Consider the following 57,671-nt stretch of genomic DNA (forward strand, 5'->3'; position numbering starts at 1 on the left):
CGCTGGGGCTGGATATCGTCTCGAAGATCGGTATTCCTATGATCCTCGGGAGCGTCTGTATCGGTTTTATCGTGCTGCTGGTGCAAAGCGTGGAGGGCGAAAAAGAGGCCAGCGCCGCGCGTCAGGCCAAGCTGGCGCTGGATATCGCCAACAAGACGCTGCCGCTTTTCCGACACGTTAACGCCGAATCTTTACGTCAGGTTTGCGATATCATCCGCCGTGATATTCACGCCGATGCGGTCGCCATCACCAATATTGACCACGTGCTGGCTTACGTTGGCGTCGGGGAGCGCAATTATCGCGACAGCGACGATACCATCAGCCCGACCACCAGACAGGCGATTAACTACGGAAAAATCATCATTAAAAACAATGATGAAGCCCACCGGACGCCAGAGATCCACTCAATGCTGGTGATCCCGCTGTGGGAAAAAGGCGTGGTCACGGGGACGCTGAAAATTTACTACTGCCATGCGCACCAAATCACCTCTTCGCTCCAGGAGATGGCGATTGGCCTGTCGCAGATTATCTCCACTCAACTTGAGGTTTCGCGTGCAGAGCAGCTGCGCGAGATGGCAAATAAGGCAGAGCTGCGCGCCCTGCAAAGCAAGATCAATCCCCATTTCCTGTTTAACGCGCTGAACGCTATCTCCTCTTCCATCCGTCTGAATCCGGATACCGCGCGGCAGCTGATATTTAATCTGTCGCGCTATCTGCGCTACAACATTGAGCTAAAAGACGACGAGCAGATCGACATCAAAAAAGAGCTGTATCAAATCAAGGATTACATCGCCATCGAGCAGGCACGCTTTGGCGATAAGCTCACGGTCATTTACGATATTGATGAAGAGGTCAGCTGCGTGATCCCAAGCCTGCTGATCCAGCCTCTGGTGGAAAACGCCATTGTTCACGGTATTCAGCCGTGTAAAGGCAAAGGCGTAGTAACGATTAGCGTGACGGAAAGCGGTAACCGCGTGCGCATCGCCGTGCGCGATACCGGGCACGGCATCGATCCGAAAGTCATCGAGCGCGTCAAATCAAACGAAATGCCAGGCAACAAGATCGGACTGCTGAATGTGCATCACCGGGTCAAACTGCTGTACGGTGACGGGCTGCATATTCACCGTCTTGAGCCGGGCACCGAAATTGCCTTTTATGTTCCGAATGAGCGAACGCCCGTGAATGCCCCGATATCCTTGTTGCCGTAGGCCGGAGTAACAGATGAAAGTCATCATCGTAGAAGATGAATTTCTGGCTCAACAGGAGTTGAGCTGGCTTATCAAAACCCACAGCCAGATGGAGATTGTTGGCTGTTTTGAGGATGGTCTGGACGTGCTGAAATTTTTACAGCATAACCGGGTCGACGCGATATTCCTCGATATTAATATTCCGTCGCTGGACGGCGTCCTGCTGGCGCAAAATATCAATCAGTTCGCCCACAAGCCGTTTATTGTGTTTGTCACCGCGTGGAAAGAGCATGCCGTGGAAGCCTTCGAGCTTGAGGCGTTTGACTATATTCTGAAGCCGTACCAGGAGTCGCGTATTATCAGCATGCTGCATAAGCTGGAAGCCGCGTGGCAGCAGCAAGCATTACCCGCCAGTGCCAGCCCGGTAGCGCGGGAAAACGACACGATTAATCTGGTGAAGGACGAACGGATCATCGTCACGCCTGTCGACGATATTTACTATGCCGAAGCGCATGAAAAAATGACGTTTGTCTATACGCGGCGTGAATCCTACGTCATGGCGATGAACATCACCGAATTCTGCAATAAACTCCCGGCCGCTCACTTCTTCCGCTGCCACCGCTCGTTCTGCGTCAACCTGAACAAGATCCGCGAAATCGAACCCTGGTTTAATAACACCTATATTTTGCGGCTGAAGGATCTGGATTTTCAGGTGCCGGTAAGCCGCAGCAGAGTGAAAGAGTTCCGCCAGCTCATGCACCTGTAGCGCGTTCCCTCTCCCGCAGGAGAGGGGAATGAGCATCAGAGGATCTGACCCAGTACCTGACGCAGATGCGCCCCGGAGCCCAGTAAGCCTGGGTTGTCGTGGACAATCAGGTAAACAGGAATGTCCTGGACATAGCTCCTGAAGCGGCCTTTGTCTTCGAAGCCGCCACGGAAGCCGGAGGCGGTAAAGAAATCGAGGAAGCGCGGCACGATCCCGCCCGCAATATAGACCCCGCCAAAGGTGCCAAGGTTCAGCGCCAGGTTGCCGCCAAAACGCCCCATGATGACGCAGAACAGCGACAAAGCACGGCGGCAGTCAATACAGCTGTCGGCCAGCGCGCGTTCGGTCACATCTTTAGGTTGCAGATTTTCAGGCAGACGACCGTCTGATTTTACAATCGCCCGATACAGGTTCACCAGGCCCGGGCCAGAAAGCACCCGCTCGGCCGACACGTGCCCAATCTCGGCGCGTAGCTCCTCCAGAATAATGCCCTCTTCTTCGCTGTTCGGCGCAAAATCCACGTGACCGCCCTCGCCCGGCAGGCTGACCCAGCGTTTGTCGACGTGGACCAGGTGCGCCACCCCCAGGCCGGTGCCTGCGCCGTAAACGGCAATCGGTTTGCCTTCAACCGGGGCCGTACCGCCGAACTGAATCAGATGCTCTGGTTTAAGCATTGGGATAGCCATGGAAACCGCAGTGAAGTCGTTGATAATTTCAAGGTGCGAGAAGCCGAGGTTTTTCCGCATTTCGGCAATTGAGAAGGCCCACGTGTGGTTGGTCATCGCCACCCAGTCGCCGGTGATCGGACAGGCAATAGCGATACAACCGTCTTCAACGCTCACTTTATGCTCTTCCAGATAGACGCGAACCACCGCTTCCAGGCTTGGGTAATCCAGCCCTGAATAGGTTTTCGCCTGAGAAATTTCACCGCTGTTCACATCGCACAGGGCAAGGCGCGCGTTGGTGCCGCCTACATCACCTACCAAAGCATACTTTGTCATTCTTCTACTGCTCCGCTAAAGTCAGAATAAATCTTTGGGACACTGTAAATTCAAGGCGTGATAACAACAACGACCAGAAGGTGACTGCCCATGGATTATCGATCTTCGTCACATTATAACTTTACCGTTTCAGCACCTTTTGCACTATTGCCACAATGCTGATTGTGCAAAGTAACGTTAAGCCGTTTTGTACAAGGAAATCATCATGCTCCATCCGCGAGCCAGAACCATGCTGTTATTGGCTGTCCCGGCGCTGATTATTGGCGTGGCGTCGAGCCTGGTGCTCATCGTCGTCATGAAAGTGGCGGCGGTGCTGCAAACGATTTTATGGACCGCGCTTCCGGTAAAACTCGGCATCAGCATTGACTCGCCGGGCTGGATCATGATGATGCTGACCCTGACCGGGATTGCCGTAGGGCTGGTGATCCGCTATAGCCCGGGTCATGCCGGGCCGGACCCGGCACTGGAACCCTTGATTGGCGCGCCTGTCTCTCCCTCTGCTCTGCCGGGGCTTATTATCGCGCTGATTATCGGTCTTGCGGGCGGCGTAAGCCTCGGGCCTGAACATCCCATTATGGCGGTTAATATCGCGCTGGCGGTCTTTCTGGGGGCGCGTCTTTTTCCGCGCGTTGGCGCGCTGGACTGGACGATCCTGGCGTCAGCAGGCACCATCGGGGCGCTGTTTGGCACTCCGGTCGCGGCTGCGCTCATTTTTTCGCAAACCCTCAGCAGTGATCATGAAGTACCGCTGTGGGATAAACTCTTCGCGCCGCTAATGGCCGCCGCTGCGGGAGCCCTCACCACCAGCCTGTTTTTCCATCCCCATTTTTCACTCACCATCCCCCACTACGGCCAGATGCAACTCACCGATATTTTCAGCGGTGCCGTCGTCGTCGCGATCGCCATTGCGCTGGGGATGGTCGCGGTGTGGTGTCTCCCTCGCCTGCATCGCCTGATGCACAGGCTGAAGCATCCGGTGCTGATTCTGGGCATGGGGGGTTTTATTCTGGGCGTTTTAGGCGCCATCGGCGGGACGGTTACGCTGTTTAAGGGTCTGGACGAGATGCAGCAGCTGGCCTTCAGCCAGGTCTTTAGCGTCTCCGATTATCTGCTGTTCGCGCTGGTAAAACTGGCGGCGCTGGTGGTCGCTGCGGCCTGTGGTTTCCGGGGAGGTCGTATCTTCCCGGCGGTATTTGTTGGCGTCGCGCTGGGGCTGATGCTGCATGAGCACGTTGACGCTGTCCCTGCGGCGATTACCGTCTCCTGTTCCATTCTGGGGCTGGTACTGGTGGTCACGCGCGATGCGTGGCTGAGCCTGTTTATGGCGGCCGTTGTCGTGCCGGATACCACGCTTCTGCCGCTGCTCTGTATCGTGATGTTGCCCGCCTGGCTCCTGCTGGCGGGCAAACCGATGCTGATGGGATGGCGAAACGACAGGTAATCAGGCGTTATTGCGCGCCTCCAGCGCTTTGGTCAGCGCGCTCAGCAGCGGCGGAATATCGGCTTTCGGCAGCATCACCTCGATCAGCGAAAGCCGCTCATGGTGTGCCACTTTATCCAGCACCTCCGCCAGCGCTTCCGCTTCGCTGACGCGCCAGCATTCTGCCTGAGGCGCCAGGCTCAGCGCCTGCGGGATCTGCGTCCAGTTCCAGAGGGCAATGTCGTTATAGCGCTGCTCCGGCCCGTGGATGGCCCTTTCCACCGTGTATCCTTCGTTGTTAAGCACCAGAATAATCGGGCGCTGCTTGTCGCGCAGCATCGATCCCAGCTCCTGAATGGTCAACTGCGCGGCGCCGTCACCCGTCAGGACAATCACGCGTCGGTTCGGACACGCCGTTTGCGCGCCAAACGCCGCCGCCAGCGTGTAGCCAATCGATCCCCACAGCGGCTGGACGATAAAGTTCACGTCCGCCGGTAAACGCAGATCGATAGCGCCGAAAGCAGACGTTCCCTGGTCAGCCAGAATAATGTCTCCGGGGCGGATAAACGTTTGCAGGGTACGCCAGAAGCTCTCCTGAGTCAGCGCCCCTTCGATAGTCGGGAACGAAAAGCCGCTGTGATCCAATGGCGCTCGCGTATCACGAACATAGGTTTTACACAGCGCTGTCAGCGTTTCAATGGCCTCCCTCATCGGGATACCCGTAAACCAGACGTCGCCGACGCGGGACGCGTGGGGCTGAACCTCTATCGTCTGGTCTGGCGTCAGCTGGTGGGTAAACCCGGCAGTGAGCGTATCGGTAAAGCGCGTGCCAATACACAGCACCGTATCAGCCCCCTCGATGGCCTCTTTGACCGGCGCGGCGCTCGCCGATCCGCTGTAGGTGCCGTAAAAACCGCTCTGTCGTTCGTCAAAAATGCCCTTGCCCATCAGCATGGTGGCGTGTGCCATCGGCACCTCTTTCACCCACGTCTGAAGGGCCGTGCGCAGACCATGGCGGAGTACGAGGAAGTCCGCTAACAGCGCGGTGCGTTTGCTCGTGGACAAGCGCTTTTCGGCAGCCTCACGGAACGCCTGCAAGCAGGCTGAATCAGCCGGTGCGGGGTTAACAGTGAGAGCGCTTACAGGGGGCGTAGCGGCTTTTTTCGCCACATCAGCGGGCAGCATCAGGTAGCCCGGACGGCGCTCCCGCAGCATAGTGGTCAGGACTCTGTCAATTTCATAGCAGGCGTTTTGTTCGGTAAGCACCGCCTGTGCTACGGTGATGGGTTCGCTCATATGATAGAAATGGCGGAACTCGCCGTCACCCAACGTATGGTGCAATAACTCTCCTCGCTGCTGCGCCGCCATACCCGGGGCCCCCACAATATGGAGGACGGGAACATGTTCAGCAAAGCTGCCCGCCACACCGTTCATGGCGCTTAACTCCCCAACGCCGAATGTCGTCAGGAGCGCGGCAAAGCCCTTACAGCGGGCATAGCCGTCTGCGGCGTAAGACGCGTTCAGTTCATTGGCACAGCCCACCCAGCAGATGTCCGGGCTGTCTATCACGTGATCGAGAAATTGCAGGTTATAGTCGCCTGGCACGCCAAACAGATGATCGGCACCACAATCTGTTAGTCGGTCCAGCAGGTAATCGGCGACGCAATAGGGGGTACGCATATTATAAGTGTCCTTCTGACGTTGACCTCACTCTGAGTATTAAATAAGCGTGAAGCGTGTCCAGAATTGGCGACAATCAGGGTCTGGAAAGAATGCTTTACGAAAAAAGCTGAGCTATGCTCATTTTCTTCAGGTTAGTGTAAACGTATACACTGATGTTTCTTTCCAGCGCCAGAGGTCTCGTCAATGGGTTATCAGCCTGACAAAAATCGTTATCAGACAATGCAATATCGCCGTTGTGGACAAAGCGGCCTTAAGCTTCCCGCCATCTCGCTGGGGCTTTGGCATAATTTTGGCGACGCGACGTTACTCGAAAACAGCCGTCAACTTTTACAGCGTGCTTTCGATTTGGGTATTACGCATTTTGACCTTGCCAATAATTACGGCCCGCCTCCTGGTTCGGCCGAACGTAATTTCGGGCGCATTTTGCAGGAGGATTTCCTGCCCTGGCGCGATGAGCTAATCATCTCCACCAAAGCGGGCTACACCATGTGGGACGGGCCTTACGGCGACTGGGGCTCACGTAAATATCTGATCGCCAGCCTGGACCAGAGCCTCAGGCGTATGGGGCTGGAGTATGTCGATATTTTCTATCACCACCGCCCGGATCCACAAACGCCGCTACGTGAAACCATGAAAGCGCTTGACCATGTGGTGCGTCAGGGCAAGGCGCTGTACATCGGTCTGTCCAACTACCCGGCAGAAGTGGCAAGGCAGGCGATTGAAATACTGGAGGATCTGGGCACGCCATGTCTGATCCACCAGCCGAAGTACTCCATGTTTGAACGTGCGCCTGAAGAGGGGTTGCTGGACGTGTTGCAGCATAAAGGGGTGGGATGTATCCCCTTCTCCCCCCTGGCGGGCGGACAGTTGACCGATCGCTATCTGAACGGTATCCCGGCGGATTCTCGCGCAGCAAGCGGCAGTAAGTTCCTTAACCCGGAGCAGATCACCGACAAAAAGCTGGAAAAGGTACGCAAGCTGAATGCGCTGGCGGAAAACCGGGGGCAAAAGCTATCGCAAATGGCACTGGCCTGGATCCTGCGCCACGATGCGGTGACATCCGTGCTCATCGGCGCAAGCAAGACCGGACAAATTGAAGATGCAGCAGGCGTGCTTGAGAATTGTCGGTTCACGGCAGAAGAGCTGAAGACGATAGATACGATCCTGTCCAGTTCAGATTAAAAACACTTTTAGCAAAAAGTGCTCTCGTTCCTGATTTAGGAGTTGAGGCGATGAAACGAATGTTTACCAACTCGTAAAATTGCGTTAACAGGTCGCACAGCGGCCCCGATCGTGAAGGAGAAGAGTATGTTCAGGTCACTGATTCTTGCAGCGGTATTACTGGCTTCGGCCCCGCTGGTCGCCAGTGCGGGCGAAATCACCCTGTTGCCATCGATTAAATTACAAATTGGCGATCGTGATGACTACGGCAGATATTGGGACGGTGGCTACTGGCGCGACCGTGACTACTGGCATCGCCATTATGAATGGCGTCAAAACCGCTGGTGGAAACACGATAACGGCTATCACCGTGGCTGGGATAAGCGTAAGGCTTACGAACGCGGCTACCGCGAAGGCTGGAACGATCGTGACGACCGCCGTGGCGGCTGGGGTCATGGAAAAGGCAGAGGCCACGGTCACGGCCATCACCATTAACAACAAAAAGGAGCCTTCCGGCTCCTTTTTCTTTTACAGGCCTGCGGCTGTGCCTATCAGCAACCACAAGTTTAACGCCACCACCACGACCACAATGGCCCACCCGGCGCGCTTCACCCACGTCGAATTCACCAGTTCGCCCATCAGCGATTTATTACTGGTGAAGATCAGCAGTGGCACCAGCGCCAGCGCAATCCCGAAACTTAGCAGTACCTGACTCATCACCAGAATGCGGGTCGGATCCAGCCCCATCAGGATCACAACAAAGGAAGGCAGCATCGTGACCGAGCGGCGAACCCACAGCGGAATATGGAAACGTACGAACCCCTGCATCACCACCTGCCCGGCCAGTGTCCCCACAACCGTAGATGAAAGACCCGCAGCAACCAGGCTTAAACCAAAAATAGTGGCAGCGGCATGACTCAGCAACGGCTCCAGCGTCAGATAAGCCTGGTCGAGATCGGCAACCCCGGTATGCCCGTTAAAGTGGAACGCGGCGGCGGCGGTCGCCATCATCGCCAGATTCACAAATCCGGCAATGGTCATCGCGATAGTCACATCCCATTTCGAGGCGGAGTAGCGCTCTTTACTCGTCCCGCCATGCAGATTCTGGGTTAATGAAGAGTGCAGATAAATGACGTGCGGCATGATGGTCGCCCCCAGCACCCCGGCAGCCAGAAAAACGGCTTCAGAAGTGGGTAACGACGGGATCACCATCCCTTTCGTCAGCTGCGCCAGATTCGGCTGGGAGAAAATCAGCTCAACAATATAGGCGGCAGCGACGAACAGCAGCAGGCCGCCGATGACTTTCTCCAGCGGTTTTTGTCCCCGCCGCTGGAGCATCAGAATCAGGAAAGTCGCGATACCGGTCAGCACGGCCCCCTGAAGCAGGGAGACGCCCAGGATAAGCTTAAAGCCGATCGCCGCCCCGATAAACTCGGCGAGATCGGTGGCCATGGCGATAATTTCCGCCTGAACCCAGTAAAACCAAACTGCCGGACGTGGATAATGATCGCGGATTTGCTCCGCCAGGTTTTTTCCGGTAGCAATACCCAGCTTCGCGGAGAGCATCTGAATCAGCATCGCCATCAGATTGGCCCATACCACAACCCACAGCAGTTTATAGCCGAAACTGGCCCCGGCCTGAATGTTGGTCGCAAAATTACCCGGATCGATGTAGCCAATCGCGGCAATGAATGCCGGTCCCATTAATGCGAACCGCAGCTTGCGTGCCGCTCTGCCGCTGCTACTCTCTACGCGACTATTCGTCATTTCTGCCTCTGGAAATATAGCCTTTGCTATGTTTTATGCTATCAAAATGAGAATGATTATCAAGTTCATTTGTAACGGTTAACATGATTTCTCTGATAGTCAGGAACGATAGACAGGCAGGTGGAGCAAGGTCACAGAATGTGAAAATGCGCAGACATTTGTGAAGCGTAGCACACAAACTTAACTTTTCACTCATTTACCTAACATAACAAAAATGTCTTGTTGATCACTATTTTTGAGACTCGTCACAGGATGTAACTATAGTGTGGGCTTGATCTCGTTTTCTTTGTGCTTGTTACATAGAATGTGCACGGAAATTAAACCTGCCTCATATTTGGAGCAAATATGGACCGCGTCCTTCATTTTGTCCTGGCACTCGTTGTCGTTACTGCACTTGCATTGCTGGTCAGCACAGACCGCAAAAAAATTCGTATTCGCTATGTTGTCCAACTGCTGGTCATTGAAGTTTTACTTGCGTGGTTCTTCCTGAACTCCAACGTAGGCCTGGGCTTCGTGAAAGGCTTCTCCGAAATGTTCGAAAAACTGCTCGGATTTGCCAACGAAGGGACAAACTTCGTCTTTGGCAGCATGAACGATCAGGGTCTGGCCTTCTTCTTCCTGAAGGTGCTCTGCCCTATCGTCTTCATCTCTGCCCTGATCGGTATCCTTCAGCACATCCGCGTTCTGCCGGTGGTTATCCGTGCGATCGGCTTCCTGTTATCGAAAGTTAACGGCATGGGCAAACTGGAATCCTTTAACGCAGTCAGCTCGCTGATTCTCGGTCAGTCTGAGAACTTCATTGCGTATAAAGATATTCTCGGCAAGATGTCCCGTAACCGCATGTACACCATGGCGGCAACCGCAATGTCTACCGTTTCCATGTCTATCGTGGGCGCGTATATGACCATGCTGGAACCAAAATACGTAGTTGCGGCGCTGGTTCTGAACATGTTCAGCACCTTTATCGTGCTTTCGCTGATTAACCCGTACCGCGTGGATGCCAGCGAAGAGAACATTCAGATGTCAAACCTGCACGAGGGACAGAGCTTCTTCGAAATGCTGGGTGAATACATTCTGGCGGGTTTCAAGGTTGCAATTATCGTCGCCGCGATGCTGATTGGCTTTATCGCGCTGATCGCTGCGCTGAACGCCCTGTTTGCGGCCGTACTCGGTATCTCCTTCCAGGGTATTCTGGGCTACATCTTCTACCCGATTGCCTGGGTGATGGGCGTGCCCGCTCACGAAGCGTTGCAGGTGGGCAGTATCATGGCAACGAAACTGGTTTCCAATGAGTTCGTGGCGATGATGGATCTCCAGAAGATTGCCAGCACACTCTCCCCTCGTGCGGAAGGGATCCTGTCCGTCTTCCTGGTCTCCTTCGCGAACTTCTCTTCCATCGGTATTATCGCTGGTGCGATTAAAGGCCTGAACGAAGAGCAAGGTAACGTCGTTTCTCGCTTTGGCCTGAAGCTGGTTTACGGTTCAACGCTGGTGAGCGTCCTGTCTGCCTCTATTGCAGCACTGGTTCTGTAATTCATACCGTGCAATAAAAACCGGGAGCCATCGCTCCCGGTTTTTTTTATGCCTCCAGCGCCGTCAGGGGCAGTGGTTTACCAATCAAATAGCCCTGCAAATAGTCCACGCCGAATCGCAGCAACATCTCGCGTTGTTCAGCCGATTCCACATATTCAGCCACCACACAAAGCGATTTCGTTTTGGCCATGTTGCAAATGGACTGCACGATCATCGCATCCATGCTGTCGGTGCAGATATCTTTCACGAAGCAGCCATCGATCTTTATAATATCGGCCTCCAGCCGCTTCAGGCGCTCAAAGTTGGCATAGCCGGTACCAAAGTCATCAATAGCAATGCGGAAGCCGTAATCCCGCAGCTGCTGGATATTGTTGATGCTGCTTCCCGAGTCAGAGAAAGCCTGTTCCTCGGTGATCTCAATGACGATATCTTGCGGCGCAATGGCGTAGCGTTCAAAAAGCGCGATGATCTCAGCCGCAATCTCATTTTGCATCAGCGTCAGCGGCATCAGATTAACGGAGAACCGCGTTCCGGCCCGTTCGGACGGATGGCTGCGCATCCACATCAGCAATTTTTCCACCACGTTCAGGTCAAATCGGTGGCTCAGGTTAAACTGAGCAATCAGTGGAATAAAGCGATCAGGCGTGATGATCTCCCCCTCGCTTTCAAGCCTTGAGAGGATTTCAAAGTACCCTTCCCCACGCGCGTTATGGATTGGCTGGGCGTAAAGGTGAAGCCCACCGATATCAAGGGCGCGTTTTATGCGGGCCAGCATCAGCACTCTGTCCGTCGTCTGACCGGAGACATCATCCAGACTGTTGGTTAACGCCAGGACGTTGTGCCCGGCACAGGACTGCTCGGAGAGCCAGCTCAGCTGACCCAGCGTGTGATGCAGGCTTTCTCCATCCGGCACTTCCCCCCAGGAGGCGCCAAACTCGATGTCGAGCTCAGTCTTGTTCCAGATAATCTTACGGCTGTTCAGATGATCAACCATATATTGCAGACGTTCAGCCGTGCCCGGACCCAGCAAGACCACTACCAGCTCACTGCCCGGCAACTGGAAGAGCTTCTCGTCTTTTTGCAATAACGGTTGCAGCGACGCGGTGATCATCTTTTTACAATGTACACGCATGAGGATGCCGTAGTGACGGCTCAGGAATTCGAGATTATCCAGGCGCAGGCAGCAGACTTTGGCCTCGGGATGGTGCTGTAAAAACACTTCCAGCGCACGAATGTTAGGCAGACCGGTGAGCGGATCGGTAAGCGCCCTCTCCTGCCACCCCTGTTTCAGCCATTCACTTTTCTGATAGATCCGCGACATGTAAAGCAGGCAGATGGCGAAAGAGATAAGCACCGACAGGATAAAGGAGAGCGAGTGGCCCGATTCAACGCCATTAAGAAAATTATAATTATAGGTCAACAGCATGAGCGCCGAGGCCGCCCAGAATAAAGAGATGAGCGCATAGCTCAGACGACCAATCCCCAGGGTAAAAAGAATGAAAACGATTGGCATCAAATAACCCGCAATAAACTGCGACTCAAAAGGCGCGCATAAAATAGCGATCATCGAGATCAACAGCATCAGCCACACAACGATAAATAACGCTTTTTTGTGACAAAAGAGGGGCTTCACGCTTCGCCGCCAGAATGTTCGGGCATAGCGAGGATTAATAATCATTCTTAACGGGTAATAGAACATCATGGTGAAAATCAGGGCGGCACAAATCAGACTCTGAATATCGATAACGTTATAAATTGCAGAGCCTTCGCCGAAATAGGAGGAGATTGTCACCGGGAAATCAAATAAATATCCCGCCAGATACATCGATAATTTGATGCCCACAGGCACCATAAATCCGAGCCAGAAAATACGTATGCCAATGTACTTATTCGGCATGCTGTGTCGCCAGCGCTTGCCCAGCACCAGACGGATGACGCCACAGGCGGCGAAGACGGTAAACGTCTGACAACATAATAATACGGCAGATTGTAGTGGCGCTAAATCAAGATTATAAATATTAGTAATACTAAAACTTAACAGCAAAGGAATGATTGCCCGCCGTCCAAATAACAACACGATGGCGAGCATGGCACTTAAGGGCAACCACGCCAGATAAACATCATTTTCGCTAACAATGGCCCGTGGAGAGATATAACGAGAAAAAGGAATCGCAATCAGGCTTAGCGCCAGGGCAATCATAAATATCTTTACATTATTGTAAATTTTTCTATTCATTAATCCGGATAATCTATTTTACCATCGTCTCATTGACCGCATGGATAATAGGTTTATTAATAACACGAATCAAGTTCAGGTCTATTTATAGACTTGTTTATTGATTTGGATTGAGGTGAGGTGTAGAAAACAACGTTAATTGCAACAAAAACAGTCTAAAATATTTTACAAGATATAAAAAAACCCCCGTCTTGCGACGAGGGTTTAAATTTTGGTGGAGCTAAGCGGGATCGAACCGCTGACCTCTTGCATGCCATGCAAGCGCTCTCCCAGCTGAGCTATAGCCCCACATGTTACTTTACCTACCGCACTCTGTTGGGTTCAGAGTTTGGTGGAGCTAAGCGGGATCGAACCGCTGACCTCCTGCATGCCATGCAGGCGCTCTCCCAGCTGAGCTATAGCCCCGTCGTAAAGCTGTCATGTTGACGGGCGGCATAATATGAATTCCGCCGCAGAGTGTCAACGGCAAATTCAGCCTCCGCCTTTCAATCGCCGAAAAATCATGCAAATGAATCACTTTGCGAGCCTGCTCGCAGCCAGGAGTTAAGCTTGTCACGTTTTCACGTAAAACGGTGCTATAAAATGAACCACTAATTAACCCCACAGATACTCAGGAAATTGTATGATCAAGGAACGAATGACGCCAGAAGAGTTAGCCCTGCTCACTGGCTATAGCCGACAGACCATCAATAAATGGGTACGCAAAGAGGGTTGGATTACATCGCCAAAGCCAGGCGTTCAGGGTGGCAAAGCGCGTCTGGTTCACGTCAATGAAAAAGTGCGCGACTTTATTCGCAGCGCGCGCAGGGCAACAGAGACGCCGGAACTGCCAGATAAGGCGTACCACGAGGGCTCGCTTCATGCCCTGCTCCTGACGCTGGCGAATGAAATGACGCCGGAAGAGCAAAAGCAGATGACATAGCTGTTACTGCGGGAAGGGATTACCGGCTTGTTACAACGTTTAGGGATTCGCGACCAACGCTGATATGAAAAGATTACGCAGCAAAATGACCACGGAAGAGCTGGCGGACAGTCTGGGCGTAGCCCGACAAACCGTTAATCGCTGGATACGACAGAAGGGATGGAAAACGGAGGGTATCAACGGTGTAAAAGGCGGAAGAGCGAGGGTGATATGTATTGATGCGCACGTTAAGGAGCACATCATTAGTCTTCCCGCCATTCGTAACCGTCGGGCTGTTTACCATGTGGCGGAAAGCCCTTCCCACTACGGCGTGGCAACCTCATCCAGCCTGCTTCCACAAATTATCGACTCGCTGGAAAACATGACGACTGTCGAACAGGAACGTTTGCACAAGTTGCTCGCTCGTGAAGGGTTGCAGGGTTTTCTCACGCGTCTTGGTATTGCTGAATAACAGGCATAAAAAAACGGCAGGTTACCCTGCCGTTTTTTGTATTACACGAGTATTACTGCTGGCTTTCACGCTCAGCAATAAAGCCCAGCGCTTTGTTGATACGCGCAACGCTACGTGATTTGCCGATGGCATGAACGGTCACGTCCAGCGCCGGAGACTGGCCTGCCCCCGTCACCGCAACGCGCAGCGGCATACCGACTTTACCCATGCCAATTTCCAGCTCATCAGCGGTAGCCTGAATCGCGTGGTGAACATTTTCCGCAGTCCATTCGGTAATGGCTTCGAGTTTATCACGCACCACTTCCAGCGGCTGACGCGCAACCGGACGCAGGTGTTTCTTGGCCGCGTCGGCGTCGAACGCGTCAAACTCTTCATAGAAGTAACGGCAGCTTTCAGCAATTTCTTTCAGCGTTTTGCAACGCTCGCCAAGCAGCTTCACCAGATCCGCCAGTTCAGGGCCCGTACGGGTATCGATGTTTGCCTGTTCAATGTGCCATTGCAGATAAGTCGCCACATATTCTGGCTGCATGGTATTGATGTAGTGATGGTTCAGCCACAGCAGTTTGTCAGTGTTGAACGCGCTGGCTGATTTGCTGACAGAGTTCAGAGAGAACAGCTCGATCATCTCTTCGCGGCTGAAGATCTCCTGGTCACCATGAGCCCAGCCCAGACGCACCAGGTAGTTCAGCAGCGCTTCCGGCAGATAGCCGTCATCACGGTACTGCATCACGCTCACCGCGCCATGACGTTTGGACAGCTTTTTACCGTCGTCACCGTTGATCATTGATACGTGCGCATACACCGGTACAGGCGCGTTCAGCGCTTTCAGAATGTTGATCTGACGTGGGGTGTTATTGATATGGTCTTCACCACGGATCACGTGAGTGATTTCCATATCCCAGTCGTCTACAACTACGCAGAAGTTATAGGTTGGCGATCCGTCAGTACGACGTATGATGAGGTCATCCAGCTCCTGGTTGCTGAATTCGATCGGGCCACGGATCTGGTCATCAAAGATAACAGAGCCATCCTGTGGGTTAGCAAAACGCACTACGCAAGGCTCATCCGCAGCATGCTCGCTGTGGTCATGGCGGCAACGACCGTCATAACGCGGTTTTTCGCCTTTTGCCATTTGCTCTTCACGCAGCGCATCCAGACGCTCCCTGGAGCAGTAGCACTTATAGGCCGTGCCTGCCACCAGCATCTCGTCAATTACGGCGTTATAGCGGTCAAAACGTTTGGTCTGGAAGTATGGGCCTTCGTCCCACGCCAGATTCAGCCAGTTCATCCCATCCATAATGGCTTCAATTGCTTCCGGCGTTGAGCGCTCCAGATCGGTGTCTTCAATACGCAGCACAAACTCACCGTTGTTGTGACGTGCGAAAAGCCAGGAGTAGAGAGCGGTACGTGCACCACCGACATGCAGATAGCCTGTCGGGCTCGGCGCGAAGCGAGTTTTGATTTTCATGAAATGGCCTTACGTTATAAAGATGCCGGTAATCGGCAAATTCCGGGAAGAAAACAATGGGCAATATTCTATCACTGTGGGCCGATTCCTCAATGTCGATCACTTTATCCGGTTCGAGATTGCTGTTTTTGTTTATAAATCATGCGCCACAGTCCGTTTTGCGATCGTTTTGACTAATTTTACGACGAACGAATAAAAACTTTAGAAAATGCGTTGACTCATTTTCAACTCTCCCTATAATGCGACTCCACACAGCGGGGGTGATTAGCTCAGTTGGTAGAGCATCTCCTTTACACGGAGGGGGTCGGCGGTTCGAGCCCGTCATCACCCACCATCTACTTCGGTAGACTCGCAGTGTAGATAAGCATTGAGATTGGGCGATTAGCTCAGTTGGTAGAGCATCTCCTTTACACGGAGGGGGTCGGCGGTTCGAGCCCGTCATCGCCCACCATTCTCACCTTATCGCAGCAGTTCCGAAATGGGCGATTAGCTCAGTTGGTAGAGCATCTCCTTTACACGGAGGGGGTCGGCGGTTCGAGCCCGTCATCGCCCACCATTTCGGGTCGTTAGCTCAGTTGGTAGAGCAGTTGACTTTTAATCAATTGGTCGCAGGTTCGAATCCTGCACGACCCACCAATGTAAAAAAGCGCCCTAAAGGCGCTTTTTTGCTATCTGCGATATAGCACATCTCCATTGCAGCCAGACCGCTTGTTTTACTCAAGCTCACGCCTTCTTTGCCGATACCTCTATTTTATGGCGAAAAGGATCTCAATATGACAACTCTTAAGCCCGTTTCTCTGTCGGCGATGGAAATCGGCAGCGTAGATAACAGCTCCGGCGGAAACGACATTGCTTCTCAAATCACCCGTCTGACCAAACAGATAACGAAAGTCACTCAGCAGCTCAAAGAAGTGGCCATGGGTGATGCCACAGCAGAAGAGAAGCAAAAGCAGCAGGAATTACTCGAATCTCAGCTGGCTATGTTGCAGGCACAACTGGCGCAATTGCAGCGTCAGCAGGCAGAAGAGGCGATGCCAAAACAGGAAAAAGGTCAGGCAGTCGCGGAAGGCATCAATAAGCCCTCCGCGGAGCATCAGATTAATATCTACATCTGATTATTGGTTTCGTTAAAAAGTGGATCGCGTGTGCGGGCCTCCATCAAACGTTCGGCCTGCATACGCACCACATCCCAGCAGGCATGCGCCGCGCCGGAAAGTGACCTGTTTTTACGGCGTACCAGCATCAGCTGGCGTTCGACACAGGGTACGAAACGCTTCACCGTTAAACGACTCCCCTGCGGCAGTGGCAGCGCCAGCGCCGGCAGAACGCTGATGCCAATTCCCGCTTCGACCATCGGGAAGAGCGTGGCAGGATGCCCGATCTCCTGCACAATGGTTGCCTTAACGCCCTGCGCGGCCAGAGCGGCATCTATCAGCGGACGGCTGCCTGATGCATAATCCTGTAACACCAGGTTCGCCCCCTGCAAGGCCTGCCAGGCCACCTGTGGCAGCGATGCCAGCGGATCATCATCGCGGCAGAGCAATAAAAAGGGCTCCGAGAGCACCACTTCACATTCCAGGTCGCTTACCGCTCCGGGATCAATAACGATGCCAAAATCCACATCCCCCTGACGGATACTCTCCAGTACCCACTGCTGCGGCCTGTCGTGCAAAACAAAATCGATATCCGGATAGCGGTGATTACTTTCAGCGATACACTGGGGAATAAGATGCGCTGAAATCGTCTGGCTCGCCGCCACTCTCACGGTACCGGAAAGCTGTTGTCCGAGCCGGCCAACATCCCTGAGCGTACTGTTCAGTTCATCCAGCAGCCTTTCCAGTCGCATTGCCAGCTGCTGTCCCGCTTCGGTGAGTACCACTTCTCGCGTCGTACGGTCGAGCAGCTTCACTCCCGTTTGCGTTTCAAGCTCCTTAACGCTATGGCTCACCGCCGACTGGCTGAGGCCAATGATCTCCCCTGCCCGGCTAAAGCTGCGGGCCTGCGCGACGGTGACGAAAACGCGAAGCTGACGTAACGAATAATTCATCTGTTTAATTCATGAATGGATGCAATAAATCAATTTTATTTCTCAAAGGGAAGAAAGCACAATAGCGGCATCTGTTTTCAGGAGTGATTATGAAACTTTTTCGTATCCTTGATCCGTTTACGCTGACCCTGATTGGTGTCGTCTTGCTGGCCTCGTTCTTCCCGGCGCGGGGCAGTTTCGTTCCGGTTATTGAAGGACTGACCACGGCAGCCATTGCCCTGCTGTTCTTTATGCATGGCGCCAAACTCTCACGGGAAGCCATTATTGCAGGCGGTAGCCACTGGCGACTGCACCTGTGGGTAATGTGCAGCACCTTTATCCTCTTCCCGGTTTTGGGCGTGCTGTTCGCCTGGTGGGCGCCGGTGAATGTCGATCCGGCGCTGTATACCGGTTTCCTTTATCTGTGCATTTTGCCGGCCACCGTGCAGTCCGCTATTGCCTTTACCTCGCTGGCGGGCGGTAACGTCGCGGCGGCGGTTTGTTCTGCTTCCGCTTCCAGCCTGCTGGGGATCTTTGTTTCACCGCTGCTGGTCGGTCTGCTGATGAATATGCACGGGGCGGAAGGTAATCTGGAGCAGGTGGGTAAAATTTGTCTGCAACTGCTGCTGCCGTTTGTGCTCGGACACTTATCCCGTCCCTGGATTGGGGCGTTTGTGGCAAAACATAAAAAATGGATCGGGAAAACGGACCAAAGCTCAATTCTGCTGGTGGTTTACACGGCCTTCAGCGAAGCCGTGGTGAACGGCATCTGGCACAGGGTGGGCGCTGGATCGCTGCTGTTTATTGTGGTGGTAAGCATCGTTTTGCTGGCCATTGTCATCGCGGTTAACGTCTTTGTGGCCCGCAAATGCGGCTTCAATAAGGCCGATGAAATCACCATTGTATTTTGCGGATCGAAAAAGAGCCTGGCCAACGGGATCCCGATGGCCAATATTCTGTTCCCGACGTCCGTCATTGGGATGATGGTGTTGCCGCTGATGATTTTCCATCAGATCCAGCTGATGGTGTGTGCGGTACTGGCGCGGCGTTACAAGGCGCAGACAGAAAAGCTGGCGCAGGAAGAGACCCGCGCCGCGAAAGTTTAAGGACGTTTCAGGGGCTGAACCAGCTGGGTCAGCCCCTCTGTTTTGATCAGTAACGTGATAGCCATCAGCTCGCCCAGACGCCCGGCGGGGAACTCATCCTTACGGGCAAACCACAGCAGATACTCTTCCGGTAAATCAATCAGCCTGCGACCCTTATATTTACCGAACGGCATCTCCGTATTGGCGATCTCAACGAGCTGCTCTTTTTCCACGTCACTCTCCTAACAGGCGCATCATTTCCGCTTCATCGATCACCTCGATGCCAAGCTCCTGCGCTTTTGCCAGCTTCGAACCGGCCGCTTCCCCGGCAATCACCAGGTCGGTTTTCTTCGATACGCTGCCCGCCACTTTTGCCCCCAGCGCCACCAGGCGCGCTTTCGCGTCATCGCGCGAGAGCTGGCTCAGGCTGCCGGTCAGCACCACCGTTTTACCGGCAAACGGGCTGTCGATCTCTTCGGCATTAACCACTACCGGTGCAGGCCAGTGAATGCCCTGTTCCAGTAATTTACCGATCACTTCACGGTTGCTCTCTTCGGCGAAGAAGTTGAAAACGTGGGTAGCGACCACAATGCCGACATCAGGGACTTTCTGTAGCTCGTCGATGGTGGCTTTCTCCAGCGCGTCCAGCGTGCCGAAATACGCCGCCAGCCCTGCCGCCGTCGCCTCTCCGACTTCACGAATGCCAAGCGCGTAAAGGAAACGGGCAAAGGTGGTGTTTTTGGCCGCCTCGAGCGCGTTGACGATGTTCTGGGCTGATTTCGGCCCCATACGATCAAGACCGGTCAGCTTACCTGCCGTCAGGGTAAAGAGGTCTGCTGGCGTATGGACATACTCTTTCTCAACTAACTGGTCGATGATCTTGTCACCCATTCCGTCGACGTCCATCGCCCGGCGGGAGACAAAGTGCTTCAGGGACTCTTTACGCTGCGCGCCGCAGATTAACCCGCCCGTACAGCGCGTTACCGCTTCACCTTCCACGCGCTCAACGTCCGAACCACATACCGGACAGTGGGCTGGAAACTCGATGGCACGGGTATCGGCAGGACGTTCAGACTCAACAACGTTAACCACCTGTGGGATCACGTCGCCCGCGCGGCGAATCACCACTTTGTCACCAATGCGCAGGCCCAGGCGGGCAATTTCATCGGCGTTATGCAGCGTGGCGTTACTTACCAGCACGCCAGCCACCTGCACAGGCTCCAGACGCGCCACAGGCGTAATCGCCCCCGTACGCCCTACCTGAAACTCCACGTCGCGAACGAAGGTCATCTGCTCCTGCGCCGGGAACTTAAAGGCTACCGCCCAGCGCGGCGCACGGGCCACAAATCCTAACTGTTCCTGCAACGCCAGCGAGTTAACCTTGATCACCACGCCATCAATATCAAACCCGAGTGTGGGACGATCTTCTTCAACCTTGTGATAGAACGCCAGCACCGCCTCCGGAGAGTCGCAGAGCTGCACGCGGTTGCTAACCGGTAACCCCCACTCTTTGAACTGCATTAAACGACCCAGGTGGGTATCTGGCAGGTCACCGCCTTCCAGGATCCCGACGCCGTAGCAGAAGAAAGTAAGCGGTCGCTTCGCGGTGATTCGCGGATCGAGCTGACGCAGCGAACCTGCCGCCGCGTTACGCGGGTTTGCAAACACTTTCCCACCGGTACGACGCGCTTCTTCGTTGATCTTCTCGAAGCCCGCCTGCGGAAGGAACACTTCCCCGCGCACTTCCAGGCGGGCGGGAATGTTATCGCCACGCAGTTTCAGCGGGATCGCACGAATAGTGCGCACATTAGTGGTGATGTCTTCCCCGGTAGTGCCGTCGCCGCGCGTTGCGGCACGCACCATCACGCCGTTCTCATAAAGAATGCTAACGGCCAGACCATCCAGCTTTAGCTCGCAGCACCAGCTCAGATTGTCGATGCTCTTCAGGCGATCCTGCACACGCTTGTTGAAAGCCAGAAAACTCTCTTCATCAAACACGTTATCCAGCGACAGCATCGGCACTTCATGGCGCACCTGGCTGAAAGCGCCCAGCGGTTCCGCGCCGACGCGCTGCGTTGGGGAATCGGGCGTAATCAGTTCGGGGTGCTGCGCTTCCAGCTCGCGCAGTTCACGCATCAGGCGGTCATATTCCGCATCCGGCACTTCCGGTGCGTCCATAACATGATAGAGATATTCATGATGGCGAAGCGTGGTTCGCAGTTCAGTAAGTTGTTGTTCGATTGAGTCCATATCGCACCATCAATGAGAAAAACCCCCGACAGGCGGGGGTTGAGGAGGAGGTGAAGTTAACGCGACGATTACGCGTTCGCTTCCTTAACTTCGCGTATGCGGTCCTGATACTCGCGCAGTTTCTGCGGCGTCATCATTCGACGCTGATCGTCGAGCACCACACCGCCCACTTCGTCGGCGATGTGCTGAGCGGACTGTAGCATCAGCTTAAAGTTTTGCAGCTCGTCACCGTAGGACGGCACCTGCATAAAGATCGTAACCCCCGGCGTGACGAAATCACCGGTCATTTCCGGGTCAAACGTGCCTGGATTGACCATATTGGCCAGGCTAAACAGCGCCGGACCGCTACCGTCAGGACTCAGGTGGCGATGGAAAATATTCATGTCGCCGAACTTGAAGCCTGCCTGTTGGATGCTGTTAAGCAGCACGTCACCGTTCAGATGGGTGCCATGATGAGCAGCCACGTTCATGATGATCACCGCTTCTTTACGCTGCGGCTTTTCAACAACCGGTTCTGGCTCTGCGACCGGCTCTGGCTCAACGCGCGGAGCGGGCTGTGGCGCAGGCGGTTCAGGCTGCGGCTGCGGTTGTTGTACCGGCTGCGGCTGCTGAACAGGCTGTGGCTGATGCACTGGCTGTGCAGGCTGTTGCACAGGTTGCGGCTGTACAGGCTGTGGCGCAACGGGCTGCTGTTGCACAGGCTGCTGCGGCGGATGACGAACAGGTTCTTCCACTGGCGGCGGCGCTGGCTGGCGCGGCTGGGCAGAGGCATACGGTGGTTGATACTGGTGCTGCGGAGCGCGGGGGGCTTCATGCTCTCCATGCGCTGCGCCGGGCGCAGTATTGACCCGATGAACACGAACTTCACCCACGCCGTCGTCGTCAGGACCGTCGATGTCGTCTTCAACGTCATCGTCGTCACGACTGGACTTCATGCGCTTCAGTGGACGATCGCGAAACATAGAGGAACGCTCTTTACGGCTGGTCCAGAAACCATGTACCAGTAAAGCGATTATGGCGATCGCGCCAACAATGATTAATATCAGACGCAAATCCTGCATCATTATATTCTCTGTTGTTCTAACACCTTGCCACCACGGCAAACATTTACTCACTAAGAGTATTTGCCGTTTACGTCAAGTGCAAGTGTATGCAGAGCATTCACAGCATAAAGATGAACTAAATCGTGCTTTTTGCTGGTTTTTCGAACATTTCCGAACTGGTCATTGGCCCGTAACTGGATAATATAGGCGGGCAATTCCACTGGTTGTGTAAAAAGGAGTACAGCCTGGTATGGTTTCAACATCTTCTTCTGCCCCACGCAGCGGGGTCTGGTACTTTTCTCAGGGCTGGAAACTGGTCTCCCTGCCGGGCATTCGACGCTTCGTTATTTTGCCGTTACTGATCAACATTATTCTGATGGGCGGGGCCTTCTGGTGGCTGTTCACCAGACTGGAAAGCTGGATCCCTTCCCTGATGAGCTATGTGCCGGACTGGTTACAGTGGCTAGACTACCTGCTCTGGCCGATTGCGGTTATCTCCGTGCTGCTGGTTTTCGGCTATTTCTTTTCGACGATAGCAAACTGGATAGCCGCGCCGTTCAACGGTCTGCTGGCCGAACAGCTGGAAGCGCGCCTGACCGGTGCGACGCCACCTGACACGGGCGTACTGGGGATCGTGAAAGATCTCCCCCGCATCATGAAGCGTGAATGGCAGAAGTTCGCCTGGTACCTGCCGCGGGCGATTGTGCTGCTTATTCTTTATTTTGTACCCGGGATTGGCCAGACGGTCGCGCCCGTGCTGTGGTTCCTGTTCAGCGCCTGGATGCTCGCTATCCAGTACTGTGATTATCCTTTCGATAACCACAAAGTGCCGTTTAAAGAGATGCGCACTGCCCTGCGCACTCAGAAGGTTGCCAACATGCAGTTTGGCGCGCTGACCAGCCTGTTCACCATGATCCCTTTCCTGAATTTGTTCATCATGCCCGTCGCCGTTTGCGGCGCGACGGCGATGTGGGTGGACTGCTACCGTGCTAAGCACGCGTTATGGAAGTAATGCAAAAATGTGTAAAAGAGGGGTGGCTTATGCCGCCCCTTATTCCATACTGATCCCCATTATTTCCTTGCAGCATATAGATATGCGATTTCCTTACTTCCCCATACCTGTTCAACAGGTATGCTGGGTCGGTATCCCAATTTCATACAGTTAAGGACAGGCCATGAGTAAGATTTATGAAGACAACTCGCTGACTATCGGTCATACGCCCCTGGTTCGACTGAACCGTATCGGTAATGGACGCATTCTGGCGAAGGTCGAATCTCGTAACCCAAGCTTCAGCGTTAAATGCCGTATCGGTGCGAATATGATTTGGGATGCTGAAAAGCGTGGCGTGCTGAAACCTGGCGTTGAGCTGGTTGAACCCACCAGCGGCAATACCGGTATCGCTCTGGCCTATGTTGCGGCAGCACGTGGCTATAAGCTGACGCTGACTATGCCTGAAACCATGAGCATTGAGCGTCGTAAGCTGCTGAAAGCGCTGGGTGCGAACCTGGTCCTGACCGAAGGCGCAAAAGGCATGAAGGGCGCGATTCAGAAGGCCGAAGAAATTGTTGCCAGCGATCCGGCAAAGTATCTGCTGCTCCAGCAGTTTAGCAACCCGGCCAACCCGGAAATTCATGAGAAAACCACCGGCCCGGAAATCTGGGAAGATACTGACGGTCAGGTTGATGTGTTTATCTCCGGCGTAGGCACCGGCGGTACGCTGACCGGTGTGTCTCGCTATATTAAAGGCACGAAAGGTAAAAAAGATCTGATTACCGTTGCCGTTGAGCCAACCGACTCACCGGTTATCGCTCAGGCGCTGGCAGGCGAAGAGATCAAACCTGGCCCTCACAAAATCCAGGGTATCGGCGCTGGCTTTATTCCAGGCAACCTGGATCTGAAGCTGATCGATAAAGTCGTCGCCATTACCAATGAAGAAGCCATCTCCACGGCGCGTCGCCTGATGGACGAGGAAGGCATTCTGGCGGGTATCTCTTCCGGTGCGGCAGTTGCGGCAGCCCTCAAACTGCTGGAAGATGAAACCTTTACCAATAAGAACATTGTGGTTATCCTGCCGTCTTCGGGTGAGCGTTACTTAAGCACAGCACTGTTTGCCGATCTCTTCACAGAGAAAGAACTGCAACAGTGATGCCAGCATGTTAAAAACGCGTAAAAAAGCACCTTTTCAGGTGCTTTTTTGTGGCCTGCTTCAAAGTTTTACCCCTCCTGGCATTGCTTCACCCCGTTGGGTCTGGTATTTAAACCAGCAATTATTTTGATGCGCGAAATTAATCGGTGAACGAAATAGCGCTGCTGAATCGATTTTATGATTTGGTTCAAGTCTTGCTTTCACTGCATAATGTTTAATGACGATTGAAACGTCAGCGCTAACTATACAGGCTAAAGTTAAGTCGCCAGGCTAGACTTTAGTTCCACAACACTAAACCTATAAGTTGGGGAAATACAATGTTCCAGCAAGAAGTTACCATTACCGCTCCGAACGGTCTGCACACCCGCCCTGCTGCTCAGTTTGTTAAAGAAGCGAAAGGCTTCACTTCTGAAATCACCGTGACTTCCAACGGCAAAAGCGCTAGCGCAAAAAGCCTGTTCAAGCTGCAAACTCTGGGCCTGACTCAGGGTACCGTTGTTACCATCTCCGCTGAAGGTGAAGACGAGCAGAAAGCAGTTGAGCATCTGGTTAAGCTGATGGCTGAACTCGAGTAAGTTTACCGGGTTCTTTTCAATATCAGTCACAAGTAAGGTAGGGTTATGATTTCAGGCATTTTAGCATCCCCGGGTATCGCTTTCGGCAAAGCATTGCTGCTGAAAGAAGACGAAATCGTCATTGACCGGAAAAAAATTTCTGCCGACAAGGTTGATCAGGAAGTTGAACGTTTTCTGAGCGGTCGTGCCAAGGCATCTGCGCAACTGGAAGCGATTAAAACTAAAGCTGGCGAAACTTTCGGTGAAGAAAAAGAAGCCATCTTCGAAGGGCACATTATGCTGCTCGAAGATGAGGAGCTGGAGCAGGAAATCATAGCCCTGATTAAAGATAAAGGCATGACGGCCGACGCGGCTGCGCATGAAGTTATCGAAGGTCAGGCATCTGCCCTGGAAGAGCTGGACGATGAATACCTGAAAGAACGTGCGGCTGACGTACGTGACATCGGTAAGCGCCTGCTGCGCAACATCCTGGGTCTGGCCATCATCGATCTGAGCGCGATTCAGGACGAAGTCATCCTGGTTGCCGCTGACCTGACCCCGTCTGAAACCGCACAGCTGAACCTGAACAAGGTGCTGGGTTTCATTACTGATGCAGGTGGACGTACCTCCCACACCTCAATCATGGCGCGTTCTCTGGAGCTGCCAGCCATTGTGGGTACCGGTAGCGTTACCTCCCAGGTGAAAAACGACGACTATCTGATTCTGGATGCCGTAAACAATGTGGTTTACGTCAACCCAACTAACGATGTGATCGAGCAGCTGCGTTCCGTTCAGGAGCAGGTTGCTACCGAGAAAGCGGAACTCGCTAAACTGAAAGATCTGCCAGCCATCACGCTGGACGGCCATCAGGTTGAAGTGTGCGCTAACATCGGTACCGTGCGTGACGTTGACGGCGCTGAGCGCAACGGCGCGGAAGGTGTAGGTCTGTATCGTACTGAATTCCTGTTCATGGATCGCGACGCTCTGCCAACGGAAGAAGAGCAGTTTGCAGCGTACAAAGCGGTTGCTGAAGCGTGCGGCTCGCAGGCAGTTATCGTCCGTACCATGGACATCGGTGGCGACAAAGAGCTGCCGTACATGAATTTCCCGAAAGAAGAGAACCCGTTCCTGGGCTGGCGTGCCGTGCGTATCGCAATGGATCGTAAAGAGATCCTGCGTGACCAGGTTCGCGCTATTCTGCGTGCCTCCGCTTTCGGTAAACTGCGCATCATGTTCCCGATGATCATCTCTGTTGAAGAAGTGCGTGCACTGAAGAAAGAGATCGAAATCTACAAACAGGAACTGCGCGACGAAGGTAAAGCATTTGACGAGTCCATTGAGATCGGCGTGATGGTGGAAACACCGGCAGCCGCGACCATTGCGCGTCATTTAGCCAAAGAAGTTGATTTCTTTAGTATCGGTACCAATGATTTAACGCAGTACACCCTGGCAGTTGACCGTGGTAATGATATGATTTCACATCTCTACCAGCCAATGTCACCGTCCGTACTGAATTTGATCAAGCAAGTTATTGATGCTTCTCATGCAGAAGGTAAATGGACTGGCATGTGTGGTGAGCTTGCAGGCGACGAACGTGCTACACTTCTGTTGCTGGGTATGGGTCTGGACGAATTCTCTATGAGCGCCATTTCCATCCCGCGCATTAAGAAGATTATCCGTAACACGAACTTCGAAGATGCGAAGGTGTTAGCAGAGCAGGCTCTTGCTCAACCGACAACGGACGAGTTAATGACGCTGGTTAACAAGTTCATTGAAGAAAAAACAATCTGCTAATCCACGAGATGCGGCCCAATTTACTGCTTAGGAGAAGATCATGGGTTTGTTCGATAAACTAAAATCTCTGGTTTCTGATGACAAGAAAGACTCCGGAACTATTGAGATTGTTGCTCCGCTCTCCGGCGAGATCGTCAACATCGAAGACGTGCCGGATGTAGTTTTTGCTGAGAAAATCGTTGGTGATGGCATTGCTATCAAACCAACTGGCAACAAAATGGTTGCTCCAGTTGACGGCACCATCGGTAAAATTTTTGAAACCAACCATGCGTTCTCTATCGAATCCGATAGCGGTATCGAACTGTTCGTTCACTTCGGTATCGACACCGTTGAACTGAAAGGCGAAGGCTTCAAACGTATCGCAGAAGAAGGCCAGCGTGTTAAAGTTGGCGACCCGGTAATTGAATTCGATCTGCCGCTGCTGGAAGAAAAAGCGAAGTCTACCCTGACTCCGGTTGTTATCTCCAACATGGACGAAATCAAAGAACTGATCAAACTGTCTGGCAGCGTCACCGTGGGTGAAACCCCGGTTATCCGCATCAAGAAGTAATTCTTGCCGCACAGAAAAATGGCGCCTTCGGGCGCCATTTTTGTTTATGCCGGCAGGATAAGCTCGTCATAGCCTTTCGACTGCGTATAGATCATAACGTCAGTCACCCGATCGCCCGCCATGCGAATGGCATCGGCAACGGTTTTCCCTCCCACAATGCCGCTGACCAGCTCCGAACAGAACAGATCGCCCGTTCCTTTCAGATCCGTCTCTACGCGCGGGTGCGCGCTTACGGTAACACCTTCTTCGCTCACCAGCACAACGTGGATATTCTGCGGATCGTCAGACACTGGCGCACTGGTGATCGCTACCCATTTCAGCGAGTCGGACAGCAGCCCCTGCGCGGCGGCAATGGCGCTCTCCGGCGTACGGCACGGTTTGCCGCTCAGCACTTCCAGTTCATACACGTTGGGCGTAATGCCCTGGGCCAGCGGGAGCAGATGCTCACGGTAGGCTTCAGGAATATCCGGCTTCACGTACATCCCGCTATCGATATCCCCAATTACCGGGTCGACCAGCACCAGCAGATCGGGATGTTGCACTTTGATTGCCTTCAGCCACTGCGCCAGCAGCGCGATCTGGCTGGCGCTGCCCATATAGCCGGTGGTGACCGCTTTAAGCTCGCGCAGGATCTCGCGCTCTTCCAGCGCCTTAAGGTAGCCGCTGAACCACTCGTCGGGGATCACCCCGCCGTAGAAGGTGTCGTAGTGCGGCGTATTGCTGAACAGCACCGTTGGCACGGCGGTAACGTTCAGCCGGTGGGTTCGAATATTCGGCACCGCGATGCTGTTTCCCACGCTGCCGTACACCACCTGCGACTGAACGGCGACAATATCGGTTTGCTGCGCCCGGGTGTTATCCCGGAATAAAATCATCTCCATGACGCTTAAATCCCCGCCCCCTGCGAATAACTCTCTTCACCAAAGACGCCGGTAGACAGATAACGGTCGCCGCGATCGCAAATAATCGCCACTACCACCGCTCCCGGCGTGGACTCAGCCACCCGGATCGCGCCCGCTACGGCACCGCCAGAGCTGACGCCGCAGAAGATACCTTCACGCACGGCCAGCTCACGCATGGTATTTTCCGCCTCGCGCTGATGAATATCCAGCACCTGGTCCACAAGCTGCGCATTAAAGATGCCCGGCATATACTCCGCCGGCCAGCGGCGGATGCCCGGAATACTGCTCCCCTCTTCCGGTTGCAGGCCGACAATCGTCACCGGCTTCTCCTGTTCGCGCAGAAAGCGTGACACACCGGTGATCGTGCCCGTGGTCCCCATGCTGGAGACAAAGTGGGTGATGCGCCCGTCGGTTTGCTGCCAGATTTCCGGGCCGGTGGTGGTGTAGTGCGCGTACGGGTTGTCCGGGTTGTTGAACTGGTCGAGAAGCTTGCCTTCCCCGCGCTCCGCCATCGCTAACGCTAAATCTCGCGCCCCTTCCATCCCCTGCTCTTTGCTCACCAGAATCAGCTCGGCTCCATAGGCACGCATGGCGGCCCGGCGCTCCTGGCTCATGTTATCCGGCATCAGCAGCTTCATGCGGTAGCCTTTCAGGGCGGCAATCATCGCCAGCGCGATACCGGTGTTACCGCTGGTGGCTTCGATCAGCACGTCGCCGGGCTTTATCTCGCCGCGCTTTTCGGCCTGAACAATCATCGACAGTGCCGCCCGGTCTTTCACCGATCCCGCCGGGTTATTGCCTTCGAGTTTGACCCAGATTTCGCTGCCGTTATCGGGCCCCATGCGCTGAAGCTTGACCAGAGGAGTGTTACCGATGGTGTGTTCGAGTGTATTCACGATTTTTACTCAATAAAAAAGCCGGGTGGCGCTTCGCTTACCCGGCCTACAAGACGCAGTGATAACTGTAGGCCCGGTCAGCGCAGCGCCACCGGGCGATAAACATCCTAATAACCTATCAGGCTGACTCCGCCAGAGCAATATCCTCGCGCGTTTCAATGCGCTCGTTACCGTGATAAATGCGCGCGTGTTGCAGACCCACAAAAAGGCGCTCCCCCCGGTGCGGCGGCTCGTCGTCACGCATAACCACGGTCAACGGCTCGGTGTACCAGCCCAGGGGCTGTACCACCAATTGGGTGTAGTGCCCTTTAGGGCTAGCTTCCAGCACCTGCACCGGAAGCGGTGAATCCAGGCTGGTACGGCGGCTGACGTCCACTTCCCACGGGCGCAGGAACAGATCGACCGGCCCCTGATGCGCAGAGGTATACCCCAGCGGCCAGCGGTGCGCGCCAACGTGGAACTGACCGCTGCGAATGGTGCCCTGAAGGCGGTTTACTTCCCCCATAAACTCCAGCACAAAGCGGGTCGCCGGTTCACGCCAGAGCTGCTCTGGCTCGTCAACCTGCTCAATGTTGCCCTGACTCATCACCACCACGCGATCGGCCACTTCCATCGCCTCTTCCTGATCGTGGGTCACGAAAACGCTGGTGAACTGGAGTTCCTCATGCAGCTGACGCAGCCAGCGGCGCAGCTCTTTTCGCACCTGCGCATCCAGCGCACCAAACGGTTCGTCCAGCAGCAGGATTTGCGGTTCAACGGCTAACGCACGCGCCAGCGCCACGCGCTGCTTCTGCCCGCCGGAAAGTTGAGCCGGGAAGCGGTCCGCCAGATGCGCAAGCTGCACCATCTCCAGCAGTTTGGTCACTTTCGCTTTGATGGCGGCGGCATCTGGACGTTCACGACGCGGCAGCACGGTCAGGCCAAACGCGATGTTGTCGAATACCGTCATGTGGCGGAACAGCGCATAATGCTGAAATACAAAGCCCACTTTACGGTCGCGGGCGTGCAGGCGGCTAACGTCCGTACCGTGGAAGCGAATATGTCCGCTGGTCTGGTGTTCAAGCCCGGCGATAATACGCAGCAGCGTGGTTTTACCGGAGCCAGACGGCCCCAGCAGCGCCACCATTTGTCCGGAAGGGATATCCAGCGAGATATCATTCAGCACCTGGGTGCGACCAAAAGACTTCTTAATATTGGCAATCTCAATGCTCATGATTTCCCTCCTGATGCTGACGTTTTTCCTGATTCTCTAAACGCCACTGCACCACACTCTTCAAAAACAGGGTCAAAATCGCCATCAGCGTCAGCAACGCTGCGGCAGTAAAGGAACCGACGGTGTTGTAGTCCTGTTCCAGTAATTCAATCTGTAACGGCAGCGACAGGGTTTCGCCGCGAATCGAGCCGGATACCACCGACACCGCGCCAAACTCACCGATCGCACGGGCGTTGGTCAGCACCACGCCGTAAAGCAGTGCCCAGCGGATATTAGGCAGCGTGACGCGGCGGAACATCTGCCAGCCGGAAGCGCCGAGCAGCACCGCGGCTTCATCTTCATGGCTGCCCTGGCTGAGCATCACCGGCACCAGCTCGCGCACCACGAACGGACAGGTGACAAAGACGGTCACCAGCACCATCCCCGGCCAGGCGAACATGATTTGCAGGTCGTGCTCATCCAGCCAGCCGCCCAGCGGGCCATTGGAGCCGTAGAAGAGCAGATAAACCAGACCCGCCACCACCGGAGACACCGCAAACGGGATATCCAGCAGGGTCAGCAGCAGCTGACGCCCCGGGAAGTTAAAGCGCGTTACCAGCCAGGCCAGCAATACGCCAAACACCAGATTCACCGGGACGGTGATCAGGGCAATCATCACCGTCAGCCAGATGGCGTGGAGCATGTCCGGATCGGCCAGGTTTTGCAGCGCGGGCATAATCCCTTTGCTGAAGGCCTGCACGAAGATGTACACCATCGGCACGACGAGAATGAATGCGGAGACCAGCACGCCGGTACCAATCAGAAACCATTTGCCCCAGTTGATGCGGGGCGCGTCATAGCGCTTCAATTGCGTAACTTCCGCCATCAGTGACCTACCACACGTCGACCAAAGCGACTTTGCAGAGTGTTAATCGAAAACAGTAGCAGCAGCGACGCGGCAAGGATCACCGAGGCAATCGCGCTCGCGGCCGGATAATCAAACTCCTGCAAACGGACAAAAATCATCAGGGAGGTCACTTCGGTTTTCCACGCGATGTTCCCGGCGATAAAAATGACCGCGCCAAATTCACCGAGGCTGCGGGTAAAGGAAAGCGCCACCCCCGCCAGCAAGGCCGGAGAAAGTTCCGGCAGCACAACCTTACGGAAACTCTGCCAGCGCGTGGCGCCCAGGGTCTCCGCAGCCTCTTCGTATTCGGGGCCTAACTCTTCCAGCACCGGCTGCACGGTACGTACCACAAACGGGATGCTGGTGAAGGCCATCGCCACCGCGATACCGATCCAGGTATAGGTCACTTTAATATCAAACTTCGCCAGCCATTCGCCGTAAAAGCCGTTCACGGAGAACAGCGACGCCAGCGTCAGACCGGCGACCGCCGTCGGCAGGGCAAACGGCAGATCCATCAGGGCGTCGAGCAGCGTGCGGCCCGGGAAGCGATAGCGGGTTAAGATCCATGCCATCAGCAGGCCAAACACGCCGTTAAAAATCGAGGCCACGAATGCAGACAGCAGCGTGACCTTGTAGGCCGCCACCACCTGCGGGTTGGTGACCACTTCCCAGTACTGGGACCAGCTCATCTCAGCGAGCTGCATCACCAGAGCGCTGAGCGGTAACAATAAAATCAGACAGACGAACAGCAGGCTGGTCCCGAGGCTTAAGGTAAAACCCGGCAGCACACGTCTTGTTGATCCTGCAAACATTACTTACGCCCCGCCGCCAGCAATTTGTCTAACTCACCGCCGCTGGCAAAATGCGTTTTCATCACCTCAGGCCAGGCGCCGAAATGATCTTCCACGCGGAACAGCTCGGTCTGCGGGAATTTGTCTTTCAGCTTGTTCATCACGTCCGGATTATTAACGCGGTAGTAATAGCCAGTAATCACCGTCTGCGCCTGCGGGCTGTACAGATAGTTGAGATAGGCTTTTGCCGCTTTCTCAGTGCCGTTGGCTTTGACGTTTTTATCCACCCACGCCACCGGGAACTCGGCCAGAACGTTGGTTTTCGGGATAACCACTTCGAAGCCCTGCGCTTCGTACTGTTTACGAATATTGTTCACTTCGGATTCAAAGCTGATCAGCACATCGCCCAGCCCGCGCTCGGCGAAAGTGGTGGTTGCGCCTCGGCCGCCGGTGTCAAACACTTCGACATTTTTCAGGAACTGGGTCATAAACTGTTCGGTTTTCGCTTTATCGTTACCGTCAGCTTTGTCCGCCGCGCCCCACGCCGCCAGATAGGTATAACGCGCGTTGCCGGAGGTTTTCGGATTCGGGAAAATCAGCTTGACGTCAGAACGCACCAGGTCGTTCCAGTCGTGAATGTTTTTCGGGTTGCCCTTGCGCACCAGGAAGCCCATGGTGGAGTAGAACGGCGAACTGTTGTTCGGCAGGCGGCTTTGCCAGTCCGCCGGGATCAGCTTGCCTTTGTCGTGCAGGATCTGCACGTCCGTGACCTGGTTGTAGGTCACCACATCCGCTTTCAGCCCCTGCAAAATGGCCAGCGCCTGCTTGGATGAGCCAGCGTGCGACTGTTTGATGGTCAGCTTGTCGCCGTTGTTCTCTTTCGCCCACTGCTGTTCAAATGCGGGATTAAGGGCGGCAAACAGCTCGCGCGAAACATCATAAGAACTGTTCAGCAACTCGGTTGCCTGCGCCTGCGCCACCAGCAGTAAACCTGCCAGTGCCAGCGATCCTTTTTTCAGTACAGTAACGGCCATTGCGCACCCTTATAAATGTGATGACTATCTTATAGTCATAATATTTATAACGGAGTCTAAAGGAGTAACGGTTTTATATACCGTTTGGTGATTTAGAAGCAGAAAAGGGAATAAGGGGTGCGGGAGAAATTGCCGGGTGGCGCTAACGCTTACCCGGCCTACGAATGGAGAGCGATTTACAGCGCCAGCAGGCGCTCAACGGACGGCGCAAAGTAGTAGCCGCCGGTCACCGGACGGGTGAAGCGCAGCATGGCGTCACGCTTGCCGTCGGTATCGCCAAACATGCTCAGCAGCTGCTGTTCGATGTTGTAGAGGCGCGCACAGTAAGCGCAGAAGTACAGGCCGTGCGTACCGCTCGCGGTGCCGTACGGCAGGCTCTGGCGAACAATCTTCAGCCCCTTACCGTCTTCTTTAAGGTCAACGCGGGTCAGGTGGGACGTGACCGGACGCGCATCGCCGTCAATCTCTTCATTGGCGTCTTTGGTGCGGCCAATCATCATCTCCTGGTCATGCACGCTCATGCGGTTGAGCTGCCTGAGGTTATGCTCCCAGCGCTGGACGAACACGTAGCTGCCGCCCGCGTCCACGCCATCCTTGATTACAGCCACCTCGCGACGCGTCTCTTCCCCGGCCGGGTTTTCGGTGCCGTCGACGAAGCCGCTCAAATCGCGCTCTTCCACCCAGCGGAAACCGTGGATCTCTTCCTGCACGTCGATGCTGTCACCAAAGGCCTCAATCGCTGCCTGAGCGACGGAGAAATTCACGTCATGGCGCAGGGAGAGGATATGGATCAGGACGTCATACTGGGTGGCGGGCGCAAGACCTTTGCCATAAGGAATAAAGTCTTTCAGCTCTTCTGCGCCTTCGCCGCCGCTCAGCTGACGCCAGACGGTGTTGCCAAAGGCAACCACCGCGCCCAGATGGGCTTCGGGGAATTTGGCCTGAAAGGTGGCCAGTTTATCAACGAAAATTTTGCTGGCCGCGCGCAGGGCATCCACGTCCCCTTTGACGTTGGCTTCAATCCAAATCGCCGCGCGGCAATGTTCTGGCAAAATGCCACTCTGAACCTGAGACATCGCTCCTCCTGAAAAAAAGATGCCACGACAGCGTGGCATTGATGGCGGCTATTATACCTGGATTTCAGCGAGGCGGCTTGCTCAGGCGCAAATTACTGCTTCCAGATAATTTTGCTCACTTTCCACTTTTTCAGGGTGTCGTCAGAGGGCATTAACCCTTCCGGACCGTTCCAGGTGCCGCTGAATACATAGCTAATGTGCTGGCTGCCGTCGGCCTTACACTCGACCGCCACGCTGTCATCCGACGGCACGCTGGCGCAGTGGCCAAACGCTTTCTGATAGAGTTCGCCAAACGGCGTACCTACCTTCACGCCACCTGAGGTCGGGATCTCTTCATCCATCACCGCAATGCGGTTGACCGTACCTTTATCGCCGTTGATGACCATCGCCACCTTGTCGTCTTTCAACGCTTCGAAATAGCGCACGATGTTGCCGTTCTCGGTTTTCATGCCGCTGCGCAGGCGATAATCACTGCCGATGGCCTCCTGAATGGCATCCTGATCCAGCGCCGTCGAGGCGGTGATTTTGCCCACGCCCTGCTCGGTCACTTCCGTTGAGGAGCCAAACCAGTTCCACGGATAGGCCGCAGACCAGTTGATGGATGAGAGCGTGGAACAGCCGGTTAACGCCAGCGGGAGAGCGCATAAAAGTAAACGCAGCGATTTCATTGAGACGTCCTTACGTAATAAATCAACGCTTGTTGGAGTGCAGTATCGGCAAAAAGTGCCGTTTTAATCTGACTCTTGCGTAAAACAGGCGCGTAAACGGGGATTCGTGACCAGCCACAGCAGCGCGACAATATCCGTCACCACCAGTGCAATCCCGATCCCGGAAAGCGGCTCGCCGTACAGCCAGAGCACGGGCTGCCAGACCAGGAGCACAACCTGCGCCAGAATCAACAGCCAGCGAAGCGCGCGCCAGAAGCGCGGGAGGAACTGCCGCCGACCGCTGCACAGGAACGCCAGCACCGCCGGTACACCGGGCAGTAACCCCAGCCAGAACGCATCGTGATCGGGATAAAAGAGATTCAGTAGCGTATCGCCCTGCCCGCGTGACGCGCTAGCCATCACGAACAGCACCCAGGTGCGGGCCTGCAACAGCAGAACGCACCAGAATAAAAAAGGCAGACGCAGACGACCGTGAACATCATAGTCGCCAGGGTGGAACTCAGTACTCTTCATCTTCGATCAGGCGCTTACCCAGCGTCAGTACATCCGCGTGCTCGTAGCCCAGACGTTCATACATGCCCAGCACCACGTCGTTATCTTCCCGCACCATAATCTGGATTTTCGGGCAGCCACGGGCGATCAGTTTCTTTTCCAGACGGTTAAGCAGCGCGTTGGCGATGCCGCGCGCGCGGTATTCCGGGTGCACGCCCAGATAGTAGGCCGACCCGCGGTGGCCGTCGTACCCGCCCATTACCGTCCCGACCACCTCGCCGTTGACCTCAGCGACCAGAAACAGACTGACGTCGTGATTCACCTTCCGTTCGATGTCCATTTCCGGATCGTTCCACGGACGCAGCAGATCGCAGCGCTCCCAAAGGGTGATCACCTCTTCGAAATCTTCCTGGCGAAAAACGCGTATCTCCATGGTATTAACCGCCTTTTCGGGTTTAAAAACAGTGATTATGGCGTGAACAGGGCATTTAGCCAATAACCGGGGAAAAACTCGCCAAAATTTGGCATAATGTCACTTTGTCACGTATTGAAATGAAAAGTAAAACAATTCTCAATAAGGAATGTCGTCACGCAAAACGCGATACGATATAACACCAGGACCCCAATTTTTACAATTCAGGCCGCATGAGCACATTCAAACCATTAAAAGCACTCACATCGCGTCGTCAGGTTCTCAAAGCGGGGCTGGCGGCCTTAACGTTAACAGGCATCGCAAAGCAGGCTCAGGCAAAAGAAGAGAGCTCGCTTAAAACCAGTAACGGACACAGCAAGCCGAAAACCAAAAAAGCCGGCGCAAAGCGTCTGGTCATGCTCGATCCGGGCCACGGCGGGATCGATACCGGCGCCATTGGCCGAAACGGGTCGAAAGAAAAACACGTCGTGCTGGCAATTGCAAAAAATGTGCGCGCAATTTTACGCAGCAACGGCATTGACGCCCGCCTGACGCGCACGGGCGACACGTTTATCCCGCTGTACGATCGCGTGGAAATTGCCCATAAGCACGGCGCCGACCTGTTTATGTCCATTCACGCGGATGGCTTCACAAACCCTTCCGCCGCAGGCGCATCGGTGTTCGCCCTCTCCAACCGTGGCGCCAGTAGCGCCATGGCAAAATACCTCTCCGATCGCGAAAACCGGGCGGATGAAGTGGCCGGGAAAAAAGCCACCGACAAAGACCATCTGTTGCAGCAGGTTCTGTTTGATCTGGTGCAGACCGATACCATCAAAAACAGCCTGACGCTCGGCTCGCATATCCTTAAACGGATTAAGCCCGTGCACCGTCTGCACAGTAAAAGCACCGAGCAGGCCGCGTTTGTGGTGCTGAAGTCCCCGTCCATTCCGTCCGTGCTGGTTGAAACCTCGTTCATAACCAACCCGGAAGAGGAGCGTTTACTCGGCACCACGGCGTTTCGTCAGAAGATCGCGAACGCTATCGCCTCCGGGGTTATCAGTTATTTCAACTGGTTCGATAATCAAAAAGCGCACTCCAGGAAACGTTGATGAAACCGAATGCACAGCTGGTCAAAACTTTCCTGATGCAGCTACAGGACGCGATTTGCCAGAAACTGGCCGCCGCAGACGGCGGTGAATTCCAGGAAGATGCCTGGCAGCGCGAAGCGGGCGGCGGTGGACGCAGCCGCGTGCTGCGTGACGGTGGCATTTTTGAACAGGCCGGGGTCAACTTCTCCCACGTCCACGGTGATGCAATGCCGGCGTCCGCCACGGCGCATCGGCCTGAACTGGCGGGCCGCAGCTTCGAGGCGATGGGCGTCTCGCTGGTGGTGCATCCGCATAACCCGTTTGTGCCAACCAGCCACGCCAACGTGCGCTTTTTCATCGCGGAAAAACCGGGGGCCGATCCGGTCTGGTGGTTTGGCGGCGGTTTCGACTTAACGCCTTACTATGGCTTCGAAGAGGACGCCGTGCACTGGCACACCACCGCGCGCGACCTCTGCCTGCCGTTTGGCGAAGACGTTTACCCGAAATACAAAAAGTGGTGCGATGATTATTTCTATCTGAAGCATCGCGACGAGCAACGCGGCATCGGCGGGCTGTTCTTTGACGATCTCAACACGCCGGATTTTGATACCGCGTTCAGCTTTATGCGCGCAGTGGGTGAAGGCTTTACCGATGCCTATCTACCGATTGTCGAACGCCGCAAAAACACCGACTACGGCGTTCGCGAGCGTGAGTTCCAGCTGTACCGCCGCGGGCGTTACGTGGAGTTTAACCTGGTATGGGATCGCGGGACGCTGTTTGGCCTGCAAACCGGTGGGCGCACGGAGTCCATTCTGATGTCGATGCCGCCGCTGGTGCGCTGGGAATACAGCTTTGAACCCAAAGAAGGCAGCCCGGAGGCTGCCTTGCGTGAGTTTATTCGGGTTCGGAACTGGGTGTAACCCCCTCACCCCTGCCCTCTCCCAAAGGGAGAGGGAGTATAAATTCCCTCTCTCTCCGGGAGAGGGTTAGGGTGAGGGTAAAAATTACAGCGGCTGCGTCTGTGCCTCAACCACCGCCAGCGCTACCATGTTGACGATACGACGCACGGAGGCAATCGGCGTTAACACATGTACCGGTTTTGACACCCCCATCAGCACTGGCCCTACGGTCACCCCTTCAGAACTCGACACGCGCAGCAGGTTATAGCTGATACGCGCCGCTTCTACGTTCGGCATAATCAGCACGTTCGCCGAGCCTTTCAGCGGGCTGTCCGGCATACGTTCATTACGAATGCTCTCCACCAGCGCGGCGTCGCCGTGCATCTCGCCGTCGATCATCAGTTCCGGCGCACGCTCGCGCACCAGGTCCAGCGTCTGGCGCATTTTGCACGCCGCCGCGGATTTGGATGACCCGAAGTTAGAATGCGACAGCAGCGCCACTTTCGGTTCGATACCAAAGCGGCGCACGGTTTCCGCCGCCATCACGGTGATTTCCGCCAGTTCGTCCGGGGAAGGATCGTCGTTGACGTAGGTATCGGCGATAAAGGTGTTCCCGCTTGGCAGCAGCAGCGCGTTCATTGCGCCGGCAGTATGGACACCCTCGCGATAGCCGAAGATCTCCTGCACCACGCTGAAATGCTCATGGTACTCGCCGATGGTGCCGCAGATCAGCGCATCCGCCTCACCGCGGTGAACCATGATCGCGCCGATCACCGTGGTGTTGCTGATCACCGCCCGCTGCGCCTGCTCCTGGGTGATCCCACGACGCTTCATGATCGAATAGTATTCGTTCCAGTACTCTTTGAAGCGCGGATCGGATTCGTTATTGACGATCTCAAAGTCCACGCCCGGCTTAATTTGCAGGCCCAGCTTCTGGATACGCATCTCGATCACGCTCGGACGACCAATCAGGATCGGTTTCGCCAACCCTAAGGTGATCAGCTCCTGCGTGGCATGCAGCACGCGCGCCTCTTCCCCTTCCGCCAGCACCACGCGCTTCGCGTCAGCGCGCGCCTGGGAGAAGATCGGCTTCATAAACAGGTTGGTTTTGTAGACGAACTCGGTGAGTTTATCGACGTAGGCATCGAAATCTTCAATCGGCCGCGTCGCCACGCCAGAGTCCATCGCCGCTTTGGCCACCGCTGGCGCGATCTTCACGATCAGACGCGGGTCAAATGGTTTAGGGATAATGTAGTCCGGGCCGAAGCTCAGATCCTGATCGCCGTAGGCGGAGGCCACCACTTCGCTCTGCTCGGCGTGCGCCAGCTCTGCGATAGCATGAACGGCGGCGAGCTTCATCTCTTCGTTGATTGCCGTAGCGCCGACGTCCAGCGCACCGCGGAAGATGAACGGGAAGCAGAGCACGTTGTTCACCTGGTTCGGGTAGTCCGAACGTCCGGTACAGATGATCGCGTCTTCACGCACTGCCTTCGCCAGCGGCGGCAGAATTTCCGGCTCCGGGTTCGCCAGGGCCAGGATCATTGGCGCGCGCGCCATCTTCTGCACCATCTCCTGGGTCAGTACTTTCGGGCCTGAACAGCCGAGGAAAATGTCGGCACCTTCAATGACGTCTTCTAGCGTGCGCTTGCCGTCGTCTTCCACCGCATAGGCCGCCTTGGTTTCCGCCATGTTTGGCTCGCGGTCTTTGTAAATCACGCCTTTGGAGTCGCAGACCACGATGTTGTGTTTCTGCATGCCCAGCGCCACCAGCAGGTTCATACAGGCGATGGCCGCGGCGCCAGCGCCGGAGACCACCATGCGCACGTCGGAGAGGTTTTTCTCCACCACACGCAGACCGTTCAGAATGGCGGCGGTACTGATAATCGCCGTGCCGTGCTGGTCGTCATGGAACACGGGAATGTTCATACGCTCGCGCAGCTTCTGCTCGATATAGAAACATTCCGGCGCTTTGATGTCTTCCAGGTTGATGCCGCCGAAGGTCGGCTCCAGCGCCGCCACCACGTTGATGAATTTATCCGGGTCCAGTTCGTCCACTTCGATATCGAAGACGTCGATACCGGCAAATTTCTTAAACAGAACGCCCTTCCCTTCCATCACCGGCTTACCGGCCAGCGCGCCAATGTTCCCTAACCCCAGTACCGCCGTACCGTTAGAGATAACGGCCACCAGGTTGCCACGGGCGGTGTATTTGTACGCCGCCAGCGGATCTTTTTCGATTTCAAGGCACGGGGCAGCTACGCCTGGCGAGTAGGCCAGCGCCAGATCGCGCTGGGTCGCCAGCGGTTTGGTCGGGGATACCTGGATTTTACCCGGAACAGGAAACTCGTGAAAATCGAGAGCGCTTTGTTTTAACTGATCATCCATCTTGTTATTCCTTTCACGTTTCGGTCAAAAAGGGTGATGTTGACGTTCCTATGCACACCCTGGTGTGCCGCATAGTATCGCCGCAGGCAGGCTCCTAAACTTTGAAGGCTGCCAAACTCTCACCATTGCAGAATAAAAATTGTTATCAATTTATAACAGCCATGTTACCCGTCTCAGACAGCAATGCCTCCCCCGTCTGCTATGCTTTTTTGTTAAGTCCATCATGATTTTCTCAGAAGTGTGACCTGACGCACTCGACTAACTCTTTTATTTCCAAGGAGTAATTATGAACCAGCTAGACGGCATCAAACAATTTACCACCGTGGTTGCAGACAGCGGCGACATCGAATCGATTCGTCACTACCAGCCGGAAGACGCGACCACCAACCCCTCGCTGCTGCTCAAGGCGGCTGGTCTTGCGCACTTTAGTCATCTGATTGATGACGCCCTTGCCTACGGCAAACAGCGCGGGAAAACGCAGGAGCAGCAGGTCGCCGAGGCCAGTGACAAGCTGGCGGTCAATATCGGTGCGGAAATTCTTAAAAGCATACCGGGACGCGTCTCCACCGAAGTGGATGCCCGCCTCTCATTCGACCAGGAAAAGAGCATTAGCAAGGCTCGCCGCCTGGTGGAACTCTACCAGGAGCAGGGGATCGATAAATCACGCATCCTGATCAAGCTTGCCTCCACCTGGGAAGGCATCCGCGCGGCGGAAGTGCTGGAGAAAGAGGGGATCAACTGTAACCTGACGCTGCTGTTCTCCTTCGCCCAGGCGCGTGCCTGCGCCGAAGCGGGCGTGTTCCTGATTTCACCGTTTGTCGGACGTATCTACGACTGGTATCAGGCGAAACAGCCGATGGATCCGTATGTGGTGGACGAAGATCCCGGCGTGAAATCGGTGCGTAATATCTACGATTATTACAAGCAGCACCGCTACGAGACCATCGTGATGGGGGCCAGCTTCCGCCGCACCGAGCAGATCCTCGCGCTCGCGGGCTGCGACCGGCTGACCATCTCCCCAGACCTGCTGAAGAAGCTTCAGGAGAGTGAAGAGACGGTGATCCGCAAGCTTGTGCCAACCTCCACCGTTCTGCCAAAACCAAAACCCATGACCGAAGCGGAATTCCGCTGGGAGCACAATCAGGACCCAATGGCCGTGGAAAAACTGGCGGACGGCATCCGTCAGTTCGCCGTCGACCAGCGCAAACTCGAAGATCTTCTCGCCGCCAAACTTTAACCTTGCCACGGAGTGAACTATGTCCCGTAAAGAGCTCGCCAACGCCATTCGCGCCCTCAGCATGGATGCCGTACAAAAAGCCAATTCCGGCCACCCTGGCGCCCCCATGGGTATGGCTGATATCGCCGAAGTGCTGTGGAACGACTTCCTGAAGCACAACCCTACCGATCCGACCTGGTACGACCGCGACCGTTTTATTCTTTCCAACGGGCACGCCTCGATGCTGCTCTACAGCCTGCTGCACCTTTCCGGCTACGATCTGCCGCTTGAGGAATTAAAAAACTTCCGCCAGCTGCACTCCAAAACGCCGGGCCACCCGGAGATCGGCTATACGCCGGGCGTTGAAACCACTACCGGCCCGCTGGGCCAGGGGCTGGCGAATGCGGTTGGCCTGGCGATTGCCGAACGTACGCTGGCCGCGCAGTTCAACCAGCCCGACCACGAGATTGTCGATCACTATACCTATGTCTTTATGGGCGACGGCTGTCTGATGGAGGGGATCTCTCACGAGGTCTGTTCTCTGGCGGGCACCCTGGGGCTGGGCAAGCTGATTGGCTTCTACGATCACAACGGTATCTCCATTGACGGGGAAACCGAGGGCTGGTTTACCGACGATACGGCGAAACGCTTTGAAGCCTATCACTGGCACGTGGTGCACGAGATCGACGGTCACGATCCAGAGGCGGTGAAAAAAGCGATTCAGGAAGCGCAGAGCGTGAAGGACAAACCGTCCCTGATCATCTGCCGCACCACCATCGGCTTCGGCTCGCCGAACAAAGCGGGCAAAGAGGAGGCGCACGGCGCGGCGCTGGGTGAAGAGGAAGTGGCGCTGACCCGCCAGAAACTGGGCTGGAAACACCCGGCCTTTGAGATCCCAAAAGAGATCTACAAGGCCTGGGATGCTCGCGAAACAGGTGAAAAAGCGCAGCAGGCCTGGAACGAGAAGTTTGCCGCCTACAAAAAAGCGTATCCGGAGCTGGCGGCTGAGTTTACCCGCCGCATGAGCGGCGGCCTGCCGGAAGACTGGGAAGAGAAAACTCATGCGCTGATTGAGAACCTGCAATCCAACCCGGCGAAAATTGCCACCCGTAAGGCATCACAAAACACCCTGAACGCGATTGGCCCAATCCTGCCCGAACTGCTGGGCGGCTCGGCGGATCTGGCGCCAAGTAACCTTACCATCTGGTCCGGCTCTAAATCCCTGAAGGAGGACATTGCCGGGAACTACATCCACTACGGCGTGCGCGAGTTTGGGATGACCGCCATTGCCAACGGCATCGCCCACCATGGCGGCTTCGTGCCGTACACCGCCACCTTCCTGATGTTTGTCGAATATGCCCGTAACGCGGCGCGTATGGCGGCCCTGATGAAGGCGCGGCAAATCATGGTGTACACCCACGACTCTATCGGGCTGGGTGAAGATGGGCCGACGCACCAGGCGGTAGAGCAGCTGGCGAGCCTGCGCTTAACACCAAACTTCAGCACCTGGCGTCCTTGCGATCAGGTGGAAGCGGCAGTGGGCTGGAAGCTGGCCGTAGAGCGTCATAACGGACCCACGGCGCTGATCCTGTCGCGCCAGAACCTGGCGCAGATCGAGCGCACGCCGGAGCAGGTGAAAAATATCGCCCGCGGCGGGTACATCCTGAAAGACAGCGGCGGTAAGCCAGACGTGATCCTGATCGCCACCGGTTCCGAGGTGGAAATCACAGTAAAAGCGGCGGAGAAACTGACCGCCGAGGGTCACGCGGTGCGCGTGGTTTCCCTGCCTTCAACGGATATCTTTGATGCCCAGGATGAGGCGTACCGCGAATCGGTGCTGCCTTCAAACGTCGCGGCGCGCGTGGCGGTTGAAGCTGGCATTGCCGACTACTGGTACAAATACGTGGGCCTGAAAGGGGCAATTGTCGGGATGCATGGTTACGGTGAATCCGCCCCGGCCGACAAGCTGTTCCCATATTTCGGCTTTACCGTTGAGAACGTGGTGGAGAAGGCGCTAAGCGTGCTGTAGTGCTTTTGCCGGGTGACGCTGTCGTTTACCCGGCCTGCGGTTCGAGGCTTTGTAGGCCGGGTAAGGCGTAGCCGCCACCCGGCTTTTTCACACCACTCTTACCCCTGCCGCCATCGCCCGCTCCGGCGTTAATAACACACTTTCTCGGGCGTCATCGGTTTCCGCGCAGAGCAACATGCATTCAGACGTTTCACCGCGCATTTTAGCCTTTGCCAGGTTACACAACACCACCACCGTTTTGCCCATCAGCTCCTCTTCCCGGTAATACGGCACCAGGCTGGTGACGGTTTGCAACGTTCTGTCTCCCACCTCTATCTGCGCAATATAGAGCTTGTCCGCATTGGCGTGACGTTTAACGTCAACAATCTTCCCCACGCGGATCTCGAGCTTTGCAAAATCATCGTATGCTACCGTTTCCACTTTTGCCTCCCTGGTAAAACTTTACTAAATACTAACACGGTAACTGGCGAGAGCAACAGGGATGTTATTTACTAAAAATTAATGCATGTCCGAACGCATCCTTTACAATAAGCTATCTCGTGGGGAATAAGGACAAACATGGCAACGCTGAAAGACATCGCGACGGAAGCTGGCGTCTCGCTGGCAACGGTATCCCGGGTTTTAAACGATGACCCGACGCTGAATGTGAAAGAAGAGACGAAACACCGCATTCTGGAGATTGCCGAGAAGCTGGAATACAAAAGCACGACCTCCCGTAAAATGCAGTCTGTCGCTGCCGGTCAGCAACATATTCTGGCGCTCTACAGCTACCAGCAGGAACTGGAGATCAACGACCCTTACTACCTTGCCATTCGCCACGGCATTGAGACGCAGTGCGAAAAACTGGGGGTCGAACTGAGTAACTGCTACGCTAATGCCACCCTGCCGGAGCTGAAAAAGCTCACCGGGGTGTTGATTGTAGGCAAACCCTCCCCTGCGCTTCGACGTGCGGCAATGTCGTTGACCGACAACGTCTGTTTTATCGACTTTCACGAGCCAGGCAGCGAGTACGATTCTGTCGATATTGACCTTTCGCGCATCAGCAAGCAGATCGTGGATTTCTTTATTGCTCAGGGAGTTAAGAGGATTGGCTTTATCGGCGGCGAAGATGAGCCAGGCAAGGCTGATATTCGGGAAGCCGCCTTCGTGGAGTACGGGCTCCTGAAAGGGGTGGTATCGGAACAGGACATCTGGCGCGGCGGTTTTTCCAGCTCGTCCGGTTATGAACTGGCAAAAACCATGCTGGCACAACAGAGCTGGCCTTCCGCCTTGTTCGTGGCCTCTGATTCCATCGCCATCGGGGTGTTACGCGCCATCCACGAAAAAGGGCTGGCGATCCCGGAAGATATTTCACTGATCAGCGTGAACGACATTCCAACCGCCCGCTTTACCTTCCCGCCTCTTTCCACCGTGCGCATTCACTCTGAAATGATGGGCAGCCAGGGCGTTAATCTGCTGCTGGAAAAGGCCCGCGATGGCCGCGCGCTACCGCTTCAGGTCTTCGTCCCGAGCGTACTGAAGCTGCGCGGCACCACCCGCTGATTTCCACCTGTTAACTCTCCCGCCGGGCACGCCCGGCTTTTTTAATTTCGTGATCGAGTTAAAGCAAATCGGTTTTACTGATTTTATTTAGTAAAATATTTACTAAAATCTCCAGCAATGATGTTTTACCCCTACAGGGAGATCACATGAATCGCTGGGAAAATATTCAACTCACGCATGAAAACCGGCTCCCGCCGCGTGCGTACTTCTTCTCTTATGACACCGTTTCCCGGGCGCGCACGTTTGCGCGTGAAGCCAGCAGCCACTTTCTGTCGCTAAGCGGAAAGTGGAACTTTCGCTTCTTCACGAACCCGCTGCTTGTCCCGGAAAACTTTACCTCAGAATACATGGCCGACTGGGGCGATATTACCGTGCCGGGCATGTGGCAGATGGAAGGTCACGGTCAGTTGCAGTACACCGACGAAGGCTTTCCTTTCCCGGTGGACGTACCATGGGTGCCGTCAGACAACCCGACCGGGGCATACCAGCGCTGGTTTACGCTTTCTGAAAGCTGGCAAGAGAAACAGACCCTTATCAAGTTTGACGGCGTCGAAACCTATTTCGAAGTCTACGTGAATGGCCGCTATATAGGCTTTAGCAAAGGCAGCCGACTGTCTGCCGAGTTTGATATCAGCGATGCGGTACACAGCGGGCAAAACCTGTTGTGCGTGCGGGTTATGCAGTGGGCAGATTCCACCTACATTGAGGATCAGGACATGTGGTGGACGGCGGGGATATTCCGCGACGTCTACCTGCTGGGAAAATCACTCACGCATGTCCGCGATTTCACGGTTAAAACCACCTTTGACGAGGCATACCGGGACGCCACCCTCTTCTGTCAGCTTGAGCTGGAAAACCTTGCTGCACGCCCTGGCTGTGTTCAACTGGATTATACCCTGTACGACGGCGAGACAGTGCTGCACCAGGGAACAACCGACAACCTGACCGTCAGCGAGCGTGCGGAAACCGCCTTCAGCATTGAGGTGAGGCATCCCCGCCAGTGGTCCGCTGAATCGCCGGATCTTTATCATCTGGTCATGACTTTAAAAGATAACCATGGCCAGACGCTGGAAATCATCCCGCAGCGCATCGGGTTTCGGGATATCAAGGTGAAAGACGGCCTGTTCTACGTTAACAACCGTTATCTGAAGCTGCACGGCGTCAATCGTCATGACAACGATCATCTGAGGGGCCGCGCGGTGGGGATGGATCGCGTGGAGCGCGACCTGATCCTGATGAAGCAACACAATATCAACTCGGTACGTACCGCCCACTACCCGAACGACCCGCGCTTTTACGAGCTTTGCGACCTGTACGGCCTGTTTGTGATGGCTGAAACGGATGTGGAATCTCACGGCTTCGCCAACGTCGGCGACCTGAGCCGCATTACGGACGATCCGGTGTGGGAGCCGGTCTACGTTGAGCGTATCGAACGCCATATTCACGCGCAGAAAAATCATCCGTCGATCATCATCTGGTCGCTCGGAAATGAGTCCGGCTACGGCTGTAACATCCGCGCGATGGCCCGTGCGGCAAAAGCGCTGGATGATACTCGCCTGCTTCACTACGAAGAAGATCGCGACGCCGAGGTGGTGGACATTATCTCCACCATGTATACCCGCGTACCGCTGATGAATCTGTTTGGCGAATACCCGCACGCCAAACCGCGCATTATCTGCGAATACGCCCATGCGATGGGCAACGGTCCCGGCGGGTTGACCGAGTATCAGGACGTGTTCGATCGCCACGACTGCATTCAGGGGCATTATGTCTGGGAGTGGTGCGACCACGGTATTCAGAAAACAGACGCCAGCGGCAATATCTGGTACGCCTATGGCGGCGACTTCGGTGATTACCCCAATAATTACAACTTCTGCCTCGACGGGCTGATCTACTCCGATCAAACGCCCGGGCCAGGTTTGCGTGAGTACAAGCAGGTGATCGCCCCGGTCAAACTGCGCTGGCAAAACAGTGAGCTGCACGTTGATAACCGCTTATGGTTCACCAGCCTGGATGATTACACCCTGCTCACGGAGGTGCGTGCGGAAGGTGAAACGCTGCACAGCGAGCCACTGAACATCACCGGGTTGGCCCCCAACAGCTCCCGCAGCGTCAGCCTGCACGTGCCGGAACTGGACGAGCGCGAAGCATTTCTGACTGTACGTATTATCAAAAACAGTCCCACGCGCTACAGCGAGGTCGGGCACGAGATCGCGGTGTATCAGTTCCCGTTAAAAGGCCGCACGGCACGCCCGACACCGTTTATCAACACCAGTGCCACTCCGCTGCATCTGGAGGAAGATCGCCTGAGCTGCACCGTGACCGGGCATAACTTCCGCGCGAGCTTCTCTAAAGTATCGGGAAAACTCAGCGCCTGGCAGGTGAACGGTGAGGAATACCTTACCCGTGAGCCAAAGATTAACTTCTTCAAGCCCATGATTGATAACCATAAGCAGGAGTATGAAGGGCTGTGGCAGCCGTATCATTTCCAGATCATGCAGGAGCATCTGCGCGGTTTCGAGGTTGAGCAGCATAACGATGCGATCATCGTCACCACCCGTACCCTGATTGCCCCGCCAGTGTTTGATTTTGGCATGCGCTGTACCTATCGCTGGCGCATCGCCGCCGACGGGCAGATCAACGTTGAGCTATGCGGTGAGCGCTACGGCGAGTACTCGCACATCATTCCGTGCATCGGCTTTACGCTTGGCATCAACGGCGGTTTCGATCAGGTGAGCTACTACGGGCGAGGGCCGGGTGAAAACTATCCGGACAGCCAGCAGGCCAGCACCATCGACCTGTGGCACACCACGGTTGATAAGATGTTTGAAAATTATCCGTTCCCTCAAAACAACGGCAACCGTCAGCAGGTGCGCTGGGCCTCCCTCGCGGATCGTCATGGCAGCGGCGTGCTGGTCGTACCGCAACAGCCTCTCCACTTCAGCGCCTGGCACTACACGGCTGAGAATATTCACGCCGCACAGCACTGCAACGAACTGCGCCGCTGCGATGACATCACGCTTAATCTTGACCACCAGGTGCTGGGCTTAGGCTCCAATTCCTGGGGAAGTGAGGTACTGGAGAGCTGGCGCGTCTGGTTCAGTCCGTTCCGCTACGGCTTCACATTGCTCCCGCTCAATGGCGGCCGCATCGCCTCGATGGCGCTGGCACGCCAGCAATTCGGCACCGGTTTCTTCTCCATGGATTTGCACAGCGAGGCAGACAAATGATCGTTCTTGAGAGCCTGGAACAGTTTCAACAGCATTACCGCACGGGTCGCAAATGGCAGCGCTGCTCAGAAGCCATTAACAATATCGATAATATCTCGCCCGGCGTAGCCCATTCGATTGGCGATTCGCTGGCCTACCGTGTGACCAATGATGCCAGCACCGACGCGCTGTTTGTCGGGCATCGCCGCTATTTCGAGGTGCATTACTACCTTCAGGGCGCGCAGAAAATTGAATATGCCGCCAAAGATGCGCTTCAGACAGTGGAGTGCTACCGCGATGAGACCGATCGAGAATACCTGAAAGGCGTGGGTACCACCGAACAGGTGCGCGAGGGGCAGATCGTAATTTGTGAGAACCATGAGGCGTATCGCTTTATCAGCGAGGAGCCGGTCAAAAAAGTCATTCTCAATGTGACCATCGAAGACGGTTATTTCCATAACAAATAAAAAAACGAGCGGTGCCAATGAAGCACCGCTAGCCTCTTACCCGGAGAAACGTTATGTCTGAAACCACCAAACGCAATACCATCGGCAAATTCGGCCTGCTGTCGCTGACCTTTGCCGCCGTGTTTAGTTTTAACAACGTGATCAATAATAATATCGAACTCGGACTTGCCTCCGCGCCGATGTTCTTTTTAGCAACCCTGTTCTATTTTATCCCGTTCTGCTTAATTATCGCTGAGTTTGTCTCGTTGAATAAAAACTCAGAAGCTGGAGTTTATGCCTGGGTAAAAAGTTCACTCGGCGGGCGCTGGGCATTTATTACCGCTTATACATACTGGTTCGTGAATTTATTCTTCTTCACCTCGTTATTACCGCGCGTCATTGCCTATGCCTCTTATGCCTTTCTTGGCTATGAGTACATTCTCACACCATTTGCCACAACGGTGCTAAGTATGGTGCTGTTCGCCTTCTCAACGTGGGTCTCCACCAACGGGGCGAAGATGCTGGGGCCAATTACGTCTGTAACCTCCACGCTGATGCTGCTGCTGACGCTCTCTTACATTCTGCTGGCGGGCGCGGCGCTAATGGGTGGGGTGCAGCCCGCTGATCCGATTACCGTCGACGCGATGATCCCGCATTTTAACTGGGCATTCCTCGGCATTACCACCTGGATATTTATGGCTGCCGGGGGCGCGGAATCCGTCGCGGTGTACGTAAACGATGTGAAAGGCGGTTCGAAATCTTTCGTTAAAGTGATCATCCTGGCGGGGATCTTTATCGGCGTGCTGTACTCCATCTCCTCGGTACTGATCAACGTCTTTATCAGCAGCAAAGCGTTGAAGTTTACCGGGGGTTCGGTGCAGGTGTTCCACGGTCTGGCGGTGTGGTTTGGCCTGCCGGAAGTGTTGATGAACCGTTTCGTCGGTCTGGTTTCCTTTACCGCCATGTTCGGCTCCCTGCTGATGTGGACGGCGACGCCGGTCAAAATCTTTTTCTCGGAGATCCCGACCGGCATTTTTGGTCCGAAAACCGTGGCGCTGAACGAAAACGGCGTACCGGCGCGCGCGGCCTGGATCCAGTATTTGATTGTGATCCCACTGATGATTATCCCGTCCATGGGCTCCAGTACCGCGCAGGAGCTGATGAACACCGTCATCAATATGACCGCTGCGGCCTCCATGTTACCGCCGCTGTTTATTATGCTGGCCTACCTCAACCTGCGTCGTAAGCTCGATCACCTGCCGCGCGATTTCAGGATGGGTTCACGAACCACGGGTATAACCATAGTGTCGATGCTGATTGTTATTTTCGCCATTGGTTTTGTGGCATCCACTTTCCCTACCGGTGCCAATATTCTGACAATTATTTTCTATAACGTCGGTGGCATTGTTTTATTCCTCGGATTTGCCTGGTGGAAATACAGCAAATACGTAAATGGATTATCAAAAGAACAACAAAAAATTGAAGCATCACCTGCCTCGAATATTAACTGAAATAAAAGGCATGGATTTTATCTCATTGGGATGAGTTTATGAAAAGTAAACAAAAAACATTGTGGGCACTCGCTGCCCTCTCTTTCTGCTGCCCTGCTATTGCCGCAGAAGATGCCCGGCCCGCTGAACATGACGATACCAAAACACCGGCAATAACCTCCCCGTCATTTCGTTTTTATGGCGAGATGGGCGTCGGTGGGTATATAGATTTAGAAGGTCAGGATAAACATAAATACAGCGACGGCACTTATATTGAGGGCGGTCTGGAGATGAAACAGGGGAACTGGTTCGGCCTGATTTACGGCGAAGGCTGGACCGTACAGGCGGATCATCAGGGCAACGCCTGGGTGCCCGATCACAGCTGGGGCGGGTTTGAAGGTGGGATTAACCGCTTCTACGGCGGTTACAAAACTGATAACGACACCGAGATCATGCTCAGCCTGCGCCAGGACTCGTCTCTCGATGACCTGCAATGGTGGGGCGATTTTACGCCGGATCTGGGTTATGTGATCCCCAACACCCGCGACATCTTGTACGCACTAAAGGTGCAAAACCTCTCCGGCAACCTGCGCTATAGCGTCACCGCCACGCCAGCGGGTCACCATGACGAAAGCAAGGCCTGGCTGCACTTCGGCAAATACGATCGTTATGACGACAAATATACCTATCCGGCAATGGCGAATGGCTATATTCAGTACGACATCATGAAAGATGTCACCTGGATGAACGGTCTTGAAATTACCGACGGCACAGGCCAGCTCTTTTTAACAGGCGTTTTGACACCCAACCTGGCGGCACGCGCGTGGCATCATACCGGACGGGCAGACGGACAGAACGTCTCCGGCACGGAGAGCGGATTTATGGTCAGCGCCATGGTGGAAGCCCTGAAAGGCGTTTATCTCTCCACTGCTTACAGCTACGCGAAACATCATCCGGACGATGCGGCTGAAGAAACTACCTCGTTTATGCAGTTCGGGATCTGGTACGAGTACGGCGGCGGGCGTTTTGCCACCGCTGCCGACAGCCGCTTCTATATGAAAAATGCCTCCGGCGACCCGAGCGATCAGGTCTTCCTGATGCAATACTTCTACTGGTAAAAAGGATCTACCACCATGAAATACGTCCTCACGCCGCTGGCCTGCGCGCTGGCGCTCAGTTTTTCGGCTCACGCCGCCACCGCAACTGACTTCAAAAACGTCATCAACCGTACCGGCGCGCCGCTCTTCATGCAGGATTTCGACTACGACGACCACCAGCGGTTTAATCCCTTTTTTGATATGGGTGCCTGGCATGGGCATTTGCTGCCGGACGGGCCGCAGACCCAGGGCGGATTTCCCGGCGTAGCGCTGCTCACCGAAGAGTACATCAACTTTATGGCGACGAATTTTGATCGCCTGTCCGTTTATCAGAACGGTAAAAAAGTGGATTTCACCCTTGAAGCCTACAGCCTCCCTGGCGCGTTGGTGCAGAAACTGAGCGCCAGGGATGTTCAGATCGTGATGACGCTGCGCTTTGCTTCTGCGCGTACTTCGCTGCTTGAAACCCGTATTACCAGCAAAACGCCGCTGGAGCTGGTGTGGGACGGCGAGCTGCTGGAAAAACTGGAGGCCAAAGAGGGCAAGCCGCGTTCGGATAAAACCATCGACAGCGCATATCCTGATTATCAGCGTAAAATTGTAGCCACGCGCGACGGCCTGAAGGTGACCTTCGGCAAGGTACGCTCTACCTGGGATCTGCTCACCTCCGGCAGTTCCGAATATCAGTTACACCGCTCTCTTCCTGCCGAGACCACCGTTGACGGACATCGCTTTACCAGCCGGGCACAGATTTCCGGCAGCACCACGCTGTACACTACCTACTCCCATCTGCTGAACGCCGATGACGTCGCGCGTGAACAGCCGCAGATCCGCGACATTCTGGCGCGTCCGGCCTACTTTATGGCCGCCTCGCAAGCGCGCTGGGAGAGGTATTTACAAAAAGGGTTAACCAACCCGCACGCGACTCCAGAACAAACGCGCGTGGCGGTGAAAGCCATCGAGACGTTGAACGGTAACTGGCGTTCGCCAGGCGGCGCGGTGCGTTTTAACACGGTGACGCCCTCCGTAACCGGACGCTGGTTCTCCGGCAACCAGACCTGGCCGTGGGACACCTGGAAACAGGCATTTGCCATGGCGCATTTCAACCCGGAGATCGCCAAAGAGAACATCCGCGCGGTCTTCTCCTGGCAGATCAAACCCGACGATCCGGTGCGCCCGCAGGATACCGGATTTGTGCCGGATTTAATCGCCTGGAACCTGAGCCCGGAACGAGGCGGCGACGGCGGTAACTGGAACGAGCGTAACACCAAGCCGAGCCTGGCGGCATGGTCGGTGATGGAGGTGTATAACACCACGCAGGATAAAGCCTGGCTTGCCGAGATGTATCCAAAACTGGTTGCCTATCACGACTGGTGGCTGCGTAACCGCGATCATAACGGCAACGGCGTGCCGGAGTACGGTGCGACGCGTGATAAGGCCCATAACACCGCTACCGGCGAGATGCTGTTCACGGTGAAAAAAGGTGATAAAGAAGAGTCGCTTTCCGGCCTGAATAACTACGCACGGATAATCGATAACGGCCAGTACGACAGCCTGGAGATCCCCGCGCAGGTGGCCGCCTCGTGGGAGTCCGGGCGCGATGATGCCGCCGTATTCGGATTTATCGATAAAGCGCAGCTGGATAAGTACGTTGAAAACGGCGGGAAACGCAGCGACTGGACGGTTAAATTTGCCGAAAACCGGAGTAAAAAAGGCGATCTGTTAGGGTATTCCTTATTACAGGAGTCCGTTGACCAGGCAAGCTATATGTACAGCGACAATCACTATCTGGCGCAGATGGCGAGCCTGCTGGGTAAAGAGCAGGAGGCCAGCCACTATCGCCAGCTGGCAGATAAGCTCGCAACCTATATCAACACCTGCATGTTCGATGCGAAAAGCGGGTTTTACTATGACATTCGTATTGAGGATAAGCCGCTGGCGAACGGCTGTGCGGGCAAACCTATCGTCGAGCGCGGTAAAGGGCCGGAAGGCTGGTCTCCGCTGTTTAACGGTGCCGCGACGCAGGAACATGCAGATGCCGTGGTCAAGGTGATGCTGGATCCGAAGGAGTTCAATACCTGGGTACCGCTCGGCACCGCCGCGCTGACAAACCCGGCGTTCGGCGCAGACATATACTGGCGCGGCCGGGTCTGGGTCGATCAGTTCTGGTTTGGACTAAAAGGCATGGAACGTTACGGCTATCGTGAGCAGGCGCAAACCCTCGCCGAAACCTTCTTTAAGCATGCGAAAGGGTTAACCTCGGACGGCCCGATTCAGGAGAACTATAACCCCCTGACCGGAGCACAGCAGGGCGCACCTAACTTCTCCTGGAGCGCGGCGCATTTGTATATGCTGTATAACGACTTTTTCCGTAAGAGCGATCGGTGATGCCCTCGTGCCCGGTGGCGGCTACGCCTTACCGGGCCTACGGTTCTAAAAAGTAGGCCGGGTAAGCGACAGCGCCACCCGGCAAAACCCTACCTTGTGATCCACAGCGTGGGCCAGGCATCTGGCCCATTCCAGTTATCACAGCTTGGCTCTTCCGCGTAGCGTACCAGGCGGAAGCGCTGGCCGTTAAAACGCCAGCGGGTCTGGATCCCACAGTCGCCAATCCCGCGTCCCAGCGCCAGCGTGGTCAGCTCGCGCGTTTTTTCGTCGAAGCTGGCATTCATCAGCTCCATGTCGCTACTCTGGCTGGAAGGGGTAAACGGCAGGCGCAATCTCACGCTCCTGGCCGAAAATGGTTTTTTACGCGACACCAGCCACGCCAGGTCGACGGTGTTGTACGCCCCCGCCTCACAGCTGATGATCATCAGCGCTTTGTCATCGGTCAGCGCGGTCACGCGCACTTCACGCCGGTTCGGATCGAGAGAGCACTGGCTGTGGTTCATGCGCCAGGTACCGTAATCCAGCAGATCGTTGAGTTCGTTATGCGTCAGCGGCGTTGGCGTGGGGTTCACCACCGCCACCTTTTTTAATGCCGGCGCAGGCGGCACGCTCAGCGGTGGACTATCCCCTTTTTTAATCCACGCCGTTTCACTTCCGACGCGTTTTTGCTGGGCATCGATAAACAGCAGCGCCGCTTTCAGACCGGCCAGAGAAATTGTCTGCTTCCCCCCGCGCAGGGTCAGCGCCTGCCCTTCCTGAATGGTTTTCAGAAACGTGGTGATGGTGGCCGTATCGTCTGTTTTAAGATGCCAGGGGGCTAACTGCCAGTGTTGCGACGTGAGTTTAAGCGGCACATTGTCGAGTAGCAGGCGCGGGGCGATGTCAGGCTCTTTCACCGGTGGCGCCGAAAGCCCGCCGAGATCGATGCGCAGGCTGGCGTCCGTTTTTGCCCCCGCACTGCGGCTCAGCGTCATGACCAGACCGCGATGCTCGCCGGTATTGCGCGCTACGCAGAAGTTCTGGTTATTGCAGGTCACCTGCCAGTCTGAAAAAGACTGCTGCGCAGGCGCAGCCCACACCAAAGGCGCGGGAAGCACGCAAATGAAGAAGAGAAGATAAACGCAGTAGCGCATGAACGGCACAGCCCCGGAAACGAATAGGTCAATCTGGGGCGTATCTTCGTGCCCAGGGCGGGCTGGCTCAATCGGATTTATCGGATAGATTTATCTGAAATACAACTTATCGCGCTTCCGCCGCCGCATTCATCAGCCCGCTGGTTTGCAGATACTGCAACAGGATCACCGCTTTACCGTCGCGGATCTCGCCGCGTTTCACCATGTCGACAGCCTGAGCGAAAGGCATTTCCAGCACTTCAATGTCTTCATCGTCCACGCCGCCGCCCCGGTGCGTGCGCTGAGCATCGGTATATTCCGCAATGAAGAAGTGAACCAGCTCGGTAACCCCGCCAGGGGACATAAACAGCTCAAAGACTTTCTGCACCGCACCCACTTCAAAACCCGTCTCCTCAATGGCTTCTTTGCGGATACACACTTCCGGCTCATCGTCATCAAGCAGACCTGCACAGGTTTCAATCAGACGTCCGTCCGCGTTGCCATTGACCCATGTCGCGATGCGAAACTGGCGGATCAGCACCACGCTTTGCTTTTCACGGTTATACAGCAGGATGGTTGCACCATTGCCCCGGTCGTAGACTTCGCGTTTATGGCGAATGACGTCCCCGTTCTTACGGGTGAGATCGTAAGTGATGTTACGCAGGACAAAGTAATTTTCAGAAAGGATTTTGTCTTTAATAACGGTAATGTTCAGGGACATACGGGCTCCACGGCAAAATGAGTCTGTTTATACTACGCCGTGAAGCCCGCTTTGTCGCCCGTCTGCATTAATGCATGTTGCGCGGCGGCACGCCAAGCCAGTCCATGATCCCCTGCCCGGCATGACGCCCTTCCGCCATCGCGGTGACCACCAGATCCGCACCGCGTACCGCATCACCGCCAGCAAAAATCTGCGGATTCGAGGTCTGGTAGCGATAACGGCTCTCCACGGAGGCCCTGATCCGCCCCCAGTCGTCGGTGTCGACGCCCTGCGCCTGAAGCCACGGCATGGCGTGCGGATTAAAACCAAACGCCATGATCACCGCATCCGCTGGCATGACAAACTCACTGCCCGCCACCGGGACAGGACGCCGCCGCCCCTGCGCATCCGGCTCGCCCAGCCTGGTGCGCAGCATCCGGATACCGTTAACCTTCCCGTCGGTATCCAGCGTGAGCTCAACCGGCTGGACATTAAATTCAAACGCTGCGCCCTCTTCTTTCGCGTTTTTAACCTCTTTCTTTGAGCCCGGCATGTTGGCCTCGTCCCGCCGATAGGCGCAGGTGACTTTCGCCGCGCCATGCCGCAGCGCGGTGCGCACGCAGTCCATCGCCGTATCGCCCCCGCCGAGCACCACCACGTTTAAACCCTGTGTGTCGATAAACGGTTCGTCTGCGGCAGGATCAAGGCCCATCACGTTCCGCGTGTTTGCCACTAAAAACGGCAGCGCGTCGTACACGCCCGGCGCGTCTTCGTGAGGGATACCCGCTTTCATGGAACGATAGGTCCCTACGCCGATGAACAGGGCATCGTAGTCGTTTTGCAGTTGGGCCATCGACACGTCTTTTCCCACCTCGCAGTTCAGCTCGAAGCGGATGCCCATCGCGCTGAATATCTCTCTGCGCCGCGCTAACAGGGATTTATCCAGCTTGAAGGCCGGAATACCAAAGGTCAGCAATCCGCCGATTTCCGGATGGCGGTCGTAGACCGTCACGCCGACGCCGCTGCGCACCAGCACGTCGGCGCAGGCCAGCCCTGCCGGACCGGCGCCGATGATGGCGACGCGCTTACCGACCGGCTTAACGTGGCTGACGTCCGGCGTCCAGCCCATCGCCAGCGCCCGATCCGAGATATACCGTTCGATATTACCGATGGTTACTGCCCCTGACGCATCCCGCAGGGTGCAGGCGCCTTCACATAATCGATCCTGTGGGCAGACGCGGCCGGTAATTTCCGGTAAACAGTTAGTCTGGTGAGAAAGCTCAGCCGCACCGACGATATCCCCCGCCCCGATCCGCTCAATCCACTGGGGAATGTGGTTATGCAGCGGGCAGGTCCACTCGCAAATGCTATGCTCGCCACATTTCAGGCACCGGGAAGCCTCGCGCTGCGCCTGTTCCGGGCGAAACGGCAGGTAGATCTCGTTAAAATGGTATGCGCGTGCTTCGGGGCTGAGCTTATCTGGCTCACCGCGCGCCGGGGTGTTTTGCATCTGTTGCCGTTTGGTTTGCGGAGGGACTGACTGAACCGCCTCGCTGTGCCACGGCAGCGCGTCCAGCCTTGCACTGCGCTGTCGGCGCTGTTTAACCAGCTTATCCAGCACGGCTGGGGTGGCGAGCGTAAGCACCTCCGCCGGGCAGTTTTCCACGCAGGCCGGGCCTTGCGGCCTTTCCAGGCAGAGGTCGCATTTGTGCGCCGAGGCCTTTACGATGTCGTTTTCCAGCGGGGCGATCAGCATGTCCATCATGCCAAACGGACAGGCCACCACGCAGGCTTTACAGCCAATGCATTTTTGTTGATTGACCTGTACGCTGTCGCTGTGTTGCGTGATGGCTCCGTTCGGGCAGCTTTGCGCGCAGGGCGCGTTTTCACAGTGGTGGCAGGTCACAGGGCTTTTTCGCAAGCCTGAGGTAAGGACCGTAATGCGGGGATGAAAATGTCGCTCGCTCAGCGCGTGCTGTTCCCCGTTGTGCGCCATCACACAGGCGACTTCGCAGGCGCGACAACCGATACACTGCTGAGCATTGGCCATAATAAAACGATTCATAACAACACCTGTTTTTGGTTCAATAACCTTATTTTTTCTATTGTTATCGTATTTACCCACAGCGGCATGGCGACGCAATGTTCAAATGCCCAGGAAGCCGAACTATTTCCAGTGAACCTGTGGCAGATCAATTTAATTCAGGAAGCTGATGAGTGACCGTTAAACGCCCCGTATCGGGAAGCCTGGCTCGGGCTTTCTTTTCGATGATTGTCTTGTCCGTTCTGATCAGCGCCATTGCGCTGGTCACACTCGCCAGCAGCCAGCGCGACGCCGAGGCGATTAACATCGCCGGCTCGCTGCGTATGCAGAGCTACCGCCTGGGCTACGAAATGCAGCGCGCCGGCCCATCGCTGGCAGAGCACCGCGCGGTCTGGCAAAAAACGCTGAGCGCGCCTGCGTTGCAGAAGCTAAACCGCTGGTATGTGCCAGAGGACGTCAAACAGCGTTACCAGCAGTTGCACCTTGGCTGGCAGGAGATGGACACGCGCATCGCCAGCGGCGATACCGGATGGTATCAGAACCACATAGAGGATTTCGTGGGCCGGATAGATGCCTTTGTGCTGGCGCTACAGCACTACACCGAACATAAAA

Annotated in this window: 49 protein-coding genes, 6 tRNA genes and 1 pseudogene (2 of these 56 only partly in view); 30 read left to right on the forward strand and 26 right to left on the reverse strand. The window is 55.3% G+C overall.

What is annotated here, in order from left to right:
* Both RS584_RS16480 and RS584_RS16485 read left to right on the forward strand, forming a co-directional pair.
* Window positions 1-1,208, forward strand: partial view of a LytS/YhcK type 5TM receptor domain-containing protein gene (locus tag RS584_RS16480; protein WP_193042330.1) — the 3' portion only. It extends 490 nt beyond the left edge of the window; the window shows 1,208 of its 1,698 coding nt (coding positions 491-1,698); its start codon lies off the left edge, out of view; it ends in the stop codon at window positions 1,206-1,208.
* Window positions 1,209-1,221: 13 nt separating this feature from the next.
* Window positions 1,222-1,953 (forward strand): LytR/AlgR family response regulator transcription factor, encoded by a 732-nt coding sequence (locus RS584_RS16485; protein WP_015572237.1) that lies wholly within the window; start codon window positions 1,222-1,224, stop codon window positions 1,951-1,953.
* Window positions 1,954-1,988: 35 nt separating this feature from the next.
* Here RS584_RS16485 and glk read toward each other — a convergent pair whose 3' ends face one another.
* Window positions 1,989-2,954 (reverse strand): glucokinase, encoded by a 966-nt coding sequence (gene glk / locus RS584_RS16490; protein ID WP_003861352.1) that lies wholly within the window; start codon window positions 2,952-2,954, stop codon window positions 1,989-1,991.
* Window positions 2,955-3,159: 205 nt separating this feature from the next.
* Between glk and RS584_RS16495 the strand changes: the two genes are divergently transcribed.
* The gene (locus RS584_RS16495) at window positions 3,160-4,395 is read left to right on the forward strand and encodes an ion channel protein (protein ID WP_032619299.1); all 1,236 of its coding nucleotides are present in this window, start codon (window positions 3,160-3,162) and stop codon (window positions 4,393-4,395) included.
* On the opposite strand, the gene ipdC is transcribed toward RS584_RS16495, so the two are convergent.
* Complete coding sequence (ipdC, locus tag RS584_RS16500) at window positions 4,396-6,054, reverse strand: indolepyruvate decarboxylase (protein WP_017692977.1); 1,659 nt, start codon at window positions 6,052-6,054, stop codon at window positions 4,396-4,398.
* A 186-nt stretch (window positions 6,055-6,240) separates the two neighbouring features.
* On the opposite strand from ipdC, the gene mgrA reads away from it, so the two are divergent.
* Window positions 6,241-7,239 (forward strand): L-glyceraldehyde 3-phosphate reductase, encoded by a 999-nt coding sequence (mgrA, locus tag RS584_RS16505; protein WP_017692976.1) that lies wholly within the window; start codon window positions 6,241-6,243, stop codon window positions 7,237-7,239.
* 126 nt (window positions 7,240-7,365) lie between these two features.
* Window positions 7,366-7,713, forward strand: a complete 348-nt coding sequence (locus tag RS584_RS16510; RefSeq protein ID WP_015572233.1) for a DUF2502 domain-containing protein — start codon at window positions 7,366-7,368, stop codon at window positions 7,711-7,713.
* Between the two features lie 33 nt (window positions 7,714-7,746).
* Here RS584_RS16510 and RS584_RS16515 read toward each other — a convergent pair whose 3' ends face one another.
* Window positions 7,747-8,985, reverse strand: a complete 1,239-nt coding sequence (locus RS584_RS16515; RefSeq protein WP_023295104.1) for an Nramp family divalent metal transporter — start codon at window positions 8,983-8,985, stop codon at window positions 7,747-7,749.
* A 345-nt stretch (window positions 8,986-9,330) separates the two neighbouring features.
* On the opposite strand from RS584_RS16515, the gene nupC reads away from it, so the two are divergent.
* A complete protein-coding gene (gene nupC, locus RS584_RS16520; protein WP_006811440.1) occupies window positions 9,331-10,518 on the forward strand; it encodes a nucleoside permease NupC in 1,188 nt (395 codons plus the stop codon).
* Window positions 10,519-10,564: 46 nt separating this feature from the next.
* On the opposite strand, the gene RS584_RS16525 is transcribed toward nupC, so the two are convergent.
* The 3 genes from RS584_RS16525 to RS584_RS16535 all read right to left on the reverse strand — a co-directional run bounded on the left by RS584_RS16525 (window position 10,565) and on the right by RS584_RS16535 (window position 13,159).
* Window positions 10,565-12,754 (reverse strand): EAL domain-containing protein, encoded by a 2,190-nt coding sequence (locus tag RS584_RS16525; protein ID WP_193042335.1) that lies wholly within the window; start codon window positions 12,752-12,754, stop codon window positions 10,565-10,567.
* Between the two features lie 212 nt (window positions 12,755-12,966).
* A tRNA-Ala gene (locus tag RS584_RS16530) sits at window positions 12,967-13,042 on the reverse strand.
* Window positions 13,043-13,083: 41 nt separating this feature from the next.
* Window positions 13,084-13,159: transfer RNA gene (locus RS584_RS16535), tRNA-Ala, on the reverse strand.
* A 217-nt stretch (window positions 13,160-13,376) separates the two neighbouring features.
* On the opposite strand from RS584_RS16535, the pseudogene RS584_RS16540 reads away from it, so the two are divergent.
* Together RS584_RS16540 and RS584_RS16545 are read left to right on the forward strand one after the other, a co-directional pair.
* Window positions 13,377-13,739: pseudogene (locus RS584_RS16540) on the forward strand (YfeC-like transcriptional regulator).
* Between the two features lies 1 nt (window position 13,740).
* Complete coding sequence (locus RS584_RS16545) at window positions 13,741-14,127, forward strand: YfeC-like transcriptional regulator (RefSeq protein ID WP_017383469.1); 387 nt, start codon at window positions 13,741-13,743, stop codon at window positions 14,125-14,127.
* Window positions 14,128-14,179: 52 nt separating this feature from the next.
* Here RS584_RS16545 and gltX read toward each other — a convergent pair whose 3' ends face one another.
* The gene (gene gltX, locus RS584_RS16550) at window positions 14,180-15,595 is read right to left on the reverse strand and encodes a glutamate--tRNA ligase (RefSeq protein ID WP_015572231.1); all 1,416 of its coding nucleotides are present in this window, start codon (window positions 15,593-15,595) and stop codon (window positions 14,180-14,182) included.
* Window positions 15,596-15,853: 258 nt separating this feature from the next.
* Between gltX and RS584_RS16555 the strand changes: the two genes are divergently transcribed.
* The 5 genes from RS584_RS16555 (at window position 15,854) to RS584_RS16575 (ending at window position 16,710) form a co-directional block, all read left to right on the forward strand.
* Window positions 15,854-15,929, forward strand: a tRNA-Val gene (locus tag RS584_RS16555).
* A gap of 41 nt (window positions 15,930-15,970) precedes the next feature.
* Window positions 15,971-16,046 (forward strand) — tRNA-Val (locus RS584_RS16560).
* A gap of 29 nt (window positions 16,047-16,075) precedes the next feature.
* Window positions 16,076-16,151: transfer RNA gene (locus RS584_RS16565), tRNA-Val, on the forward strand.
* 4 nt (window positions 16,152-16,155) lie between these two features.
* Window positions 16,156-16,231 (forward strand) — tRNA-Lys (locus RS584_RS16570).
* A gap of 137 nt (window positions 16,232-16,368) precedes the next feature.
* The gene (locus RS584_RS16575; RefSeq protein WP_017383471.1) at window positions 16,369-16,710 is read left to right on the forward strand and encodes a FlxA-like family protein; all 342 of its coding nucleotides are present in this window, start codon (window positions 16,369-16,371) and stop codon (window positions 16,708-16,710) included.
* On the opposite strand, the gene RS584_RS16580 is transcribed toward RS584_RS16575, so the two are convergent.
* The gene (locus tag RS584_RS16580) at window positions 16,701-17,642 is read right to left on the reverse strand and encodes a LysR family transcriptional regulator (protein WP_033487403.1); all 942 of its coding nucleotides are present in this window, start codon (window positions 17,640-17,642) and stop codon (window positions 16,701-16,703) included. The two genes, RS584_RS16575 and RS584_RS16580, sit on opposite strands and share 10 nt — an antisense overlap.
* A gap of 89 nt (window positions 17,643-17,731) precedes the next feature.
* Between RS584_RS16580 and RS584_RS16585 the strand changes: the two genes are divergently transcribed.
* Window positions 17,732-18,727, forward strand: a complete 996-nt coding sequence (locus RS584_RS16585) for a bile acid:sodium symporter family protein (RefSeq protein WP_015572227.1) — start codon at window positions 17,732-17,734, stop codon at window positions 18,725-18,727.
* On the opposite strand, the gene RS584_RS16590 is transcribed toward RS584_RS16585, so the two are convergent.
* From RS584_RS16590 to zipA, 3 genes are all read right to left on the reverse strand, one after another.
* Window positions 18,724-18,939 carry a DUF3820 family protein gene (locus tag RS584_RS16590; RefSeq protein WP_003861328.1) on the reverse strand — a complete coding sequence of 72 codons (216 nt, stop codon included), beginning with the start codon at window positions 18,937-18,939 and terminating at the stop codon, window positions 18,724-18,726. The genes RS584_RS16585 and RS584_RS16590 overlap by 4 nt on opposite strands.
* A 1-nt stretch (window position 18,940) precedes the next feature.
* A complete protein-coding gene (ligA, locus tag RS584_RS16595) occupies window positions 18,941-20,956 on the reverse strand; it encodes an NAD-dependent DNA ligase LigA (protein ID WP_017383473.1) in 2,016 nt (671 codons plus the stop codon).
* A 68-nt stretch (window positions 20,957-21,024) separates the two neighbouring features.
* On the reverse strand, window positions 21,025-22,020 hold the full coding sequence (gene zipA / locus RS584_RS16600; RefSeq protein WP_015572226.1) for a cell division protein ZipA: 996 nt from the start codon (window positions 22,018-22,020) through the stop codon (window positions 21,025-21,027).
* 229 nt (window positions 22,021-22,249) lie between these two features.
* On the opposite strand from zipA, the gene cysZ reads away from it, so the two are divergent.
* From cysZ to crr, 5 genes are all read left to right on the forward strand, one after another.
* A complete protein-coding gene (gene cysZ, locus RS584_RS16605) occupies window positions 22,250-23,011 on the forward strand; it encodes a sulfate transporter CysZ (RefSeq protein WP_006811452.1) in 762 nt (253 codons plus the stop codon).
* Window positions 23,012-23,174: 163 nt separating this feature from the next.
* Window positions 23,175-24,146: a cysteine synthase A gene (gene cysK / locus RS584_RS16610; RefSeq protein ID WP_006811453.1), complete on the forward strand. Its 972-nt coding sequence runs from the start codon at window positions 23,175-23,177 to the stop codon at window positions 24,144-24,146.
* Window positions 24,147-24,463: 317 nt separating this feature from the next.
* The gene (gene ptsH, locus RS584_RS16615; protein ID WP_000487600.1) at window positions 24,464-24,721 is read left to right on the forward strand and encodes a phosphocarrier protein Hpr; all 258 of its coding nucleotides are present in this window, start codon (window positions 24,464-24,466) and stop codon (window positions 24,719-24,721) included.
* Window positions 24,722-24,766: 45 nt separating this feature from the next.
* Window positions 24,767-26,494 carry a phosphoenolpyruvate-protein phosphotransferase PtsI gene (gene ptsI / locus RS584_RS16620; protein ID WP_006811455.1) on the forward strand — a complete coding sequence of 576 codons (1,728 nt, stop codon included), beginning with the start codon at window positions 24,767-24,769 and terminating at the stop codon, window positions 26,492-26,494.
* Window positions 26,495-26,534: 40 nt separating this feature from the next.
* The gene (gene crr / locus RS584_RS16625) at window positions 26,535-27,044 is read left to right on the forward strand and encodes a PTS glucose transporter subunit IIA (protein WP_003861316.1); all 510 of its coding nucleotides are present in this window, start codon (window positions 26,535-26,537) and stop codon (window positions 27,042-27,044) included.
* 44 nt (window positions 27,045-27,088) lie between these two features.
* Here the strand turns inward: crr and pdxK are convergent, their stop codons facing one another.
* From pdxK to RS584_RS16675, 10 genes are all read right to left on the reverse strand, one after another.
* Window positions 27,089-27,925, reverse strand: a complete 837-nt coding sequence (pdxK, locus tag RS584_RS16630; RefSeq protein WP_015572224.1) for a pyridoxine/pyridoxal/pyridoxamine kinase — start codon at window positions 27,923-27,925, stop codon at window positions 27,089-27,091.
* A gap of 5 nt (window positions 27,926-27,930) precedes the next feature.
* Window positions 27,931-28,842: a cysteine synthase CysM gene (gene cysM, locus RS584_RS16635; protein WP_017383476.1), complete on the reverse strand. Its 912-nt coding sequence runs from the start codon at window positions 28,840-28,842 to the stop codon at window positions 27,931-27,933.
* A gap of 118 nt (window positions 28,843-28,960) precedes the next feature.
* On the reverse strand, window positions 28,961-30,055 hold the full coding sequence (gene cysA, locus RS584_RS16640; protein ID WP_315748347.1) for a sulfate/thiosulfate ABC transporter ATP-binding protein CysA: 1,095 nt from the start codon (window positions 30,053-30,055) through the stop codon (window positions 28,961-28,963).
* A complete protein-coding gene (cysW, locus tag RS584_RS16645) occupies window positions 30,045-30,920 on the reverse strand; it encodes a sulfate/thiosulfate ABC transporter permease CysW (protein ID WP_003861305.1) in 876 nt (291 codons plus the stop codon). Before cysW ends, cysA begins: the two co-directional genes overlap by 11 nt.
* Entirely contained in the window at window positions 30,920-31,753 is an 834-nt protein-coding gene (gene cysT / locus RS584_RS16650; protein WP_017383478.1) for a sulfate/thiosulfate ABC transporter permease CysT, read from the reverse strand. The genes cysW and cysT overlap by 1 nt, the downstream gene beginning before the upstream one ends.
* The gene (locus RS584_RS16655; protein WP_315748348.1) at window positions 31,753-32,766 is read right to left on the reverse strand and encodes a sulfate ABC transporter substrate-binding protein; all 1,014 of its coding nucleotides are present in this window, start codon (window positions 32,764-32,766) and stop codon (window positions 31,753-31,755) included. The genes cysT and RS584_RS16655 overlap by 1 nt, the downstream gene beginning before the upstream one ends.
* Before the next feature lie 176 nt (window positions 32,767-32,942).
* Window positions 32,943-33,842 carry a Dyp-type peroxidase gene (locus RS584_RS16660; RefSeq protein WP_017383480.1) on the reverse strand — a complete coding sequence of 300 codons (900 nt, stop codon included), beginning with the start codon at window positions 33,840-33,842 and terminating at the stop codon, window positions 32,943-32,945.
* Between the two features lie 92 nt (window positions 33,843-33,934).
* Window positions 33,935-34,510: an RpoE-regulated lipoprotein gene (locus tag RS584_RS16665; RefSeq protein ID WP_015572220.1), complete on the reverse strand. Its 576-nt coding sequence runs from the start codon at window positions 34,508-34,510 to the stop codon at window positions 33,935-33,937.
* A gap of 63 nt (window positions 34,511-34,573) precedes the next feature.
* Window positions 34,574-35,023 carry a DUF2919 domain-containing protein gene (locus RS584_RS16670; RefSeq protein WP_315748349.1) on the reverse strand — a complete coding sequence of 150 codons (450 nt, stop codon included), beginning with the start codon at window positions 35,021-35,023 and terminating at the stop codon, window positions 34,574-34,576.
* On the reverse strand, window positions 35,010-35,435 hold the full coding sequence (locus tag RS584_RS16675; protein WP_003861292.1) for a GNAT family acetyltransferase: 426 nt from the start codon (window positions 35,433-35,435) through the stop codon (window positions 35,010-35,012). Before RS584_RS16675 ends, RS584_RS16670 begins: the two co-directional genes overlap by 14 nt.
* 212 nt (window positions 35,436-35,647) lie before the next feature.
* Here RS584_RS16675 and amiA point away from each other — a divergent pair, with 212 nt between their 5' ends.
* Window positions 35,648-36,523: an N-acetylmuramoyl-L-alanine amidase AmiA gene (gene amiA, locus RS584_RS16680; protein WP_015572219.1), complete on the forward strand. Its 876-nt coding sequence runs from the start codon at window positions 35,648-35,650 to the stop codon at window positions 36,521-36,523.
* Entirely contained in the window at window positions 36,523-37,422 is a 900-nt protein-coding gene (hemF, locus tag RS584_RS16685; protein WP_315748350.1) for an oxygen-dependent coproporphyrinogen oxidase, read from the forward strand. The genes amiA and hemF overlap by 1 nt, the downstream gene beginning before the upstream one ends.
* Before the next feature lie 84 nt (window positions 37,423-37,506).
* Here the strand turns inward: hemF and maeB are convergent, their stop codons facing one another.
* Window positions 37,507-39,786 (reverse strand): NADP-dependent oxaloacetate-decarboxylating malate dehydrogenase, encoded by a 2,280-nt coding sequence (gene maeB, locus RS584_RS16690; protein ID WP_023295115.1) that lies wholly within the window; start codon window positions 39,784-39,786, stop codon window positions 37,507-37,509.
* A 286-nt stretch (window positions 39,787-40,072) separates the two neighbouring features.
* On the opposite strand from maeB, the gene tal reads away from it, so the two are divergent.
* Window positions 40,073-41,023, forward strand: coding sequence for a transaldolase (gene tal, locus RS584_RS16695; protein WP_015572217.1), 951 nt, complete (start codon window positions 40,073-40,075; stop codon window positions 41,021-41,023).
* Between the two features lie 19 nt (window positions 41,024-41,042).
* Window positions 41,043-43,031, forward strand: coding sequence for a transketolase (gene tkt / locus RS584_RS16700; RefSeq protein ID WP_023295116.1), 1,989 nt, complete (start codon window positions 41,043-41,045; stop codon window positions 43,029-43,031).
* 87 nt (window positions 43,032-43,118) lie between these two features.
* Here tkt and RS584_RS16705 read toward each other — a convergent pair whose 3' ends face one another.
* Window positions 43,119-43,451, reverse strand: a complete 333-nt coding sequence (locus RS584_RS16705; protein WP_144427946.1) for a tRNA-binding protein — start codon at window positions 43,449-43,451, stop codon at window positions 43,119-43,121.
* A gap of 138 nt (window positions 43,452-43,589) precedes the next feature.
* On the opposite strand from RS584_RS16705, the gene ebgR reads away from it, so the two are divergent.
* The 6 genes from ebgR (at window position 43,590) to ygjK (ending at window position 53,203) form a co-directional block, all read left to right on the forward strand.
* On the forward strand, window positions 43,590-44,573 hold the full coding sequence (gene ebgR, locus RS584_RS16710) for a transcriptional regulator EbgR (protein ID WP_047636823.1): 984 nt from the start codon (window positions 43,590-43,592) through the stop codon (window positions 44,571-44,573).
* A gap of 146 nt (window positions 44,574-44,719) precedes the next feature.
* The gene (ebgA, locus tag RS584_RS16715; RefSeq protein WP_315748351.1) at window positions 44,720-47,803 is read left to right on the forward strand and encodes a beta-galactosidase subunit alpha; all 3,084 of its coding nucleotides are present in this window, start codon (window positions 44,720-44,722) and stop codon (window positions 47,801-47,803) included.
* Entirely contained in the window at window positions 47,800-48,249 is a 450-nt protein-coding gene (locus RS584_RS16720) for a beta-galactosidase subunit beta (protein ID WP_015572213.1), read from the forward strand. Before ebgA ends, RS584_RS16720 begins: the two co-directional genes overlap by 4 nt.
* 53 nt (window positions 48,250-48,302) lie before the next feature.
* Window positions 48,303-49,739 carry an amino acid permease gene (locus RS584_RS16725; RefSeq protein WP_047062595.1) on the forward strand — a complete coding sequence of 479 codons (1,437 nt, stop codon included), beginning with the start codon at window positions 48,303-48,305 and terminating at the stop codon, window positions 49,737-49,739.
* A gap of 38 nt (window positions 49,740-49,777) precedes the next feature.
* Window positions 49,778-50,836 carry a protein YgjJ gene (gene ygjJ / locus RS584_RS16730; RefSeq protein ID WP_315748352.1) on the forward strand — a complete coding sequence of 353 codons (1,059 nt, stop codon included), beginning with the start codon at window positions 49,778-49,780 and terminating at the stop codon, window positions 50,834-50,836.
* Window positions 50,837-50,851: 15 nt separating this feature from the next.
* Entirely contained in the window at window positions 50,852-53,203 is a 2,352-nt protein-coding gene (ygjK, locus tag RS584_RS16735; protein WP_150326051.1) for an alpha-glucosidase, read from the forward strand.
* 89 nt (window positions 53,204-53,292) lie between these two features.
* On the opposite strand, the gene RS584_RS16740 is transcribed toward ygjK, so the two are convergent.
* The 3 genes from RS584_RS16740 to aegA all read right to left on the reverse strand — a co-directional run bounded on the left by RS584_RS16740 (window position 53,293) and on the right by aegA (window position 57,080).
* Window positions 53,293-54,336, reverse strand: coding sequence for a DUF1176 domain-containing protein (locus tag RS584_RS16740; protein WP_023295117.1), 1,044 nt, complete (start codon window positions 54,334-54,336; stop codon window positions 53,293-53,295).
* Window positions 54,337-54,442: 106 nt separating this feature from the next.
* The gene (nudK, locus tag RS584_RS16745) at window positions 54,443-55,036 is read right to left on the reverse strand and encodes a GDP-mannose pyrophosphatase NudK (protein ID WP_017692952.1); all 594 of its coding nucleotides are present in this window, start codon (window positions 55,034-55,036) and stop codon (window positions 54,443-54,445) included.
* Between the two features lie 67 nt (window positions 55,037-55,103).
* Complete coding sequence (gene aegA / locus RS584_RS16750; protein ID WP_315748353.1) at window positions 55,104-57,080, reverse strand: formate-dependent uric acid utilization protein AegA; 1,977 nt, start codon at window positions 57,078-57,080, stop codon at window positions 55,104-55,106.
* Window positions 57,081-57,232: 152 nt separating this feature from the next.
* On the opposite strand from aegA, the gene narQ reads away from it, so the two are divergent.
* Window positions 57,233-57,671, forward strand: the start of a protein-coding gene (narQ, locus tag RS584_RS16755) for a nitrate/nitrite two-component system sensor histidine kinase NarQ (protein WP_315748354.1). It continues 1,256 nt past the right edge of the window; the window shows 439 of its 1,695 coding nt (coding positions 1-439); its start codon is at window positions 57,233-57,235; its stop codon lies off the right edge, out of view.

Source organism: Enterobacter sp. DTU_2021_1002640_1_SI_PRY_ASU_LCPMC_013 (assembly GCF_032389435.1).
Classification (GTDB): Bacteria; Pseudomonadota; Gammaproteobacteria; order Enterobacterales; family Enterobacteriaceae; genus Enterobacter; species Enterobacter hormaechei_C.

Bases quoted from the DNA above. Each gene is read 5' to 3' on its own strand.
- RS584_RS16575 (WP_017383471.1), top strand. From the start codon at position 16,369: ATGACAACTCTTAAGCCCGTTTCTCTGTCGGCGATGGAAATCGGCAGC.
- nupC (WP_006811440.1), top strand. From the start codon at position 9,331: ATGGACCGCGTCCTTCATTTTGTCCTGGCACTCGTTGTCGTTACTGCA.
- RS584_RS16740 (WP_023295117.1), bottom strand. From the start codon at position 54,336: ATGCGCTACTGCGTTTATCTTCTCTTCTTCATTTGCGTGCTTCCCGCG.
- RS584_RS16525 (WP_193042335.1), bottom strand. From the start codon at position 12,754: ATGAATAGAAAAATTTACAATAATGTAAAGATATTTATGATTGCCCTG.
- RS584_RS16580 (WP_033487403.1), bottom strand. From the start codon at position 17,642: ATGAATTATTCGTTACGTCAGCTTCGCGTTTTCGTCACCGTCGCGCAG.
- nudK (WP_017692952.1), bottom strand. From the start codon at position 55,036: ATGTCCCTGAACATTACCGTTATTAAAGACAAAATCCTTTCTGAAAAT.
- RS584_RS16510 (WP_015572233.1), top strand. From the start codon at position 7,366: ATGTTCAGGTCACTGATTCTTGCAGCGGTATTACTGGCTTCGGCCCCG.
- RS584_RS16670 (WP_315748349.1), bottom strand. From the start codon at position 35,023: ATGAAGAGTACTGAGTTCCACCCTGGCGACTATGATGTTCACGGTCGT.
- tkt (WP_023295116.1), top strand. From the start codon at position 41,043: ATGTCCCGTAAAGAGCTCGCCAACGCCATTCGCGCCCTCAGCATGGAT.
- maeB (WP_023295115.1), bottom strand. From the start codon at position 39,786: ATGGATGATCAGTTAAAACAAAGCGCTCTCGATTTTCACGAGTTTCCT.
- tal (WP_015572217.1), top strand. From the start codon at position 40,073: ATGAACCAGCTAGACGGCATCAAACAATTTACCACCGTGGTTGCAGAC.
- RS584_RS16515 (WP_023295104.1), bottom strand. From the start codon at position 8,985: ATGACGAATAGTCGCGTAGAGAGTAGCAGCGGCAGAGCGGCACGCAAG.
- cysT (WP_017383478.1), bottom strand. From the start codon at position 31,753: ATGTTTGCAGGATCAACAAGACGTGTGCTGCCGGGTTTTACCTTAAGC.
- cysA (WP_315748347.1), bottom strand. From the start codon at position 30,055: ATGAGCATTGAGATTGCCAATATTAAGAAGTCTTTTGGTCGCACCCAG.
- RS584_RS16665 (WP_015572220.1), bottom strand. From the start codon at position 34,510: ATGAAATCGCTGCGTTTACTTTTATGCGCTCTCCCGCTGGCGTTAACC.
- pdxK (WP_015572224.1), bottom strand. From the start codon at position 27,925: ATGGAGATGATTTTATTCCGGGATAACACCCGGGCGCAGCAAACCGAT.
- cysZ (WP_006811452.1), top strand. From the start codon at position 22,250: ATGGTTTCAACATCTTCTTCTGCCCCACGCAGCGGGGTCTGGTACTTT.
- crr (WP_003861316.1), top strand. From the start codon at position 26,535: ATGGGTTTGTTCGATAAACTAAAATCTCTGGTTTCTGATGACAAGAAA.
- cysW (WP_003861305.1), bottom strand. From the start codon at position 30,920: ATGGCGGAAGTTACGCAATTGAAGCGCTATGACGCGCCCCGCATCAAC.
- gltX (WP_015572231.1), bottom strand. From the start codon at position 15,595: ATGAAAATCAAAACTCGCTTCGCGCCGAGCCCGACAGGCTATCTGCAT.
- ygjK (WP_150326051.1), top strand. From the start codon at position 50,852: ATGAAATACGTCCTCACGCCGCTGGCCTGCGCGCTGGCGCTCAGTTTT.
- RS584_RS16720 (WP_015572213.1), top strand. From the start codon at position 47,800: ATGATCGTTCTTGAGAGCCTGGAACAGTTTCAACAGCATTACCGCACG.
- zipA (WP_015572226.1), bottom strand. From the start codon at position 22,020: ATGATGCAGGATTTGCGTCTGATATTAATCATTGTTGGCGCGATCGCC.
- hemF (WP_315748350.1), top strand. From the start codon at position 36,523: ATGAAACCGAATGCACAGCTGGTCAAAACTTTCCTGATGCAGCTACAG.
- RS584_RS16725 (WP_047062595.1), top strand. From the start codon at position 48,303: ATGTCTGAAACCACCAAACGCAATACCATCGGCAAATTCGGCCTGCTG.
- ligA (WP_017383473.1), bottom strand. From the start codon at position 20,956: ATGGACTCAATCGAACAACAACTTACTGAACTGCGAACCACGCTTCGC.
- glk (WP_003861352.1), bottom strand. From the start codon at position 2,954: ATGACAAAGTATGCTTTGGTAGGTGATGTAGGCGGCACCAACGCGCGC.
- RS584_RS16675 (WP_003861292.1), bottom strand. From the start codon at position 35,435: ATGGAGATACGCGTTTTTCGCCAGGAAGATTTCGAAGAGGTGATCACC.
- ptsH (WP_000487600.1), top strand. From the start codon at position 24,464: ATGTTCCAGCAAGAAGTTACCATTACCGCTCCGAACGGTCTGCACACC.
- RS584_RS16660 (WP_017383480.1), bottom strand. From the start codon at position 33,842: ATGTCTCAGGTTCAGAGTGGCATTTTGCCAGAACATTGCCGCGCGGCG.
- RS584_RS16485 (WP_015572237.1), top strand. From the start codon at position 1,222: ATGAAAGTCATCATCGTAGAAGATGAATTTCTGGCTCAACAGGAGTTG.
- aegA (WP_315748353.1), bottom strand. From the start codon at position 57,080: ATGAATCGTTTTATTATGGCCAATGCTCAGCAGTGTATCGGTTGTCGC.
- ebgR (WP_047636823.1), top strand. From the start codon at position 43,590: ATGGCAACGCTGAAAGACATCGCGACGGAAGCTGGCGTCTCGCTGGCA.
- RS584_RS16545 (WP_017383469.1), top strand. From the start codon at position 13,741: ATGAAAAGATTACGCAGCAAAATGACCACGGAAGAGCTGGCGGACAGT.
- amiA (WP_015572219.1), top strand. From the start codon at position 35,648: ATGAGCACATTCAAACCATTAAAAGCACTCACATCGCGTCGTCAGGTT.
- RS584_RS16655 (WP_315748348.1), bottom strand. From the start codon at position 32,766: ATGGCCGTTACTGTACTGAAAAAAGGATCGCTGGCACTGGCAGGTTTA.
- RS584_RS16585 (WP_015572227.1), top strand. From the start codon at position 17,732: ATGAAACTTTTTCGTATCCTTGATCCGTTTACGCTGACCCTGATTGGT.
- ipdC (WP_017692977.1), bottom strand. From the start codon at position 6,054: ATGCGTACCCCCTATTGCGTCGCCGATTACCTGCTGGACCGACTAACA.
- ygjJ (WP_315748352.1), top strand. From the start codon at position 49,778: ATGAAAAGTAAACAAAAAACATTGTGGGCACTCGCTGCCCTCTCTTTC.
- ebgA (WP_315748351.1), top strand. From the start codon at position 44,720: ATGAATCGCTGGGAAAATATTCAACTCACGCATGAAAACCGGCTCCCG.
- RS584_RS16495 (WP_032619299.1), top strand. From the start codon at position 3,160: ATGCTCCATCCGCGAGCCAGAACCATGCTGTTATTGGCTGTCCCGGCG.
- mgrA (WP_017692976.1), top strand. From the start codon at position 6,241: ATGGGTTATCAGCCTGACAAAAATCGTTATCAGACAATGCAATATCGC.
- cysK (WP_006811453.1), top strand. From the start codon at position 23,175: ATGAGTAAGATTTATGAAGACAACTCGCTGACTATCGGTCATACGCCC.
- ptsI (WP_006811455.1), top strand. From the start codon at position 24,767: ATGATTTCAGGCATTTTAGCATCCCCGGGTATCGCTTTCGGCAAAGCA.